50 protein-coding genes (2 of these 50 running past the window's edge) are annotated in these 57,671 nt (G+C 62.4%); 22 read left to right on the top strand and 28 right to left on the bottom strand.

The annotated features are described in order from the left end of the window. The 3 genes in view from ASD03_RS32475 to ASD03_RS32465 are tightly spaced (at most 13 nt apart) and all read left to right on the top strand, a layout consistent with a single transcriptional unit that may run on beyond the window. On the top strand, positions 1-6 hold the final stretch of the coding sequence (locus ASD03_RS32475) for an amino acid ABC transporter permease (RefSeq protein ID WP_025428472.1). Its footprint begins 657 nt before the window's first position; the window shows 6 of its 663 coding nt (coding positions 658-663); its start codon lies beyond the left edge, outside the window; its stop codon occupies positions 4-6. 5 nt (positions 7-11) lie between these two features. Then, a complete protein-coding gene (locus ASD03_RS32470; protein WP_057211365.1) occupies positions 12-674 on the top strand; it encodes an amino acid ABC transporter permease in 663 nt (220 codons plus the stop codon). A gap of 13 nt (positions 675-687) precedes the next feature. Beyond that, positions 688-1,458: an amino acid ABC transporter ATP-binding protein gene (locus ASD03_RS32465; protein ID WP_057211363.1), complete on the top strand. Its 771-nt coding sequence runs from the start codon at positions 688-690 to the stop codon at positions 1,456-1,458. Positions 1,459-1,618: 160 nt separating this feature from the next. Here the strand turns inward: ASD03_RS32465 and ugpC are convergent, their stop codons facing one another. The 6 genes from ugpC to ASD03_RS32435 all read right to left on the bottom strand — a co-directional run bounded on the left by ugpC (position 1,619) and on the right by ASD03_RS32435 (position 7,830). Further along, entirely contained in the window at positions 1,619-2,704 is a 1,086-nt protein-coding gene (ugpC, locus tag ASD03_RS32460; protein ID WP_057218281.1) for a sn-glycerol-3-phosphate ABC transporter ATP-binding protein UgpC, read from the bottom strand. Beyond that, positions 2,701-3,636: a carbohydrate kinase family protein gene (locus ASD03_RS32455; RefSeq protein WP_057218278.1), complete on the bottom strand. Its 936-nt coding sequence runs from the start codon at positions 3,634-3,636 to the stop codon at positions 2,701-2,703. Before ASD03_RS32455 ends, ugpC begins: the two co-directional genes overlap by 4 nt. Positions 3,637-3,639: 3 nt before the next feature. Continuing rightward, positions 3,640-4,665, bottom strand: a complete 1,026-nt coding sequence (locus ASD03_RS32450) for an aminotransferase (RefSeq protein WP_057218276.1) — start codon at positions 4,663-4,665, stop codon at positions 3,640-3,642. Beyond that, entirely contained in the window at positions 4,662-5,507 is an 846-nt protein-coding gene (locus tag ASD03_RS32445) for a carbohydrate ABC transporter permease (RefSeq protein ID WP_025428477.1), read from the bottom strand. The genes ASD03_RS32450 and ASD03_RS32445 overlap by 4 nt, the downstream gene beginning before the upstream one ends. Further along, positions 5,507-6,388, bottom strand: a complete 882-nt coding sequence (locus tag ASD03_RS32440) for a sugar ABC transporter permease (protein ID WP_057218272.1) — start codon at positions 6,386-6,388, stop codon at positions 5,507-5,509. Before ASD03_RS32440 ends, ASD03_RS32445 begins: the two co-directional genes overlap by 1 nt. Before the next feature lie 203 nt (positions 6,389-6,591). Next, a complete protein-coding gene (locus ASD03_RS32435; RefSeq protein ID WP_025428479.1) occupies positions 6,592-7,830 on the bottom strand; it encodes an extracellular solute-binding protein in 1,239 nt (412 codons plus the stop codon). 231 nt (positions 7,831-8,061) lie between these two features. Between ASD03_RS32435 and ASD03_RS32430 the strand changes: the two genes are divergently transcribed. After that, positions 8,062-9,291, top strand: a complete 1,230-nt coding sequence (locus tag ASD03_RS32430; protein WP_025428480.1) for an ROK family transcriptional regulator — start codon at positions 8,062-8,064, stop codon at positions 9,289-9,291. 32 nt (positions 9,292-9,323) lie between these two features. Here the strand turns inward: ASD03_RS32430 and ASD03_RS32425 are convergent, their stop codons facing one another. Beyond that, the gene (locus ASD03_RS32425; RefSeq protein WP_057218270.1) at positions 9,324-10,247 is read right to left on the bottom strand and encodes a LysR substrate-binding domain-containing protein; all 924 of its coding nucleotides are present in this window, start codon (positions 10,245-10,247) and stop codon (positions 9,324-9,326) included. 125 nt (positions 10,248-10,372) lie between these two features. Between ASD03_RS32425 and ASD03_RS32420 the strand changes: the two genes are divergently transcribed. From ASD03_RS32420 to ASD03_RS32410, 3 genes are all read left to right on the top strand, one after another. Beyond that, positions 10,373-11,248 (top strand): pirin family protein, encoded by an 876-nt coding sequence (locus ASD03_RS32420; protein ID WP_057218268.1) that lies wholly within the window; start codon positions 10,373-10,375, stop codon positions 11,246-11,248. Between the two features lie 93 nt (positions 11,249-11,341). Continuing rightward, a complete protein-coding gene (ycaC, locus tag ASD03_RS32415) occupies positions 11,342-11,968 on the top strand; it encodes an isochorismate family cysteine hydrolase YcaC (RefSeq protein WP_025428483.1) in 627 nt (208 codons plus the stop codon). 27 nt (positions 11,969-11,995) lie between these two features. Then, on the top strand, positions 11,996-12,685 hold the full coding sequence (locus tag ASD03_RS32410; RefSeq protein WP_057218266.1) for an isochorismatase family protein: 690 nt from the start codon (positions 11,996-11,998) through the stop codon (positions 12,683-12,685). 59 nt (positions 12,686-12,744) lie between these two features. Here ASD03_RS32410 and ASD03_RS32405 read toward each other — a convergent pair whose 3' ends face one another. The 10 genes from ASD03_RS32405 to ASD03_RS32360 all read right to left on the bottom strand — a co-directional run bounded on the left by ASD03_RS32405 (position 12,745) and on the right by ASD03_RS32360 (position 25,626). Continuing rightward, complete coding sequence (locus tag ASD03_RS32405) at positions 12,745-14,004, bottom strand: Zn-dependent hydrolase (RefSeq protein ID WP_057218264.1); 1,260 nt, start codon at positions 14,002-14,004, stop codon at positions 12,745-12,747. Continuing rightward, a complete protein-coding gene (locus ASD03_RS32400; RefSeq protein ID WP_057218261.1) occupies positions 14,001-14,534 on the bottom strand; it encodes an L-2-amino-thiazoline-4-carboxylic acid hydrolase in 534 nt (177 codons plus the stop codon). The genes ASD03_RS32405 and ASD03_RS32400 overlap by 4 nt, the downstream gene beginning before the upstream one ends. A gap of 235 nt (positions 14,535-14,769) precedes the next feature. Next, positions 14,770-17,331 carry a fused MFS/spermidine synthase gene (locus ASD03_RS32395; RefSeq protein WP_244494339.1) on the bottom strand — a complete coding sequence of 854 codons (2,562 nt, stop codon included), beginning with the start codon at positions 17,329-17,331 and terminating at the stop codon, positions 14,770-14,772. Positions 17,332-17,402: 71 nt separating this feature from the next. Then, positions 17,403-18,950 (bottom strand): arylsulfatase, encoded by a 1,548-nt coding sequence (locus ASD03_RS32390; protein ID WP_057218327.1) that lies wholly within the window; start codon positions 18,948-18,950, stop codon positions 17,403-17,405. Positions 18,951-19,192: 242 nt separating this feature from the next. Next, positions 19,193-20,557 carry a BatD family protein gene (locus ASD03_RS32385; protein ID WP_063978341.1) on the bottom strand — a complete coding sequence of 455 codons (1,365 nt, stop codon included), beginning with the start codon at positions 20,555-20,557 and terminating at the stop codon, positions 19,193-19,195. Continuing rightward, positions 20,554-22,125, bottom strand: coding sequence for a VWA domain-containing protein (locus tag ASD03_RS32380; RefSeq protein ID WP_057218256.1), 1,572 nt, complete (start codon positions 22,123-22,125; stop codon positions 20,554-20,556). The genes ASD03_RS32385 and ASD03_RS32380 overlap by 4 nt, the downstream gene beginning before the upstream one ends. Further along, positions 22,122-23,126: a VWA domain-containing protein gene (locus ASD03_RS32375; protein WP_057218254.1), complete on the bottom strand. Its 1,005-nt coding sequence runs from the start codon at positions 23,124-23,126 to the stop codon at positions 22,122-22,124. The genes ASD03_RS32380 and ASD03_RS32375 overlap by 4 nt, the downstream gene beginning before the upstream one ends. After that, positions 23,113-23,640 (bottom strand): DUF4381 domain-containing protein, encoded by a 528-nt coding sequence (locus tag ASD03_RS32370; RefSeq protein ID WP_057211353.1) that lies wholly within the window; start codon positions 23,638-23,640, stop codon positions 23,113-23,115. The genes ASD03_RS32375 and ASD03_RS32370 overlap by 14 nt, the downstream gene beginning before the upstream one ends. 2 nt (positions 23,641-23,642) lie before the next feature. Beyond that, complete coding sequence (locus ASD03_RS32365) at positions 23,643-24,638, bottom strand: DUF58 domain-containing protein (protein WP_057218252.1); 996 nt, start codon at positions 24,636-24,638, stop codon at positions 23,643-23,645. 16 nt (positions 24,639-24,654) lie between these two features. Next, positions 24,655-25,626: a MoxR family ATPase gene (locus tag ASD03_RS32360; RefSeq protein WP_057218250.1), complete on the bottom strand. Its 972-nt coding sequence runs from the start codon at positions 25,624-25,626 to the stop codon at positions 24,655-24,657. A gap of 324 nt (positions 25,627-25,950) precedes the next feature. Between ASD03_RS32360 and ASD03_RS32355 the strand changes: the two genes are divergently transcribed. Together ASD03_RS32355 and ASD03_RS32350 are read left to right on the top strand one after the other, a co-directional pair. Further along, entirely contained in the window at positions 25,951-26,880 is a 930-nt protein-coding gene (locus ASD03_RS32355; RefSeq protein ID WP_057218248.1) for a formylglycine-generating enzyme family protein, read from the top strand. A gap of 143 nt (positions 26,881-27,023) precedes the next feature. Continuing rightward, the gene (locus tag ASD03_RS32350; RefSeq protein ID WP_057218326.1) at positions 27,024-27,986 is read left to right on the top strand and encodes an HAD family hydrolase; all 963 of its coding nucleotides are present in this window, start codon (positions 27,024-27,026) and stop codon (positions 27,984-27,986) included. A gap of 61 nt (positions 27,987-28,047) precedes the next feature. On the opposite strand, the gene ASD03_RS32345 is transcribed toward ASD03_RS32350, so the two are convergent. Then, a complete protein-coding gene (locus ASD03_RS32345) occupies positions 28,048-28,731 on the bottom strand; it encodes a hypothetical protein (protein WP_057218245.1) in 684 nt (227 codons plus the stop codon). A 594-nt stretch (positions 28,732-29,325) separates the two neighbouring features. Between ASD03_RS32345 and ASD03_RS32340 the strand changes: the two genes are divergently transcribed. Both ASD03_RS32340 and ASD03_RS32335 read left to right on the top strand, forming a co-directional pair. Then, positions 29,326-29,598, top strand: coding sequence for a hypothetical protein (locus ASD03_RS32340; RefSeq protein WP_038577818.1), 273 nt, complete (start codon positions 29,326-29,328; stop codon positions 29,596-29,598). A 223-nt stretch (positions 29,599-29,821) separates the two neighbouring features. Then, positions 29,822-31,591 carry a hypothetical protein gene (locus tag ASD03_RS32335; RefSeq protein WP_156408116.1) on the top strand — a complete coding sequence of 590 codons (1,770 nt, stop codon included), beginning with the start codon at positions 29,822-29,824 and terminating at the stop codon, positions 31,589-31,591. A gap of 238 nt (positions 31,592-31,829) precedes the next feature. Here the strand turns inward: ASD03_RS32335 and ASD03_RS32330 are convergent, their stop codons facing one another. From ASD03_RS32330 to ASD03_RS32315, 4 genes are all read right to left on the bottom strand, one after another. Further along, positions 31,830-32,858: an NADP-dependent oxidoreductase gene (locus ASD03_RS32330; protein WP_057218239.1), complete on the bottom strand. Its 1,029-nt coding sequence runs from the start codon at positions 32,856-32,858 to the stop codon at positions 31,830-31,832. 221 nt (positions 32,859-33,079) lie between these two features. Next, a complete protein-coding gene (locus tag ASD03_RS32325) occupies positions 33,080-34,441 on the bottom strand; it encodes an O-acetylhomoserine aminocarboxypropyltransferase/cysteine synthase family protein (protein ID WP_081788924.1) in 1,362 nt (453 codons plus the stop codon). A 42-nt stretch (positions 34,442-34,483) separates the two neighbouring features. Then, positions 34,484-35,521, bottom strand: a complete 1,038-nt coding sequence (locus tag ASD03_RS32320; protein WP_057218237.1) for a 2-oxoglutarate and iron-dependent oxygenase domain-containing protein — start codon at positions 35,519-35,521, stop codon at positions 34,484-34,486. Positions 35,522-35,960: 439 nt separating this feature from the next. After that, the gene (locus tag ASD03_RS32315) at positions 35,961-36,671 is read right to left on the bottom strand and encodes an SDR family oxidoreductase (protein ID WP_025428501.1); all 711 of its coding nucleotides are present in this window, start codon (positions 36,669-36,671) and stop codon (positions 35,961-35,963) included. A gap of 110 nt (positions 36,672-36,781) precedes the next feature. Here ASD03_RS32315 and ASD03_RS32310 point away from each other — a divergent pair, with 110 nt between their 5' ends. The 9 genes from ASD03_RS32310 (at position 36,782) to ASD03_RS32270 (ending at position 49,365) form a co-directional block, all read left to right on the top strand. Further along, positions 36,782-37,681 carry a LysR family transcriptional regulator gene (locus ASD03_RS32310; protein ID WP_057218234.1) on the top strand — a complete coding sequence of 300 codons (900 nt, stop codon included), beginning with the start codon at positions 36,782-36,784 and terminating at the stop codon, positions 37,679-37,681. A 123-nt stretch (positions 37,682-37,804) separates the two neighbouring features. Continuing rightward, a complete protein-coding gene (locus ASD03_RS32305; protein ID WP_082555719.1) occupies positions 37,805-40,168 on the top strand; it encodes a LuxR family transcriptional regulator in 2,364 nt (787 codons plus the stop codon). Between the two features lie 186 nt (positions 40,169-40,354). Continuing rightward, positions 40,355-41,383 carry an ABC transporter permease gene (locus tag ASD03_RS32300; RefSeq protein ID WP_025428504.1) on the top strand — a complete coding sequence of 343 codons (1,029 nt, stop codon included), beginning with the start codon at positions 40,355-40,357 and terminating at the stop codon, positions 41,381-41,383. Next, on the top strand, positions 41,383-42,243 hold the full coding sequence (locus ASD03_RS32295; protein ID WP_057218232.1) for an ABC transporter permease: 861 nt from the start codon (positions 41,383-41,385) through the stop codon (positions 42,241-42,243). The genes ASD03_RS32300 and ASD03_RS32295 overlap by 1 nt, the downstream gene beginning before the upstream one ends. A 4-nt stretch (positions 42,244-42,247) precedes the next feature. Beyond that, the gene (locus ASD03_RS32290) at positions 42,248-43,915 is read left to right on the top strand and encodes an ABC transporter ATP-binding protein (protein WP_025428506.1); all 1,668 of its coding nucleotides are present in this window, start codon (positions 42,248-42,250) and stop codon (positions 43,913-43,915) included. Between the two features lie 49 nt (positions 43,916-43,964). After that, on the top strand, positions 43,965-45,524 hold the full coding sequence (locus ASD03_RS32285; RefSeq protein ID WP_057218229.1) for a hydantoinase/oxoprolinase family protein: 1,560 nt from the start codon (positions 43,965-43,967) through the stop codon (positions 45,522-45,524). After that, the gene (locus ASD03_RS32280) at positions 45,517-46,647 is read left to right on the top strand and encodes a DUF917 domain-containing protein (RefSeq protein ID WP_057218227.1); all 1,131 of its coding nucleotides are present in this window, start codon (positions 45,517-45,519) and stop codon (positions 46,645-46,647) included. The genes ASD03_RS32285 and ASD03_RS32280 overlap by 8 nt, the downstream gene beginning before the upstream one ends. Continuing rightward, positions 46,644-47,738, top strand: coding sequence for a DUF917 domain-containing protein (locus ASD03_RS32275; RefSeq protein ID WP_057218225.1), 1,095 nt, complete (start codon positions 46,644-46,646; stop codon positions 47,736-47,738). Before ASD03_RS32280 ends, ASD03_RS32275 begins: the two co-directional genes overlap by 4 nt. Before the next feature lie 49 nt (positions 47,739-47,787). Continuing rightward, on the top strand, positions 47,788-49,365 hold the full coding sequence (locus tag ASD03_RS32270; RefSeq protein ID WP_057218223.1) for an ABC transporter substrate-binding protein: 1,578 nt from the start codon (positions 47,788-47,790) through the stop codon (positions 49,363-49,365). An 81-nt stretch (positions 49,366-49,446) separates the two neighbouring features. On the opposite strand, the gene ASD03_RS32265 is transcribed toward ASD03_RS32270, so the two are convergent. From ASD03_RS32265 to ASD03_RS32240, 6 genes are all read right to left on the bottom strand, one after another. Continuing rightward, complete coding sequence (locus ASD03_RS32265) at positions 49,447-49,728, bottom strand: hypothetical protein (protein WP_128090383.1); 282 nt, start codon at positions 49,726-49,728, stop codon at positions 49,447-49,449. Between the two features lie 75 nt (positions 49,729-49,803). Beyond that, positions 49,804-50,529 (bottom strand): TfuA-like protein, encoded by a 726-nt coding sequence (locus ASD03_RS32260; protein WP_057218221.1) that lies wholly within the window; start codon positions 50,527-50,529, stop codon positions 49,804-49,806. Continuing rightward, entirely contained in the window at positions 50,526-51,776 is a 1,251-nt protein-coding gene (locus ASD03_RS32255) for a YcaO-like family protein (RefSeq protein ID WP_082555718.1), read from the bottom strand. Before ASD03_RS32255 ends, ASD03_RS32260 begins: the two co-directional genes overlap by 4 nt. Before the next feature lie 18 nt (positions 51,777-51,794). Next, positions 51,795-52,019 (bottom strand): hypothetical protein, encoded by a 225-nt coding sequence (locus ASD03_RS32250; RefSeq protein WP_057218219.1) that lies wholly within the window; start codon positions 52,017-52,019, stop codon positions 51,795-51,797. Between the two features lie 35 nt (positions 52,020-52,054). After that, positions 52,055-53,926, bottom strand: a complete 1,872-nt coding sequence (locus tag ASD03_RS32245) for a hypothetical protein (protein WP_025428515.1) — start codon at positions 53,924-53,926, stop codon at positions 52,055-52,057. A 29-nt stretch (positions 53,927-53,955) separates the two neighbouring features. Then, a complete protein-coding gene (locus tag ASD03_RS32240) occupies positions 53,956-54,414 on the bottom strand; it encodes a helix-turn-helix transcriptional regulator (RefSeq protein WP_025428516.1) in 459 nt (152 codons plus the stop codon). A 258-nt stretch (positions 54,415-54,672) separates the two neighbouring features. Between ASD03_RS32240 and ASD03_RS32235 the strand changes: the two genes are divergently transcribed. Together ASD03_RS32235 and ASD03_RS32230 are read left to right on the top strand one after the other, a co-directional pair. Then, positions 54,673-57,261 carry an SH3 domain-containing protein gene (locus ASD03_RS32235; RefSeq protein WP_057218216.1) on the top strand — a complete coding sequence of 863 codons (2,589 nt, stop codon included), beginning with the start codon at positions 54,673-54,675 and terminating at the stop codon, positions 57,259-57,261. Positions 57,262-57,442: 181 nt separating this feature from the next. Further along, positions 57,443-57,671, top strand: the start of a protein-coding gene (locus ASD03_RS32230) for a mechanosensitive ion channel family protein (protein ID WP_244494344.1). It continues 1,850 nt past the right edge of the window; the window shows 229 of its 2,079 coding nt (coding positions 1-229); its start codon is at positions 57,443-57,445; its stop codon lies off the right edge, out of view.

The following is a 57,671-nucleotide window of genomic DNA, read 5'->3' as shown; positions in this document are numbered from 1 at the left end:
AGGTGATCGCCATGGATCTTTCGGCATTCCTCGACCAGCTCTGGATCGCCCGCATCCCCCTTCTCAAGGGTCTCGGCGTATCGGTTTCCATTTCTTTCCTGTCCATCGTTGTCGGGACGGTGCTCGGCGTCTTCGTCGGTCTCGCCCTGACCTACGGCTACAAACCCGTGCGCTTCATCGTGCGCGGCTATACCGACTTCATCCGCGGCACGCCGGTACTGGTGCTGGTTCTCGCCAGCTACTACGTGCTCAGCACCATCGGCATTGATCTCGGGCCGTTCCAGGCCGGCATCCTTGCCCTTTCGGTTTTCTGCAGCTCGCATGTGGGTGAACTGGTCCGCGGCGCGCTTCAGGCGATCCCCAAGGGACAGACGGAGGCGGCCAAGGCGATCGGCCTGACATTCCCGCAGACTTTTGCCTATATCCTTGGTCCTCAGGCTTTGCGGCAGGCCTTGCCGGCCTGGGTGAATACCGCCGCCGAAATGGTCAAGGCTTCGACGCTGCTGTCGATCATCGGCGTCGCCGAGCTTTTGCTGCGCACGCAGGAGCTGATCTCGCGCACTTTCATGAGCCTCGAGTTCTATTTCTTCGCCGGCTTCCTCTATTTTGTCATCAACTACAGCATCGAGCGCTTCGGCCGTTACGTCGAGCGCAAGACAGCCGTCCCATCGTGAGGCACCGGATCCGATGACCCAGGCACTTCTTGAAATCCGCGACCTCCACAAGCGTTATGGCCCCGTCGAGGTGCTGAAGGGCGTCGATTGCACAATGGCGCAGGGCGAGGTCATTTCGATCATCGGCTCCAGCGGCTCGGGCAAGACGACGATGCTGCGCTGCATCAACATGCTGGAGGAGTTCCAGGGCGGGTCGATCCGCATTGACGGCCAAGAGATCGGCTATGACACCGTCGCCGGCGTCAGGCGGCGCAAGCGGGAAAAGGAAATCGCCCGCCAGCGGGCAATGACCGGCATGGCGTTCCAGCAGTTCAACCTCTTTCCGCACATGAGCGCGGCGAAGAACGTCATGCTCGGCCTTATCAAGGTGCGCGGCATGGGGCGGGACGAAGCACTGTCGGTGGCCGAGAAATGGCTCGACCGGGTGGGGTTGCTCTCGCACAGGGATCATTATCCCGGCCAGCTTTCGGGCGGTCAGCAGCAGCGCGTAGCGATCGCCCGGGCGATTGCCATGAACCCGAAGCTGATGCTGTTCGACGAGGTGACCTCTGCGCTCGATCCGGAGCTTGTCAACGAGGTGCTGCAGGTGATCAAGGGGCTGGCGGAGGACGGGATGAGCATGTTGCTCGTGACGCACGAGATGCGGTTTGCCTACGAGGTGTCTTCCCGGGTGATCTTCATGAACCAGGGGCGCATCGGCGAAGAGGGCAATCCGCGGGAGATGTTCCTGAAGCCGCAGACCGAGCGCCTGGCCGAATTCCTGAAAACCTCGTCGTTCAACTGATGCACAAATACCGTTGGTAGGGGCGGTCGTGGCATCCGGGCATGAGGGCCGCGGAACAGTGCTTGCGGCGCCTCCGCCGCAGGTCGACATATCGAACGTCACTTCGCCACTCGCTTTGGGTACGCGATAGGCGCCGGGACCGAGCGAGCCCCTTTCCGCATCAACCGGAAAGCAAGGACCGACCGGTTTCCGGGTCGAACAGATGCAAGGCGCCCTCGTCGAAAGCGAATGTTCGCTCCGCATCGATGGCCAGCTGCGTGCGCGGCGGCAGGCAGGCGGTGATGCGCTGGTCGCCGATGCGCGCCGTCACCACCAGTTCCGGGCCGGTCAGCTCGACAACCTCGACGCGCGCCGTCAGCCGCAGTGCATTGGACTCGTCCGTTGCCAGCCGCAGCGCCTCCGGGCGGATGCCGACCTTGACGCGTTGGCCATTCTGCACCTTGCCATGAAAACGCGCCGGCAGGGCGATCGGCTGGTCGCCGCCTTCCACGCGCAAACTGCTGTCTGATACTTCAGCCTCAAAAATGTTCATCGGCGGCGAGCCGACGAAGCCCGCGACATAAAGCGTGGCCGGGCGATCGTAGATCTCTTCCGGCGTGCCGAGCTGTTCGATGCGGCCGTCGCGCATGACGGCGATGCGGGTTGCAAGCGTCATCGCCTCGATCTGGTCATGGGTGACATAAACAACCGTCGTCTTCAGCAATTGGTGCAGGCGCTTCAGCTCGGTGCGCATCTCCATGCGCAGCTTGGCATCGAGGTTCGACAGCGGCTCGTCGAAGAGGAAAACCTGCGGGTTTCGCACGAGCGCCCGGCCGATGGCGACGCGCTGTCGCTGGCCGCCAGAGAGCTGGCTCGGCTTGCGCTCAAGCAGGTTTTCGATCTGCAGCAGCTTCGCTGTCTCAATGACCGCCTTTTCCCGTTCCGGCGCCGGAACTTTACGCATTTCGAGGCCGAAACCGATGTTGCGGGCAACGCTCATGTTTGGGTAGAGCGCATAGGATTGGAACACCATGGCGATGTCGCGATCCTTTGGGTGCATCCCGATGATCGACCGAGGCCCGATGCGGATATCGCCACCGCTCGGCTCGGCAAGGCCGGCGATGATATTGAGCAGGGTCGACTTGCCGCAGCCCGAAGAGCCGAGCAGCACGAGAAACTCGCCGCTTTCCAGCGCGATGTCGATGCCCTTCAGCGTTTCGACTTCGCCGTAGCGCTTGTGGATGTTGTGGATCTCAAGCGCGCTCATGCGATCGTCTCCTGAAGAAAGGCGGACAAGGGTTTTCCATAGCTGCGCGGCAGCGTCGAGATTGCCTCAGAGGCGATGGTGACGCCGGTGCGAAGGCAGTTTTCCAGCGGCATTCCGGCGGCAAGGGCTGCAAGGAACCCGGCGTTGAACACGTCGCCCGCGCCGATCGTGTCGATCACTTTGACCGTGGGCGCGACGACGGAGACGATGTCTCCGGTCGGGCCGAGGGCAAGGGCGCCGTTCGGCCCGCGCTTGACGACGACGATCGCGTCGGCCGGCATGTGGGACTTGAGCGCGCGCGCTGCCTCTGCCGCATCGACAAGGCCCGTCAGCGTCGTCGTCTCGACCTCGTTGAAGAGCGCGAGCCGACAGCGTTTCAGCCAGCCGATCGTCGCCGCGCAGTTGGCATCCGTCCAGCCGTCGAGCGGCCAGCCGGTGTCGAGTGCCACGGCGATGTCATGCGCCTCGGCCCAGTCGAAGACATCGTCATAGGCGGCGGTCAGCGCGTCGGTGAGGAAGGAGCCGGCAAGCAGCGCCAGACCGCCACGCAGGTGCTCGCCGTCGAGCATTGTCCGGATTTCGTCGAAATTTAAGAGCGGTAGGTGTCCACGGGTGGTGAAGAAGGTGCGCTCGCCGTCCGGATGGGTAATGCCGACCGACAGCGTCGTGCCGACGTTTTCGACCGGCCAGCCACTGGCCCGCTCGGCAAAGGCGTCTTTCAGCCAGGTGCCGAACTGATCGTTACCGATGTTGGCGGCGATCGCATAATCGACCCCAAGCGAATCCCAGGCAAGCGCGCTGTTGCCGGCGCAGCCGCCGACGCGCAGCTCATCGTGATCGACGATGATTTCGGTGCCGGCCTTTGGCCAGGGTGCGGCCGGCCCGAGGATCAGATCGACGTTGACGTTGCCGATGACGACAAGAGGACGCATGCTTCATTCGCTCCGGGTAATCTTGGTCGATCGGACCGGCGTTCCGGCATCGACGACACGCGCCTCGGCAAAGGCGATCATGAACAACTGCGCCACAGGCAGCATCGCAAAGATCGCGGCCATGCCGGCGGCCGGTTTGAAGGAAAGCGTGGTCACGCCAGGGATTGGTGCCTCGCCGGAGGCATCAAAGACGACAACCGGAGAACCGGCTTCGGCTGCGGAAACCGCCATGACGCTGACGAGGCCGGCAGTTGCATCGGCGGCGCGAAACAAGACGACGCCGACCGACGGGCCGAGCATTTCCATTGGCCCGTGCCGCAGCTGCCCGCCTTCGAGCGAGAAGCAGGGCAGCCGGGACAACTCGGTCAGACCGAGCCCGATCGCTTCGGCAAGTCCCTGAAGTTGGCGGCCGGACGTTACCACGGCGCGGACATCCGCAAGCGCTGCGAGCGCCGAAGTCGTGTCGGGCGCCTGAGGCGCTTCGATCGCCTGCAATGCCGCAGATGCGTCGTCTCCGAGGGCGGCAAGGATCGAGAGGTGCAGCGCGAAGCTGATCGTCAGGCTGCGTGTCGCGGCAAATGCCTTTTCGGTGCCACCGACGCCGACCAGCGATGGGGCGCTGCGGGCCAAGAAGGATCCCTCTTCGAGGGTCAGGCCGAAGGTGTCGCCGGTCGCCCCATTGGTCTCGGCGAACCAGCGCAGAACCTCCGCACTTTCACCGGACTGCGACGTGACGAGGATCGTCTTGCCTTCGATCGCCAGCGGCTGGCCCAGCTGTTCGGACAGCGGCAGCGCGATCGCGTCGATGCCGTGGGCCCGGTAGAGCGGTTCGAGCGCGCGACCAACCGCATGCGAGCCGCCCATTCCGAGCAGTAACAGCTTGCCGGTCGATCTGAGCGATGCAGCGATCCTGCCGTTGAGCGCCTGTGCGGCGTGGAACGAGGCGACGGCGTCAGCGGCCTGACGGGCCATTTCGCGGTCTATTGCAATGAGCCCGGCCGGGCGGTTTGTGGTATCGCTCATGGTCATCCCTTGACGCCGCCGCTGGTGAGCCCGGAGATCAGGGCTTTTTGCATGATGAGGCCGATCAGCACCGGAGGCAGGGCGGCTAGCACGCCGGCGGTCGCAATCAGTCCGTAGTCGGAAACGCGGCCGCCGGCGAGATCGGCGATGGCGACCGTCAGGGTTTTTGCGCGCAGGTCCGAGGTGAACAGCAGCGCATAGAAGAATTCGTCCCAGGCAAGCAGAAAGGCAAAGAGTGCCGAGGTCGCCATCACGGGGGCGGCGAGCGGCAGGGTGATCAGCCTGAGGATCTGATCCAGCCTGGCGCCGTCGATCATGGCAGCGCTCTCGATCTCCTTGGGAATGGAATCGAAGCCGGACTTCAGCAGCCAGGTGGTGAAGGGCGCAAGGATGGTGAGATAGACGAGTGCAAGGCCGAAGACCGAATTCAACAGGCCGAGAGTGGCAAGGCCCATATAGAGCGGCACCGCCAGCGCCACCGGCGGCAGCATGTAGGTGGCGATCACCGCGTAAAGCGACCAGGAGACGGTGGGCGTGCGCGACACGGCCCAGGCCGAGGGAATGGCAACGGCGATGGCGGCAAGCGTCGCCATGCCGGCGACCTTCAGGCTATTGAAGAGCGAAGCGACGAAGGCCGCGCCGGCGGTGTTTTCGAGCGTGGTCAGCAGCAGCCCATAGCGCGACAGATCGATCTCATCAGGCCACCAGTTGAGCGGCTTTGCCGAAAGGTCGGCCGCAGACGAGATGCTCATGACGAAGAGCCACACAACAGGCGCCAGGATGACGGCCGTCAGCAACAGGGCGCAGGCGTAGATGAAGGCAGTGAACAGTGGGCTCTGGCGTTCCATCAGGTGGCTCCCGCGGCTTTGCGCACAAGTGCGGCATAGGCGACCGCAAGTACGGTCACCAGCAGTGTGACGATCAGCGCCAGCGAGGCGCCGGACCCTGCCCGCTGAAACGAGAAAGCTTCCTGATAGACGAGGATCGACAGCGTGCGCGTGCTGTTGGCCGGGCCGCCGCGTGTCATCACCCAGATGAGGTCGAAGACCTTGAAGGCTTCGATTGTGCGCAGCACCAGCGCCACGAGCAGAGGGCCGGCGAGATAGGGCATGATGACATAGCGGAAGCGGTTGAACGGGCCTGCGCCATCGACGAGCGAGGCGGCCGTGATGTCGCGCGGCACCGCCTGGAGAGCTGCAAGCGCGATCAGGGCAACGAGCGGAAAGTTCTTCCAGCAGTCGGCGACGATCAGGGCTGTCAGCGCCGAGCTGGGCTCGCCGAGCCAGGAGCGATAGCTGTCGATCAGGCCGATCTGCATCAGGGCCGCGTTCAGTGCACCATATTCCGGATTGTAGATCAGCCGCCACAGCGTCGCGTTGACGACCGTCGGCAGCGCCCAGGGCAGGATCATCAAGGCGCGCAATGCCGTGCGGCCGCGGAATTGCTGATTGAGCAGCAGGGCCGCCAGCACGCCGATCACCATTTCGGCGGTCACCGAGACAACCGCAAACCATGTGGTCGTGACCAAGGCCCGCATGAAGTTCGAACCGCCGAGCACCTTGGCATAGTTGTCGAGGCCGACGAAGCTGCCTTCGGTGCCGACGAGCTTTGCGTCAGTGAACGAAAGCCTGACGGTGTCGACCAACGGCCAACCGATGACAGCGATCATGACTGCGAGCAGCGGCAGCATCAGCAGCCACGCGCGTGTTGTTATCCAGGTACCGGACATGGGATGGAAACCTTTTAGGCCATCTACAGCGCCGCGCATCAGATATGACGCGCAAAGCACGCTGTAGCGCTTTAAACCTGCGGCATAATTCCTTAAGTCGATTCCGATTCAAGGAATTATGCCGTGGGCTCATGCTATTGCCGGTGAAACCGTTCCGGCAAGTCCCGGGCGGCAGGGCCACCCGGGAGGTCGAAGCCGTGGGGTCAGAGACCGCTGTTTTCGGCGGCGGTCTTGAGTGCATCCTCGGCGGAGGCCTGTCCAAGCAACGCTTCCTGGATCGCCTGCTGCAGGGCTGTCGAAAGCTCCTGGTACTTCGGCGTCGTCGGGCGAGGATACATGGCGGCAAGGCCGAGCTTGGCGGCGGCGATCAGCTCTTCCTGGCCCTTGGTGACATTGGCGTCTTCATAGGACGAGGCCCAGATCGGCAGGCTCAGCTTGGCATAGGCATTCTGCGTCGGCTGCGATGTCATGTGGACGATGTACTTCCACGCTTCGTCCGGGTGCTTGCTGGTCGAGGTGATGCCGAGGCCCATCGACCCGTTGACGGCCGACACCTCGCTCTTGCCCGCAACACCCGGTGCCGGCACGACGCCGACCTTGCCGGCAACCTTGCTTTCCTTGGGGTCGTTGGCGAGGTTGTACATGTAGGTCCAGTTGAGCGCGAAGGCGGCTTCACCGTTCTGGAAGACCTTGCGAACGTCTTCCTCGAGGAATTCCTTCGAGTTCGGATTGGTCAGGCCCGACGAATAGCTCGTGACCATGTAGTTGAGCGCGTCGAGACCGCCGCCGGACGTGAAGGCAGGCTTGCCGCCGTCGATGAACTTGCCGCCATAGGCGCTGACAAGCGTGGTGTAGTCGCAGATCGCGGCTTCGGCCTGCGACCAGCTCCAGGCGATCGGCGTTGCGAGCAACCCCTTGTCCTTGATGATCTTGGCCTGTTCCGTCAGTTCGTCCCAGGTTTTCGGCGGCGCCTTGATGCCGGCCTTTTCAAGGATTTCCTTGTTGTAGAACAGGTATTTTGTGTCGAGGATCCAAGGCATGCCGTAGCGCTTGGCGTCATATTCGACCGTCGTCCAGGCGCCCGGCAGCACGCCGGATTTCATCTCGTCGGTGATCCGGTCGGAGACGTCGACCAGCACCTTGTTGGCGGCGTATTCGGCCGGCCAGATCACGTCGAAGAGCACGACGTCGTAGCCGCCGCCGGAGCCCTGCGCCAGCACGGTCTTGTCATGCAGGCCTTCGTAGGGAACGAATTCGAGGTTCACCTTCACGTCGGGATTGGCCTTGGTGAAGGCCTCGGTCATGGCGCGCACGTCGGCTTCGCTATAGGCCGCCTGCGCCATGAACAGCGCATTGAGTGTGGTTTCAGCATAGGCGTGGCCGGCAAAGGACAAGCCGAGCAAGGTTGCGCTGAGCAACGTGGTTTTAATGGATTTCAACATTCCTGCCTCCAATAACTGAGCGGTTCAGTTTTGCCGATACACCTCCCCGGTGCACCGAATATAAGAAATCCGCCCGCTTGCGGACGGCCGTCGACATATCTATCGGAGCGCTGGTGACGACCTTTGGCCATGACCTTCGTTCCCCTGGAGCTCTTTGCGGCTCTCAATTAAGTCAATTGTCTTGACTTATTTCTTGTTCAATATTCTAACAGTGTCAAGAGGGTTTTGAGGATGAATGATTTACGCCCGATCCGGGCAAAGAGCGGCACCAACCAGGAAGGGGCGAGCGCCCACAACCGTCGTGTCATGATCGACGCGTTGCGGTTGAACGGGCAGCTGTCCCGCGCCGATCTTGCCCGTGCGACGGCGCTGACGAAGCAGACGGTTTCAAACATCATCGAAGAGCTTGAACGTGACGGGCTGGTTCAGTCGCTGGCAGTCGTTCGCAGCGGCCGGGGACAGCCGTCGACGCCCTATCGTCTGGTTGCCGAGGGCGCCTTCGCGATCGGCCTGCAGATCGACAGGCATGTCACACGCACCATCGCCGTCGACCTGGTGGGTACGGTCCTGGCGCGCCGGGAGGCCAACCTTCCGGCGGGCGGGCCGGCGACCGGCGTGAAAACCATTCTCGACCTGATCGAAAAGACCCGAAGCGACCTGGCGTCGATCGCGCCGCAATCGGAGGATCGCCTCGTCGGGCTCGGTGCGGCGATGCCCGGTCCCTTCGGTATCGACGCCGACGCTGACGATCCCTGGATGATGGCGGCGTGGCAGAATTTCCCGCTGCTCGAAACGCTTGCTGCAGGCACAGGTCTCGATGTCGGCCTGCAGAACGACTCGGCCGCTGCAGCGACGGCCGAGCGCCTGGTCGGCGCCGCCCATGGCGTCGATCACGCGATCTGCATCTATCTCGGCTACGGCCTTGGCGCCGGGCTGATCCTCAACGGCGAGCTTTATCGCGGTGCCAATGGCAATGCCGGCGAGATCGGCATGATTCTCAGTCTGCCGCGCGGTGCTGCCGAGCATGAGCGCACCCCGCTTGAATACCGCGCGTCGATAGCCTCTCTGTGCAAGCTACTCGCGCTCGATCCTGCCGATCCGGACCTCTATGCCCACATTGATGCGGCCGTGGAGAGTGAAGATATCAGGTTGCCCGGTTGGCTCGATGCGGCCGTCTACGAACTGCGCGCGGCTGTCCAGGCACTCGAAACCATCTTCGACCCGCAGACGGTGATCCTGTGCGGCGGGCTTCCGCCCGGCCTGGCGCGGCTGGTCACGGATGCGATGCAACCGCTGCTTCCGTCACTCGCCGATCGCCGTGATCGCAGTCTGCCGCGCCTGCAGGTCGGCTTCACCGATCCCTGGGCGGTCGCGATCGGCGCTGCCGCCGAGCCGATCAGCCGCACATTTGACCCGCGCTTTTCGGCAATCCTGAAGACCCGCGCCGCCGACCATTCCTGAGGCTGCGGCTTGCGGCGCGTCATCGGCGCCGATCAGGTCCCCGGCTCGTCAAGGCGTGCAAGTTCGGCATATTCGGCCGCGAGAAAGTCGAGCAGAGCCCTGACCGAGGGAAGCAGGCCGCGCCGCGATGGAAAGGCTGCGTGAATGATGCCTGATCGGGGCGCCCAGTCGGGCAGCACGTCGACCAGCGTTCCGTCCTTCAGGTCCTGCCTGACGACCATGGTCGGCAGCTGGGTGACGCCGACGCCTTTCAGGGCGGCGAGGCGCAGGGCCACCATATCTTCGGTGACAAGCCGCGGGTGATGGCGGACAATGGCATTGGCACCATCAGGACCGTCCAGACACCACTCATGCTCCTGCCGGTTGGAATTCCATGCCAGGCTCGGAAGGGCCGTGAGATCGGCGGGCTTCAGCGGTCGTGCATCCTGACCGAGCAGTCCGGGGCTGGCGACCAGGCGCTGCCCGCTTTCAGCCAGCCTCTTGATCACGAGATCGCTCTCCTCGAGCGGTGGAAAACGAACGCGGATGGCCACGTCTATGCCTTCGCGCAGCACATCCACTTGCCTATTGGTGCTTTTTTCGAGCACCACCTCGACCTTCGGGCAGCCGGCCATGAAGCGGGCAATCATCTCGCCGACCTGGAAATAGAGGACCGAGGAGGGACAACTGACATGCACGACGCCCTGCGGTTCGGAGCGCATACGGTCGATCACCTCCTGCGCGGCTTCCGCCTCGACCAGCATCGCCACACAATGGCGATAGTACTCCCTGCCGATATCCGTCACGACGAAGTGGCGCGTCGAACGCTGAACAAGGCGGACGCCAAGCTGTTCTTCCAGCAAGCCGATGCGGCGGCTCAGCCGCGAACGCGGCATATTGAGCTTGCGCGCGGCCGCAGCAAAACCGTTCTGCTCGACGACATCGACGAAAAGCTTAAGATCGTTCAGGTCCTGCATGGCGGATGATTGTCCTATTGATAGGACACTATAGTCCGATTTGGCTGTCTACCGCCAGATTTGTCGCGAGAATATGTTCCTCCCAACGTCATCGCTTGCAAGGCGATGCACAAGGAGAAACACCAATGCGCAAGATACTCGGCATTTTTGGAAACGTCCGGCAGCACTGGGTTGGCGATGGTTTTCCGGTCCGTTCGCTGCTGTCCCATGACAGCGTCGGCGAACATGCAAGCCCGTTCCTGCTGCTCGACTATGCCGGTCCAGCAGAATTTGCACCGGCCAGCCGGCCGCGTGGCGTCGGCGTGCATCCGCATCGCGGCTTCGAGACGGTGACCATCGTCTATCGCGGCGAAGTGGATCATCGCGACTCGGCAGGCAATGGCGGCCATATCGGTCCCGGCGACGTGCAATGGATGACGGCCGCCGCCGGCATCCTTCACGAAGAATACCATTCCGACGCCTTCACCAAACAGGGCGGGACGCTGGAGATGGTCCAGCTCTGGGTCAACCTGCCGGCGCGCGCCAAATCCGCAAAGCCTGGTTACCAGACGCTGGTCAACGGCGACATTCCGACGGTGACGCTGCCGGAGGATGCCGGGACGCTGCGGGTGATCGCCGGCGCGTTCGACGGTCGCAATGGACCTGCGAAGACATTTACCCCGATCAATCTTTGGGACCTCCGCCTGAAACGGGGTGGCTCTCTTGCACTCGACCTGCCTGAGAGCCATTCGGTCGGCCTGGCGGTGCTACACGGCACCGTGCTGGTGAACGGCAGCGATCTGATCGGCGAAGCCCAGTTCGGCCTCCTCGGCCGCGAAGGCGGCGCCATTACGCTCGACGCCAGTTCCGATGCGACCGTTCTCGTCTTGAGCGGCGAGCCGATCGATGAACCCGTGGTCATGCACGGCCCCTTCGTGATGAACACGGCCGACGAAATCCGTCAGGCCTTCGCCGACTTCCAGAACGGCAGCTTTGGCGCCGTTGCCGCACCGGCACTTTGAGTTCTCGTGGGCTCGGAACTCCGCGCCGAGCCCATGACGGCCGATCAACGGCCCGAGCACGCGGACAAGACAAAAGATGAAGGAGTCTTCACTATGGCAAAAACCTACAAGCGTCTCGACAAGGATCAGGCTGCGGTTCTGCTCGTCGACCACCAAGCGGGTCTGCTCTCGCTGGTCAGGGATATCGACCCCGACAAGTTCAAGAACAACGTTCTGGCGCTCGCGGACCTCGCGAAATACTTCAAGCTGCCGACGGTTCTGACGACCAGCTTCGAGGATGGCCCGAACGGCCCGATCGTGCCGGAACTGAAGGAAATGTTCCCGGATGCGCCGTTCATCCCGCGCCCCGGCCAGATCAATGCCTGGGACAATGAAGACTTCGTCAAGGCGATCAAGGCCACCGGCAAGAAGCAGCTGATCATTGCCGGCGTCGTCACCGAGGTCTGCGTTGCCTTCCCAGCCCTGTCCGCCCTCGAGGAAGGTTTTGACGTCTTCGTCGTCACTGACGCGTCAGGCACGTTCAACGAAATCACCCGCCATTCGGCCTGGGATCGCATGTCGCAAGCCGGCGCCCAACTGATGACCTGGTTTGGTCTCGCCTGCGAACTGCATCGCGATTGGCGCAACGACGTCGAGGGGCTGGGAACGCTGTTCTCCAACCATATCCCCGACTACCGCAACCTGATCAGCAGCTACACCACCACCAAGGCTTCCCGCTAATTGCGGTCTGGCAACAGGAGAATACCCATGACGAACGTCAACAATGTCGCCAACTTCAACGGCGCTCGCCCGGTCATCGATCCCGATGATGCGGCCATGCTTCTGATCGATCACCAGAGCGGGCTGTTCCAGACCGTCAACGACATGCCGATGCCGAAGCTGCGCGCCCATGCGGCAGCCCTTGCAAGCATGGCGACGCTGACGAAGATGCCTGTCATCACCACGGCGTCGGTGCCGCAGGGGCCGAATGGTCCGCTGATCCCCGAAATCCATGCGAATGCGCCGCATGCCACGTACATTGCGCGTCGCGGCGAGATCAACGCCTGGGACAATCCGGACTTCGTGGCGGCTGTCAAGGCGACCGGTCGCAAGACGCTGATCATTGCCGGCACCATCACCAGCGTCTGCATGGCATTCCCGGCGATCAGCGCCGTCCATGAAGGCTACAAGGTCTTCGCCGTGGTCGATGCTTCGGGTACCTACTCGAAAATGGCGCAGGAGATCACGCTTGCCCGCGTCGTCCAGGCGGGCGTTGTCCCGATGGACACGGCGGCCGTCGCTTCCGAGCTTCAGCGCACCTGGCATCGTGACGATGCGCAGCAATGGGCCGAGATCTACACCAAGATCTTCCCGGAATATCAGTTGCTGATCGAAAGCTACCTGAAGGCACAGCAGGTCGAGAAAGAGCACGAGCAATTGGATTCAGCCCGCGGCTGAACCAGCACGCACTGAGAAAACGTCGCCGGCGGGAAAATCCCTGCCGGCGACATCTGTCGCTATTTCAGGTCGATCTGCAGTACCGTCTGCAGCAGGACGTCGGTACCGCGCGCGCATTCCTCAGGCGAGGAATATTCCGCCTCGTTGTGCGACAGCCCGTCCTTGGAAGGCACGAAGATCATGGCCGTCGGGCAGATGCCGGCGATATGGGCTGCATCGTGACCGGCACCGGAGACCACTTCGGTTGCGGAATAGCTGAGTGCCTCGGCGCTGGCACGCACTGCTTCGACAGTGGCGGGTTCGAAGACGACCGGCTGCTTCGACCAGATGTGTTTGAGCCCGATCTCGGCATCGATCGCTGCGACAGCCTGCTCCAGCGCGGCCTGCATTTGGTTCAGGCCTGCTTCCGAAGGGTGACGCATATCGATCTGCAATTGCACTGTGCCCGGCACGACATTGCGGGAATTGGGGCCGACCGTGGCAAAGCCTGTTGTCCCGACACCGGGCGAATGACGGCGGGCGATGTCGCGCACGGCAAGCACGATCTCTGAAGCCGCGACCAGCGCGTCGTCGCGCTGCGCCATCGGGGTGCTGCCCGCATGCGCCTCCGTCCCGGTAATGGAGACGTCGAACCAGCGCACGCCCTGCACGCCGGTGACGATGCCGATTTCCGTCGCCGCCGCTTCCAGGAGCGGGCCCTGCTCGATGTGGAGTTCGACATAGGCGGCAAAGCCCACATGTCCGACAGGGATTTCGCCGCGATAGCCGATCGTTTCGAGCGCCGTCTTCACGGTCGTCCCGTCCCGGTCAGTCAGGGCCTCGATCGCTTCCAGGCAGGATGCGCCGGAAAAGACGCCGGACCCCATCATCGCCGGCGAGAAGCGCGAGCCTTCCTCGTTCGTCCAGTTGACGACGGTCAGGCCATGCCGCAGCACTGTGCCGGTCTCCTTTAGCGTGCGGATCAGTTCGACCCCGGCAAGAACGCCGAGGATGCCATCGAACCTGCCGCCCTGCGGCTGGGTATCAAGGTGGCTGCCGACGGCGATAGGCGGCAGTGATGGATCTTCGCCGGGGTAGGTGGCGAAGATATTGCCGATCCCGTCGACGTCGATCGTGCAACCAAGCGAGCGGCATTCGGCGACGAACCAGTCGCGGACCTGCCGGTCCTCTTCCGTCAGCGTCAACCGGGTGACGCCGCCCTTGTCGGTGCCACCGAAGCGAGCGGTCGCGACGATATCAGCCCATAGCCGGTCGCCGTTGATCCGGGGCATGTTGCTGCCGGCGGCAGGGGTTTTGCGTGGCTGGCCCGCCGCGGTCATTTCTGCTCTCCGGCCTCAGTATTCAAGCGGTAGCGGAAATCGCAATGGGACGCGCCCTGCATCACCGTTTGCGTGCGCTCGAGCGTGATGCGCGGATCGTAGCCGGTGCAGAACACGCCGTCGCGGTTGCAGGAAAGCAGGTGGCCGATATGGCCGAGCCCCATCTCGCGATAGGTCTCGGCGTAGCGACAGCGCTTGACGTTGTAGTGGAATTCGTCGTCGGTCGCCTTCGTCACCTCGATCGTCAGGGCATCGTCCTGCGTCCAGAGATCCTGCAATTCCTGGAACGTCCGCAAGTTGGTGCCGCCAGGCGTTTTCGCCGCAAACGCCTTGCCGGCCTCGATGGCGGCGCTGCTGACGGCCTTGTCGAGAATAGCCTGGGCGCGCTCCTCGCCGATCTCTTCGCGCATTGCCTCATAGATCGGCGCGATAATGCCGGCCTCGATGCGCCGTCGTGCGAGAATGCCCAACTCGCCTTCCATCGCCGCGCGCGATGTCGTGGCGCTTGCCGCCTTGTCCTGGTCTGTCATGAAAAAACCCTGCCTCCCTGTCCAACAGATGGTTGGTTCGATTGAGGGACAGGATACACCGTGACCGCGGAGACAGGGTTGCAAATCCGTGCCATTCACAAGGGCCGTTGCGCAAATATTTCGCGCCCGGCTGTATTTTTCGCGGAATTATTCTTGGCCGGTTGCGGTTGGCCGCGCGGCCTGCAGATGTCGGTGTAAAGCCATTGCGGCCTCAGCGATGACGTCAGCCAATCCGTTATCGCTGACTGCTTGAAACGAACCATTTGTAATAGGGATTGGCCGGCTCGACCTGCATCAGCAGTTCCATGTCGCGAGCCCATTCGGCGCGGTAGCCGGCATAGGCATTGAGCGAGGCCTGGTAGAAGAGCAGCAACCGGTTGTGCGCCTCGGCAATCGACGCTTTCGTCGTGGGGTCGGCGGCAACAAGCGGAAGTTCCGTCCGCAGGGCGATCAGCGCCGGAAGGATGCGCTGCAACTCGTCGGGGCGCACCCAGCTTGCATATTCGATCCGAGGCTGGTCGTCGGTCACCGGAAGTGCAGAACCCGCGTAACGTTCCAGCCCCGTGCGGTCCATCATCCAGGTCGCCAGCAGATCGGCCGGGCTGGATATGCCGACCTCGCCGAGGGCTGCGGCAATCGAGCGCTCTTTCATCCGGTCGGCAATTCGTGTCGCGTCGAGCTGTTGCGGTTCGAGCGAGCCGATGAGCAGCATCTCGTGCAGTTCCGTCGACCAGAGCGTAGCTTCGGGGAAGGTGTCGAGGAAGCTCCTGACGAGGGAGCGGGTGTCTTCGTCGTTCTGGGTTGCGATCGGCAGCCATTGCGCGACCATGCCATTCTCAGCCAGGCGGTCGCGCGCGAGGCGGTAGAAGTCCGACGAGTAGAGATTGACGACGCCGGCCGCCGATGGCGGCGGCGGCTCCAGGGTGATGAGGTCGTAGCGTTCCTGGCTGCGCAGCAGTTCGCGGCGCCCGTCGCGCAGCCGGACCTCAAGTCGGGGATCCTTGGCTGCGTCATAATTGCCCTTGAACAGGCTTGTTGCACGCGCAACGGAGGGCAATAGCTCCGCTGCCACGCGGCGTTCCAGCCCGGGATAGGCGAGCAGCGAGCCGGCGGTAATGCCGGTTCCAAGCCCGATCACCAGCGCCGACTTCGGTTCGCCCTTGTGGATGAGGAGCGGCAACAAAGCCTGCAGCCGCATGTAGCGCAGCGACGGCATGGCATCGCCGGTGTTGGAAACACCCTGGATATAGAGCCGGCGGAAGCGGCGGTCGGCTTGCCCCTGCTCGATAACCGCGACCGTGGCGCCGAGGCCCTCTTCGTAGGAAATGATTCTACCGTCGCTGCGCGACTTCGTCAGCAGAGTGGCGAGCCGGTCCGATGGCACGAGGACCGCAAGCAAAAGCGTGAGGGCGCCGAGCACGGGCACGACCAGGCGAGAGCCGGCAAGCACGCTGCCTTTGCCCCTGAAGATTGCGACAAGGCCGATCACGGCGGCGACGACCGCCAATATGGCAAAGCTGCGGATGATGCCGAGTGCCGGGATCAGCAGAAAGCCCGTGACCAGGGTTCCTGCGATGCCGCCGAGCGTGTTGAACGCCAGCACACGGCCGGTATCGCGCCCGACATGGGCGGGGTTGACCGCAAGGCGCAACGCGACTGGAAAGGCAGCACCGAGGATCAGCGTCGGAACGAAAACGATGCTCAGCGCCGCCACGACAAACCGCGCGCTCATGCCGGCAAAGATGCTGCCCGTCATGGCTGCGACCGTAGCTTCGGCATTCGTCTGCCAGGCGGTGAGCCAGGTGCCGAGCACAGCCAGTTCGAAAAGGGCGACGAGGCCGGCGGCGGTAATCAGCAGGCCGAACGCGGTCCAGGGATCGGCAAGCCGATCGGTCCGCCGCGCAAAGAGTGCTGCGCCCAGCGCAAGGCCGGCAAGGTAGGTGGCAAGCACAACGGAGAAGGCAAAGGAGCGGGTGGAGATAAATTGCACGATCGCCTGCGACCAGGCGACCTCGTAGCCGAGCGCGACGCCGCCGGCGAGCGCGTAGAGAACAAGCGCCAGGCGAGACCCACCTTCGCCAGTGGACGATGCCGGCGATGCGTCCGGCGCGGAGACGGCGAAAGCCGAACTGCGCAAGAAGCCGATAGCAGCGGCGGTTAGCCCGAGAGCGGCGGCGGCAAGGCCGGTGGCCTGGACCCCAAGCGCTGGAATGATGACGAAGGAGACGGCGAGGCAGCCGACGATCGCGCCAAGCGTATTGGCAGCGTAGAGGCGTCCGCCTTTGGTCCCGATCCCGCCGGGAGCCGACTGCAGGCCGCGCAGAAGAACAGGCAGCGTGCCGCCCATCAGAAAGGCTGGTGTGGCGACGAGCAGGATCAGCATCCCCCACGCGACAACAGGCAAGCTCGACTCGATCGAGACGAAGAGAGGCGCGATCCGCGCCAGTGCAAATGTGGCGACAACGCCGAGCAGGGCGACGCCGGTCTCAAGCAGCGCATAGAGGCGCAAGGGACGGCGGGCACGATCACCGAAGCGACCAATGGCGAAGCTGCCGAGGGCAAGGCCGAGAAAGAAGGCGCTGACGCCGGCGCTGACCGCATGCACATCGACACCGGTGACGAGCGAGAGTTGCTTGATCCAGAGAACCTGAAAGATCAGCGCGGCCGCGCCGGAAAGGAAAAGCATGAACCCGGCCATTGCGGGGCTGATGGCAAAGGCCCGTTGCTGCATGCCCTGTCTCTCGTTAGCCCCGTCGACATCGACCGAGCGTACGGGCGCGGAACTCTTTGCGGTCAATCCGGCTCACCATAGATTCTAAATGCAAAGAAAGAAAAGGCGGCGCTCGGGTGAGCGCCGCCTTCGTCAGCTTATTGGGCGGCCGGGGCCTTTTTCATGATTTCGTCGATCTTCGCATGCACGCCTTCCTCGACCTGGTCGACCGAGAAGCTCGCCGGCTTCTGGCTCGGCGGATACTCGATGAAGGTTTCCAGGAAGCTTGCGGCCTTCATGGTGGCTATCCCTGCAAGATAGACGTTCTTGGTCCTCCAGTCGTCGTACTGGTCGGAGACGATGTCGGCCCGCTCATAGGGGTCCATGCGCAGGTTGAAGATCTTCGGCACACGCAGGCAGGTGAACGGATCCTGCCAGACGTCGAAGCCACCGGGCTTGCGCATTTCGCAGAAGACCGCTTTCCAGTTGTCCCAGCGAATGGCCACGAGCTTGGCGTCGTCGTTGAAGTAGAAGAACTCGTTGCGCGCGCCCTTCGGCTGCTCGCCTAGAAGGTAGGGAAGCTGGTTGTAGCCGTCGAGGTGAACCTTGAAGTCCTTGTCGCCGAGCTTGGTGCCCGTCAACAGCCGCTCCTTGACGTCCTTGTCACCGGCAGCGGCAAGCAAGGTCGGGAACCAGTCGAGACCGGAAACCATCTCGTTGGAAACACCGGGCTTGATCTTGCCCGGCCAGCGCACCATCGCCGGCACGCGGAAGGCGCCTTCCCAGTTGGTGTCCTTCTCGCTGCGGAACGGGGTTGTCGCCGCGTCCGGCCAGGAGAACTGATTGGGCCCGTTGTCGGTGGCGTAAACGACGATGGTGTTCTCGGCGATCTTCAGGTCGTCGAGTGCCTTCAACAGCTTGCCGACATCGTTGTCGTGCTCGATCATGCCGTCGGCATAGTCATTGCCCGGCATGCCGCTCTGTCCCTTATATTCCGGCCGGATATGGGTGAACAGATGCATGCGCGTCGTGTTCATCCAGGTGAAGAAGGGCTTGCCTTCCTTGACCTGCTTTTCCATGAAGCCGATGGCTGCTGCCGTGGTCTCGTCGTCGATCGTTTCCATGCGCTTGGTGTTGAGTGCGCCGGTATCCTCAATCTTGCCGTCGGCGAACGAATGCAGCACGCCGCGGGGCGTGGCCGCCTTGACGAAGGGATCATTGGGATCCTTCGGCCAGTAGGGGCGCTCCGGCTCTTCCTCGGCATTGAGGTGATAGAGGTTGCCGAAGAATTCGTCGAAACCGTGCGCTGTCGGGAGGAAACGATCCTGGTCGCCCAGGTGGTTCTTGCCGAACTGGCCCGTCGCATAGCCGAGCGGCTTCAGCGCCTGGGCGATCGTTACGTCTCGGTCCTGGATGCCGACGGGCGCTCCGGGAACGCCGACCTTCGACATGCCGGTACGAAGCACCGACTGGCCGGTGATGAAAGTGGAGCGGCCGGCGGTGCAGCTGTTCTCGGCGTAGTAGTCCGTAAACATCATGCCTTCAGAGGCAAGCCGGTCGATATTGGGCGTCTTGTAGCCCATGACACCCATGGAATAGGCGCTGATGTTGGTCTGGCCGATATCGTCGCCGAAGATGACGAGGATATTGGGCTTGGCCGCATCCTGGGCCATTGCTGGCATGACCGATGCCGATAGCGTCGACATCAGCACGGTGCCCGCAAGCGCAAGCGCTTTCGGCTTGATGGACCTTCGAACTGCTGAAGCAGCCAGCAGTCCGATGGCATTCTTCATATCAATGGGCATCTCATGTCTCCTCGAGGCACGATGGATTGCTTTTAGTCAGGTAGGCAAAGTCTCGGAACGTACCGTTGAACTTTGGGTTGAGGCGGGTGTTACGGGCAAGTACGTAACAGTTACGAAGGATCGTAACGCCCGGTCCGGCAGCGCTAGCGACTGGTTGGTAAATCGGCGTCGAACGCCGGATTGAGATCGGGGAGTTCATTGGCCGGCACCGGCTCGTCGTCGAAGATTTGCTCGAGCCAGCGGCTTCTGGCTTTGCCAAGGCCGGCTCTAAGCGGCAGGAGATTCGGCTTCTGCGCCGCGTCCTGCTGGTCTCGATAAAGCGACTGCTGGTGGTTGGCGAAGGCGGCCCTTGTCTCCGGGTCGGCGAAGCGATCGAGCCACTGGGTCATTGGAACATTCCCCGTCTTGCGCGACCATGCGTCGATCGCCGCCTCGAACCGCTCTGCGTCGCCGCTGCGGCATCCCTCGTCGACGCGATGGAAAGCCGTTGCCTCGGACTGCGCCTTGCGCGTCCGTATTTCGTCAAACCATGCCTGGATACGGCCGGCCATAACGGCGGCAAAGTGGATCAGGAGCGCCAGTGCCACCACCACCAGGCCTGCGCCGACCCACCACTGCCAGTCGAATGGCGCATTCTCAGGCGGCGGGTGCGGCGGGGCAAGGGCGGTCGCATCTGCAGGTGCTGCCGCAACCGAAACCTTGGCCAACGGCGCTTCGGCCGTTTGCGTCTTGCCGAGCGACGGATTGAACCACTGTAGGCTGATTGCGGGGATCGTGTAGGTACCGGCTTTCGCGAAGACATAGGTGGCCGTGTCCTTGCGGACGCCGCCCAGGAACACGCCGCGATCCGACCTATGCTCGGAGAGCAAGGGGTCGTGGACATAGACTTTGACACCCGCGGGTGCTTCGAAGGACGGCTCCGGGATCATCATCGCCGCCAGTCCATCCGCTTCGAAGGTAACGGTGCGAACCAGAGCGTCGCCGGCACGCAGGCTTGCCGGATCACGATCAAAGACTTGCGTGATCGTCACTTTCTCGGCGGTGACGCCGGCCTTGCCGTCAGCGCCGCCGGGCACCTCCGTCACTGTCAGCCGCAGCGTCGGCAATTTCACTCGCCCTTGCGTGGTTTTGCCGGGAACGGCCGCATAACCGAACGGGATATCGACAGGCGGTAAAGTGTAGTCTCCCGCCGCCTGCGGTGTGATGACGTAGGTCTTGCGGATACCGGAGAAATCGACGCCATCGATTGTCTCGTTGAGGTTCAGGCCGCGATCGTCTGGCATCGTCACGATGGTGCCGGGAAGGTCGAACAGCGGAAACTGTGGCGGCGACAGAAAGTAGTTCGGCGCGAAAACGTCGACGTCGACCTCAACCTGCTGTCCGGCGTAGATCGTTCCCTTGGTGGCGAGCGTGGCGCGGGCGAATGGATCGGCTGCCAGCGCGACGTTCGCCAGCGACAGCCAGAAGGCGGCGAGCGCAAGAAGAATGGGCTGGATACGTCGGTTCACGGCACTGCATCCTTCGCTTCGATCGCGAATTTCCGTGCCAGCAGATCGGCCGGGGAAACCTGGATATTGCGCATCCACATCTCAGCGGTCTGCGGCGCTCCCGCCACCGTGCCCTCCTTGCCCTTCTTGCCCTTGTCGTCGAACTGGATCTGATCCGGATCGAGCCCGGCCGCCTCCTGCTGGGCATCCTGATCCTGCTTGTCATTGTCTGCCTTGCGTTTCTCGGCCACTGCCAGGTTCTGCCTGGCTTCGGGCCAGTCCGGGCGGCGTTTGAGCGCCTGCTGGTAGGCGGCAATCGCCTCCTCGGCCTTGTCGAGATGCATCAGGGCGTTGCCTTGGTTATAGTAGCTTTCGGCCGTATCGCCCTGCGCAAAGGCATCGATGGCATCCTGATAGCGTCCGATACGAAAGAGGGCGACGCCCTGCCAGGCCGGGTCCTGGAAATCGCCGGCCGCTCCCTGGAAATCGCCGCGATCGATGGCCCGCTGGCCCTGCTGGTCCGGGGTGAACCAGAGATCGGCAAAGCTGCGATCGGCTGCCTCGGCCTTTACCCCTGGCAGCACCGTGCCGACGGCTACCAGATAGACCGCCCAACGGATTGTCCAGCCGCGGCGGAACCACAACGCGGCAAGGAGTGCGATCGGGATGGTCAGCCACCAGCCGGCATCGTACCAGCGCGTCAGGCCTTCGGCGGTCCTTTGCGCGAAGCTGCTCTGGATCCGCCTGATGATCCAGCGCACGTCGCTGTCGTCGGGCGTGACCGTCGCGACCTGCGCTTTCGACGCCGCTTGCAATGCCTTCAGCGCATCGACGTCGAGTTTGGCACGGACCCGCGCGCCCGTCGCGTCGGTGAGGAACTGGCCATCGGCCGTCTTCACCGGGCCGCCATCGGCGGTGCCGATGCCGAGCACCATCAGGTCGTTGCGGCCCTGATATCGCGCAAAGGCGTCGAATGCCGTGCGCTCGACGCCATCGGTCATGAACAGGATCGTGCCCGGTACGGTCTCGCTGGAAAGCGCATCCTCGGCGACCTGCAGCGCCCTGCCGGTGTCTCGGCCGGTTACCGGCATGATGCTCGGCGAGAGGGCGGCCAGATAGGTCTTTATGAGGTTTGCATCGTCGGTGAGCGGCAGCACCATGTGTGCTGTGCCGGCATAGGCAAACAGGGCAGTACGCGCGCCCTTTCGCAGAGAAAGGATATCCTGCACCTTCAACTTGGCTCGCTCGAGCCGCGTCGGCGAGACATCAGTGGCATTCATCGTTTCGGTCAGGTCGATCGCGATCGCCAGCGGCGCCGTATCCTCGACGAAGGGCGGCTTTTCACGCTGCCATGTCGGTCCGGCCGCCGCGATCGCGGCAATCACGATCAGCACGGCCGTCAGGTGAACCGGTTGCAGCCATCGCCTTCCGCCTTTCTCGATCAGCAGGTGGTCGAGAAGATGCGGCGCGATCATGTTCTGCCATTGCGAGCGCACGTCGGTGCGTCGGCCGATCAACATCACAAGCAGGGGGGCGGCTAGCAGCGCCAGCAGCCAGAGCGGCCGGAGGAAATGGAAGTCGGTGATCATGCTCCCGCCTCCCTTTCGCGACGCCGGTCTGCGCGGGCCGACAGCAGCCACATGATCGCGTGATAGACGAGGACGAGGATCAACGCCGCGCCCAGCGGATAGTGGAACAGTTCGATGCGCGGCCGCCAGGACAGGGTCTTTTGGTTTTCCGGCGTCAACTGATCGAGAAGCTCGTAGATATTCTGCAGCGAGGCCTGGTCCTGGCCGAAGAAATATCGTCCATGCGTCGCCGTCGCGATCTGTTGCAAGACTGACGTGTCGAGCTTCTGTTCCCCTTGCGCATTGGGATCGCCGATGCCGACCGTGTGGATGACGATGTGTTTTTCGGCGGCAATGCCGGCGGCCTTGTCGGGCGGCATCTTGCTCGCGGTGTCGTTGCCATCGGTCAGTAGGATCAGCACCTTGTCCGGTGCCGTGCTTTGGTCGAACATCTTGATCGCAAGGCCGATCGCATCGCCGATCGCGGTGCGTGGACCCGCCATTCCCGGCAGGCTGTCGGCCAGCATCGCCTTGACCGTCTTGTGGTCGAGCGTGAACGGCACGAGCGGGTAGGGGGCATCGCCAAAGGCGATGAGGCCGAGACGGTCTTCGGGGCGCTTGTCGATAAAATCGGCGACGACCGTGTGCACGGCATCGACCCGGGCCTGCAGATTGCCGGCCGGATCGTGAAAGTCGCGCGTATCCATCGATTGCGACAGGTCGATTGCCAGCATGAGATCGCGTTGCGGTTCGGTCTTTTCGATCGGCGGCTCGATATATTGCGGCCGCGCCAGTGCCAGTACGATCAGGCCCCAGCAGATCGGCGCAATCAGCTTCTGCCCAAAGTTCGACTTGGGCACGACCGATCCTTCGGTCGCGCCGATGCCCGCCGCTGCGGTGATGTCCTTGAAAAATGGGATCCGGATCGCCGCCGATTGCTCGCGATAGGCCGGAAGCAGCCACCAGATGACGGCCGGAAGTGGCAGCAGGACGAGCAGCCAGGAATGATCAAGGACGTACATGGTGCGCCTCGATCCAATATCGTGCCGCCGCAACATGGGCTTTCGCTTCGGCCTCGGGAACAGATGCCAAAACCACCGGCCCGCGGTACTCAGCCTCTTCGAAGAAATGCGCCGCGGTTGTGGGAAATACAGGGCCACCGGAATGGGCGTCGAGGAAGCCGGTCCAGCCCTTGCCGCTCAGATTGGCGATCGTCTCGCGTGGCCAGACCGCAAGCGCGGTGCGCTTGAGAAGGGCGGGCAGGGCAGCGAGCGCATCGCCACGTGTTTGAGCAGCACCAATGCGCTGTTCTATCTGGCGAAGCTCGCCAAGCGCCTCGCGGCGGTAACGATTGAGCTCGCGGTGGCGATACCAGCGCCGGAGCGCGAAGGCGATTGCCAGCAGAACAAGTCCGGCGAGCACCGCCCAGGCCCAGGTCTGCGGCAGCATCGAGACGGGCGGTGGCAAGGCGATATCGGCAAGGCCGCGGAGCGCGGCAGCGAGGCCGGGATCGACCGCTGGCGTGGTCCCTTCCATCGCTACCGTCTCCGCTGACGCCAGGCCAACTGGCCGAGCATGGTGCGCAATTGCGGTGCAATCTCTTCCGCCGAGGAAATCGGCAGCATCGGCAGCCCCAGGTCCTCCTGCCATGCCTGAAGCGCGCGGCCGCGCTTGCGCGCGAAGCTGTCGATCGCCTCGCGGACGTTTGCATGACCGAATTGAAGCTCTGCCTGTTGCGCGCCGCCGCTGACGACGATGTCGCCCTTGCGCGGCAATTCCAGCATGAAGGGGTCGTAGATCAGGATGGCGATCACGTCATTATGGGCAGAGAGCTTGAGCAGCATGTCGCGCGTTTCCAGGCCGTGGCCGTCGAAATCGCTGATGACGATGATCAGATGGTCATGTTTGGCGATGTTGGCAACGGCCGAAAGCACGATGTCCAGTTGCTCGTCGCCTCTTGCAACCTTGGAGGTTGCGGAGAGTGCGATGTTGTGGCGAACGATGACGTCGGCAAACCGAATGACGGCCTCGCGGCTGCGGTAGGGCCTGATTTCGTCGACGGTCTCATCTCCGAATACAAAGCCGCCGACCCGATCGCCAAGCGCCGTGATGCGCCAGGCGCAGAGGGCGGCCACTTCCGCCGCGGCAACCGACTTCATGGCGCGGCGGCTGCCGAAGAACATGTTGATGCGCTGGTCGACGATCACAAGCGCCGGCCGATCCTTCTCCTCGTCATAAACCCGCACGACCGGTTTGCCGGTCCGCGCCGTCACCCTCCAATCGATGGTGCGGATATCGTCGCCAGGCAGGTATTCGCGAAGCTCCTCGAAGGAAAGCCCACGACCACGCATGCGCGATTCATGGCGTCCTGCCAGCAATCGCCGGACCGGCGCCTTACGCAGGAAGGTCAGGTCACGGGCTGTCGCCTCAAGGCCGACCAGTTCGTCGACGGAGGTGTAGGCGCCCGATGCCTCCACCTTCGGAGGATGGGCAATGCCCTTCGACCGGGCGAATGCGGACAGGGATATTGCCATCGGGCCTCTCCATCTCTCAGGCGACAGCGACCTGCTGCACGATCCGGTCTATGACCTGGTTGGCCGTCGTGCCGCCGGCATGGGCTTCATAGGAGAGGACGAGCCGGTGGCGGAAGACGTCGTGTACTGTCGCTTGCACGTCATCCGGCGTCACGAAGTCTCTTCCCTTCAGCCAGGCATGGGCGCGCGAGACCTTGTCGAGACCGATGACGCCGCGCGGACTGATGCCCACCTGGATCCATTTGGCCACGTCCTTGTCGAGCTTGTCCGGGTAGCGTGTCGCCATAACCAGGGCGACGATATAGTCCTCGATCGCGCTCGAGACGGTCACTGCCGAGATTTCCTTTCGTGCCGTAAACACCGCATCCTGAGCCAGCTTTTCGTTGGACTTCACTTTCGAGGCGGCAGCCGTTTCTTCCGACCGCACCAGCCGCATGATCTCGGCCTCCGACTTGGCGTCGGGATAATCGACCTGGATGTGCATGAGGAAACGATCGAGCTGCGCCTCAGGCAAGGGGTAGGTGCCTTCCTGCTCGATCGGGTTTTGCGTTGCCATCACCATGAAGAGCTCGGGAAGCTCGTGACTGTCGCCACCGACAGTCACTTGCCGCTCCTCCATCGCTTCGAGCAGGGCGGACTGCACTTTCGCCGGTGCGCGGTTGACTTCGTCGGCAAGGATGAGATTGGCGAAGATCGGACCCTGCTGAAAGCGGAACTCGCCCTTGCCGCCTTCGGTGAAATAGACCTCCGAGCCGGTGATGTCGGAGGGTAAAAGGTCCGGTGTGAACTGGATGCGTGACAGCTCGGCGTCGAGGTTCTTCGCCATGCTCTTGATGGCCCGCGTCTTGGCAAGCCCGGGCAGGCCTTCGACCAGCAGGTGGCCGTTGCTCAGGAGGCCGAGCAGCAGGCGTTCGATCATGCCCTGTTGGCCGACAATGGCTTCGCCGATCCGCTTGCCGAGCTGTTCGATGTCGTCACGTGTACCCATTGAGATTTAGCCCCTCCCGCCGGCCCGGCGGCGCCAACCCTTGTGAACTCTCATTTGTGAACTCTGAGGGGAGATTAAGGTGACATGCGGCCCGTTGGAAAGAACGTAACAGTAACGAAGCGGGCGATTGTGGTTCTCGATCAATCCACGGGCGGGGCAAACGGCGCCCGAATTCGATTCGTGCGCCGTCGTAACAGTTACGTACTTTGGAGTCGGAAAGTTTGCGTCTAGACTTCGGGCTATCAGGATGGACGCGACATCCGCCCGGGAGATCGAAGCCGTATGCAAACACTATCCACCAGGCCGACCCTCGACGAAACGCCAATGGCGATCAGCGCGCGCGAGCCGATCTGGATCGAAGGCGGCACCTTCACGATGGGGTCCGACAATCATTACCCCGAAGAGGCACCGGCTCACCCGGTGAAGGTCGACGGATTCTGGATCGACGTCACGCCTGTCACCAATCGGCAATTCGGCGCGTTCGTCGAGGCGACCGGCTACGTCACCGTTGCCGAGAAGGCGCCCGACCCGAAGGATTATCCGGGCGCCCTGCCGGAAATGATGCGGCCGGGGTCGGTGATTTTCGATCCGCCGAAGCGCGTCACCAGCCGTGACCCCTCGCAATGGTGGAACTTCAAGTTCGGTGCCGACTGGAAAAGGCCATATGGCCGGCAGAGCAACATTCGCGGCAAGCTCGACCATCCCGTCGTGCAGATTTCCTATGTCGATGCCATGGCCTATGCGAAATGGGCCGGCAAGGATCTGCCGACGGAAGCCGAGTGGGAGTATGCCGCCAAGGGCGGCCCGAATGACGCGGAATATGCGTGGGGCGCCGAACTTGTCCCTGAGGGCCGTTTCATGGCCAACACCTGGCACGGCACCTTCCCGACCGAGAACCTGCGCCCTGACGGCTTCGAGCGGACGTCGCCGGTCGCCAGCTTCCCGCCCAACGGCTATGGCCTTTACGACATGATCGGCAATGTCTGGGAATGGACAAGCGACTACTGGTCGAGCAACCACCCGGGGCCTGCGCAAAAAAGCTGCTGCATCCCCTCCAATCCGCGCGGCGGCGGGGCTGAGGCAAGTTACGACCCGCGGCAGCCGGAGATCCTGATCGCGCGGCGGGTGGTGAAGGGCGGATCGCATCTCTGCGCGCCGAACTATTGCCGTCGCTATCGCCCCGCGGCCCGTCACGCGCATGAGGAAAATGCGGCAACGACCCATATCGGCTTTCGCTGCATTCGCCGGCCGTAGACGTCTAACACCGACAGTCTTGTTTCAGTTGAGGAGGACACCCGATGATTTTGAGGGCAGGAGAGTTCGCGTCGATTGATGTGGATACGCATCGGAAGGGCTGGTGGCGGACCTTCATGGGAGTTGCGGCATCATTCGCATTGATGCTGGCCGCGCCGGCGCTTGTGGTGGCCGCTGATGCACCTCCGGCTGGCCTTCCTTCCTGGAACGACGGTTTGGCGAAATCGGCAATCATCGACTTCGTGACGCGGGTGACGACCGAAGGCGGCCCTGATTATGTCACTGAAGTGGACCGTATCGCCGTGTTTGACAACGACGGTACGCTCTGGACCGAGCAGCCGATGTATTTCCAGGGCATGTTCATCAACGATCGCATCAAGGCTATGGCCCCGGATCACCCGGAATGGAAGGACAAGGAGCCGTTCGCATCGCTGCTGAAGGGCGATATGGCCGGCGTGGCTGCGGCCGGCGAGAAAGGTCTTGTCGAGCTCGCGATGGCGACACATGCAGGGATGACGACGGACGAATTCACGAAGATCGTCAAGGATTGGTTCGCAACCGCGAAACACCCGCGTTTCGACCGGCCCTATAACGAGATTACCTACCTGCCGATGAGGGAGGTATTGGATTATCTGCGGGAAAACGGCTTCAAGACCTATATCGTTTCGGGCGGCGGCATCGAATTCATGCGGCCGATGACCGAGCAGATGTACGGGATACCGCCGGAACAGGTTGTCGGCAGCACCATAACCACCAAGTATGAACTTCAGGGTGACACCCCGGTGCTCATGCGCGAACCGAAGGTGGATTTCATCGACGATGGCCCCGGCAAGCCGGTCGGCATCAACAAGTTCATTGGTCGCCGCCCGATCTTTGTCGCCGGCAATTCCGACGGCGACTACGAGATGCTGCGGTGGGTTACCTCTGGCGCAGGGCCGAGCTTCGGGATGATCGTGCACCACACCGACGGCGAGCGGGAATGGGCGTATGACCGCCAGTCGCATGTCGGCAAGCTCGACAAGGCGATGAACGAGGCGGAGCAGCGGAAATGGCTTCTCATCGACATGAAAGCCGACTGGAACAGGATCTACGCCTTCGAGAAATAGACAGTGTGCCGGGGACATCACTCGCCGCCAGCACGGCCGCGAGGGATGTCAATTATACCCGCTATTTCGATGTAATCTGCGTGAAGGCGATGCCATCGATGTGGCCGCCTTTTAGCCGATAGACAAGCATTTGCATGACCGTCGTGTTCTGTTCGCCCTGTTGCTGGTGGGTGTAACGCACCATGCCTTGCTTCGGAGCTGCGCCGAAGCGTTCCTCCAGGGCTTCCGTGCCGTCCTTCAAGGTCGGAACCGGAAGCAACAGCGGCGCGAGCGCAACGGTTGGGGTGTCACATTTATCGGCTTCGTCGGCAACTTCTTCGGTGGAGATGAATGTCACCGGTTTCTGGGCAGGCGTGGCTGCGTCAGATCTGTCGTTGGCGACGAACCAGATCCGCCGCGGCAGATCTCCGGTCGCAAGCTCGTAGCACAGCCAGCCGACCGTCATGCCCTCCACCGTCCGGCTGCGGATATTGCCTCCGAACGTGGCCTTGACCTCGTCGAGTGTCGTCTTCTCGAGCGTGATCGGGAGCGAGCCGGCATTGATGAGATTGTTGAAAGGCGTCTCGAACTGGAGTGTCTGCGCTGTCGCCGTCAGCCCACCAAGGACGAGTGAGGGCAGGCCGCTCAATTTGTCGTCGCTTGCCGCAAGCTCGGTGCTCAGCAGCGTCAGACCGGTCGCGGCGATCCCTGCAGAAAGGAACGCTACCAAACGTCCGCAATGAGATGTCTTGTCCAAGGATCGCATGGAAATCTCTCCGTTGTACTCAGCACGCGATACGGCCTGTCGCCGAATGTCATCGTAGGCATTCTAAACATCGCAGTATTCCGCATCGAAGTACGTAACAGTTACAATCGGCGATGAACCGCTGTAGAGAAGTGCAATATGTCAGCTGTGTCACCCCGTGGAAGCCAACTGTAGCGCAATGCCCATGCCAAGCAAGCCGTCGCGATTACGGTAAGCTGCACGTCGCTGGCCTGGGGAGTGGCGGTTGCGATTAACGTGCCCTGGCCTGGCTATCAATGCCGGATCCGACGAGGTGTCATCGGTGCGTTTTCGGGGACGGGATCGCTTCGCCGTCAAGCCAGCGGCGGCAATGTTACTGTTACGTACTTCCGGAAACGGACGGTTCCTGCGATTTTGCGGGGGCAGGAGAGGGATAGGTAGAAGTTGGTCGTTTAGCTGACCCGAGGCTGCACCCGTCAGGTAGGCATATCTCAACGAGACGCTGGCAATCAGAGTACCGGTGGCATTCCGGATCTGTACTGAGGCGCGCGAACGCTATTTTCGCGCGCAGGCGTGGCATGAAGCATCGATCGTCGTTCAAGCGGATAGAGCACAATGCCCAACGAAGCCAAACAACGGGGACTTTTGAAGCTGATGCTCAAGCTTCCGGCGTTGCGCGGCCAGTTGCAACTGCTGAGCGCCAAGAACATGCCGCTCGCAAGCCTTTGCGAGGCATATGACGAGGCGACCTCCATGCTGGATCGGCAGCGTCGGTGTGATCCGCAGGATGCATCGATGGTGGCAGAGTACGAACTGATCTGTCTAGAGATCGAAGAGGAGGTGATTTCCATCTGCCTCTCCAGTGCAAGCAGTGAATCTAATCCATAGTGATCAGTTGTTCGTTGGTCTGGAATTTTCGGTTTCTATCACGCAGCCCCTGTAATCTTATTGGATTTCCAGTTCACTGGCCGTTTCATTTTGGGGCTACGGCATTTGTTAGAAAAATGTTTTGTGACTGCCCTACATTTCTCTTTCCGCTCCCGGCTCTGTGATCTAGAGTTCACCTCGCATTTGCACTCTCTCTCGGGTTGTAGGTAAATGGGGGCGCGCTATGAACACAAGAGAAGACGCGGACCGAGCGGCTTACTGCCCAGTTGCCGAGCGCCCGGCGCGAGCCGAACTCGACCGTATGTTGGGCGACCCGCGCTTTCATGGGACAGAGCGACACCGCAAGCTCTTGCGATACCTGGTTGACGAGTTCTTCGCCGGTCGTTCAGCCTCGGTGAAGGCCTATACAATCGCGATCGATGTCTTCGCCCGGCCGAGCTCCTTCGACCCGGCGACCGATCCGATCGTGCGCGTCGAGGCGTCGCGGCTTCGAGCGGCCCTGGCACAATATTACGAGGCGCTTGGCGATGAAGCCGCCCTGCGCATCGAACTCCCCAAGGGCAACTACGTCCCGCTCTTCGTCAGGGCTGACGGAAAACCGTCACAAGCCGTCCTCGCTCCACCGACGATAGCGCCTGATGCCGCCGAGCCACCGCCGCCATCGCCTTCGGCCGTCGCCGTCGGGCGCCGCATCTCCATGGCGAATGTTGCCATTGCGAGCGCCGGGGTTTTGGCGATGGCTGCAGCGTTCTACGTTTCGATGGCCGACCATTTCCCGTGGAAACCGATCCTGTCCGAAAAGCCGACCGTCGTTGTCGACGTGCAGCCGCAACGGGTGAAAGACGGCGAAGAGCAGAGGAAGATTGGCGACTATCTGGTGCATGCCCTGTCGCAGTTCTCGTCGGTACGGACGCTGGCGCAGGAGCAGCCTGCCGGCATCGACGTCGCATCGGTGACAGGTTGGGTTGCACCCAGACCGGCTGTCCGCCTTGCCGGCAGCAAGGAATATAGACTGTCGATCAGCTACAGCATGGCGAACGATGCTCACGAGCTCGCCTGGCAGGTGGTGGACCCACAGAGTAGCGAGGCTTTGCGCTCCGGTGTCTCGAAGCTGCCACTAGAGAGCGGTAATGCCCACCAGATTCAACAAACGCTTCTGGTGAGACTTGCGCGCGCACTTGCGGGCGAAGACGGCGTCATCACCAGCCTGGAGGCTGCACGCCAGGTCAGTGCGCCATCCCTCGGTTATGGCTGCGTGTTGCAGGCCGATATGGCTTTGGCACGAACCGACCCCGAAAATCTCGCAAGCGCGCTTGCCTGCCTCGAGCGGTCGCTTGCCTACAATGCAAACGACGCGGATGTATCGGCAAGCCTGGCAATGATCCTGGTGGTGACGGGCGAAGCGGATACTTCGCCGATCGCTGGCAACAGGGCGTTGAAGCTGGCAGACAAGGCAGTCGCGCTCGCCCCCCAGGCAAGCCAGAGCTATGTGGCGCAGATGATGGCGCGCTTTGCGGCGGGGGATACGGAGGCGGCCTTTCTTTCAGGGCAGCGCGCCAGCGCGCTCAATCCGCTGGACGAGGCCATTCCGGCGAGGTTGGGGCTGTTGCAGTACATCTCCGGCCACTGGTCCGAAGGTGTAAGATTGGCGCGGCTGGCGGAGGCGAATGGGGAGTATGTGCATCACGATGCAGCGCTGACGCTGGCGCTCGACGCCTATCGCGGGCGCCGTTACGAGGAGGCCCTGCTTCGTGTGCGCCAGCTTGCAAACACATCGGACCTGGCCGTCAACCTGCTGCGCCTGGCCGTCGCCGGCCAGCTCGGATTGACGCAGGAGGCGGCCAGCGCTCTTGACGAGGTGCGCGCGCCGACGGGACCTGCGGATATTTCGCTTTTGGCGAAACCGGTGACAAGGAGCTATGCGCCGGAACTGGCAGCGATGATCGAAGACGGCCTCGGCAAGGCCGGTGTCCGCCCGGCCGAAAATCCCTAAAGCGCGTCGCGATCTTTCAGATTCGCTTGCTGCACTTTAAGTTCTTGTTTCTACGCATGTCGTTATCGCAAAACCGGGGCAAACCTTTGCGCGACACGCTCTACTGCATGTTTCCTTAAATCGTACCCGATTTATGGACAAAAACATGCAGAAATTCAAAGCGCTACAGCGACCTTTGCGCGTCTGAAAGACGCGCGGCGGTGTAGGCGGCGACCAAGCCTGGCCGCCGCGCCAGGCGTTAGTTCTCGTCGGCGACGCGAATGACGAGCTTGCCGAAGTTGTGGCCCTCCAGCAGCCCAATGAAGGCTGTCGGCGCATTATCGAGGCCGTCGACGATGTCTTCCCGGTAGCGGATCTGGCCCGATGTAATCCAACCGGCCATTTCCCGATAGAAGTCGGGGCGCTGGTCGACAAATTCCCTTTGGATGAAGCCGCGAATTTGCAGGCTCTTGCTCAAGACGTCACGCATGACGAGGGGCAGGCGGTCGCCGCCCGTCTGTTCGCCGGGGCGGCTGTTGTATTGTGCGATCAATCCGCAGACGGGAATGCGGGCGAAATCATTCAGCAGCGGAAATACCGCATCCCAAACATGCCCGCCGACATTCTCGAAATAGACGTCGATCCCGCCAGGGCAGGCGGCTGCCAGTTGTTCGGGAAAATCGGCTGCGTGGTGATCGATCACCGCGTCAAAGCCGAGTTCGTCGCGAACGAAAGCGCATTTTGCGGCACCCCCTGCGATCCCGACGGCTCGCGCGCCTTTGATGCGGGCGATCTGCCCGACCGCCGAACCGACAGCGCCGCTTGCCGCCGCAACCACGACTGTTTCGCCCGCCTTCGGCTTGCCGATCGTCAGCAGGCCGGAATAGGCGGTAAAGCCGGGCATGCCCAGGACCCCGAGAGCGGTTGACAGCGGGGCCGCCGATGGGTCGAGCCTGCGCAGGGCTGCGCCATCGGAAACGGCGTAAGCCTGCCAGCCGGAATGAGAAAGCACGAAATCGCCCTCGGCGAAATCCGGGTGACGCGAGCGCACGACGCGGGCTACCGTCCCACCCTCCATCACATCGCCGATCTCGACGGGCCTGGCATAGGATTTCCCGGCATTCATGCGACCGCGCATATAGGGATCGAGCGACAGGTAGACGATCTTCAGCAGGACCTGGCCATCGGCAGGTTCCGGGATCGCGGAATGACCGATCCTGAAATTGTCTTGTGTCGGCTTGCCGTCCGGGCGGGAGGCAAGAAGGATCTGGGTGTTTTCGGAGGTCATGGCATTTCCTTCCGCCGCTGGCGCATGCGCTCTGTGGCAGCGTAGCGGGTAAGATGTTTCTGGTTGGCTACCTTCGCGGGCGTCACTCAAGACGGCAAGCCGCGACTTCTGGCCCTGGGCTCGGTGCCGAACTTTCGAAGCTTTGGCCGATCATCGAATATGACAATGGCCCAACCGTTGCCGACGGTTGGGCCATTGAACCCATTGTTGATTTCGCCGGGTTACGCCGCGTCGATCGCCTGCTTCAGGTCGGCGATAATGTCGTCAGGATGCTCGATGCCAACAGACAGTCTGACATAGCCGGGGGTGACACCGGTTCTGAGCTGGTCCACCTCGGAGAGCTGCGAGTGGGTGGTCGTTGCCGGGTGGATCGCCAGCGACCGCGCGTCACCGATGTTGGCGACGTGGTAGAGCAATTGTAGTCCGTCGATGAAGCGGCGTCCGGCCTCGCGTCCCTCCTTCAACTCGAAGCCGACCAGTGCACCATAGTGGCCGTTGCGCAGGTATTTCTCGCCGCGTGCCTTGGCGTCGCCGTCCTGAAACTTCGGAAAGATCACACGCGCCACTTTTGGGTGCGCACGGAGGAAATCCGCGACCTTGATGGCGTTTTCGCTGTGCTGGCGGATGCGCAGCGGCAAGGTTTCCAGCCCCTGAATGAACTGGAACACATTCTGCGGGCTGATGGCAGCGCCGAGGTCGCGCAGGAGAACGGCGCGGGCACGCAAGATATAGGGGTGAAAGTCGATGGCGGCGGCTTTTTCCAGCCAGGTCTTGCCCTGATAGCTCGCATCCGGCTCGTGCAGATTGGGATGGCGCTCGGCGTGTTCGTGCCACGGAAAAGTGCCGCCATCGATGATGGCGCCGCCGATGGAGGTGCCGTGTCCGCCGATATATTTCGTGGTGGAATAGACGACGATAGCGGCCCCGTGATCGAAGGGGCGGATGGTCAGGGGCGCCGCCGTGTTGTCGATAATCAGCGGAATGCCGAACCGACGGCCGATCTCGGCGACTTCGCCGATCGGGAAGACTTCGAGGCTCGGATTGGGAAGCGACTCCGCGTAATAGGCCCGTGTCCTCTCGTCGGTCGCCTTCGCAAATGCCTCCGGATCGGACGCATCGACGAAACGCACCTCGATGCCGAAACTCTTCAGCGTTGAGGCAAAGAGCGCCCAGGTGCCGCCGTAGAGCCCGGCGGCACTGACGATATTGTCGCCGGATCGGGCAAGGTTGAGCACGGCGAAGGCCGACGCCGCCTGGCCGGAGCCAAGCGCGAGGGCGGCGGCACCACCCTCGATTTCGGCGAGGCGCTGTTCGAATGCGTCCTGCGTCGGATTGGACACGCGGGTGTAGAGATGGCCGGCCGCCTCAAGCGCAAACAGCTTGTCTGCGCCATCGGTGCCCGGCAGCTGATAGGACGTCGTCTGGTAGATCGGCACGGCGACGGCGCCGCTCACCGGATCGAAACGGTAGCTGCCGCCATGAAGCGCCAGCGTTTCGGGCTGAAGCGGTCGCGACGTATCGCGCAGGCCGCTCGGAGCCTTGATTTCGACTGCAGGCTCCTCAGGCTTTTGATGGATCGTCATGGATTGCTTCCTTCAGCGTTCGAGTGGTTGCAATGGGATGGATCAGGCCGGCACCGGCGCCTTCAGCTGCTCGACAAGATCGGCATGGTGGGCAGCGGCGACGTCGGGGTGCGACCTGAGGCGTGATTTCAGGACATTGCGCCCGACCTCGTGGAACAGCGGGTTGAGCGGGTCCTGCGTCACGCCGCGAACCTCGGCCGCAAGTTCGGTCGGCAGATCGAGCACCGGGATGGTCGAGGCGAGGTTGGCGCCAAGGAAGAAGGCGACCGAGCGGCGATCGCCGCCGGCGGGCGGCGTGATGACGCGGTGGATATTGGCGAGCAGGTAGCCGTTCGATGCCAGTTCCAGCAGTTCACCGACATTGATGACGAAGGTGCCGCGCTTCGGCGGCGCATCGATCCAGCCACCCTTGCCGTCATCGACCTGAAGGCCGCCGACTTCATCCTGAAGCAGGATGGTTACGAAACCGCCGTCCTTGTGTGCGCCGACGCCCTGGTCGCTTTCGGTCTTGTCGCGACCGGGATAGCGGATGATCTTCAACAGCTGGTTGGGGCCGTCGCGATAGATCGGCTCGAACACGTCGGCGCGCTGTCCGAGCGCCTCGGCGAAAACCTCGATCAGGCGGATGCCAAGTCGGGTCACCGCCTCGATCCAGGCGAGGATCGCCGGCTTCAGTTCGGGCAAGGCGTCCGGAAACTGGTTGGGGCCGACCAGGCGCTTCCACGGTGCATCGTTTGCGTGGATCGCGAGGGGGGCGCGCTGTGGTCCGAAATCCACCTGCTCGCGCCAATCCTGCGTCCCGCGGGTATATTCCAGGCCGGCGCGATTGTAGCCGCGAAAGTGCGGCGACTTGCGCATCTCGATCGCCAGCTTGTCCTGTTCCGGCAGGGTGAAGAAACGGCGCGAGAGATCGAGGACGCCATCGATCTGTTCCTGCGGGATGCCGTGTCCCTCGAGGTAGAAAAAGCCCACCGAGCGGGCGACGCTGCGCAATTCTTCAAGCGCCGTCGCCCGCTCGGGATGGCCCGCCGCAAAGCGTTGCAAATCGAGAATGGGCAAGGATGAGTTGGCGTCGGTCAATGGTGGCTCCCTTCATTTTCTAGGCTGCGGCGGGTGGCGATGCCGTCTTCTCCTGTGTGAAGCCGACACGGCGCTGAAATGGCAGGCCGCAGATGCTGAGGGAAGCTTACCTGTCGGCGCCGGTTATTCAATATTGTCTATTGAAAATCTAGACTAAATACGGAGCCGCAGGCGCAGAAGCATTTGGGCAACAGTCCCATTTGCGAGAATTTCTATTCTGCTCCGGATTTCTGGGGGAACGCCGGCCGTCGCATTGATGCCTCATGACCGGCATTGATCACTGCGATCGCCATGCGCCGGGCGCGGTGGACAAGCGAAAAATGCGACCTCGGCCGTGGTGGAGTGTGGAGAGGGCGGCAGTTCTCTTCAGTCGCATCATTGTGGGAATGGTGTTGGCGTGCTGGGAGCAGCCAATCAGCGGCTGCTCCCGGCGGCTTCGTCAACGCAACGCAAAGCCACCGTCGGGATAGAGCGTCGAGCCGTTCATGAAACCATTCTCCATGAGGTAGATGACGGTATGCGCCACCTCGTCGGTGGTGCCGACCCGTTTCAGCAGCGCGGCCTCGGCGTAGCTCGAGAACGAGGCCTCCCTGATGGCGTCGGGCTGGCGGCGCCATAGGTCGCTATCGATCGTCCCTGGTGAAATGACGTTCACCCGGATCGGCGCCAACTCGACGGCGAGCGCCCGCCCGAGACCTTCGATCGCGGCATTGCAGGCGCCATAGGCGGCACCTTCTGCCGCCGGCCTGACGCTATAGGCGCCCGCCATCAAGGTGACGGACCCGTTCTTGTCGAGATAGGGCAGGGCGTGCTTCACCGCGTAATACTGGCCCCAGAACTTCGATCGGAAGGAGCTTTCGGCGACGTCGTCGGACGCCTTGTCGATTCGGCCGCGCGAATAGGATGCGCCGGGTGTGAAGAGATGATTGATCGGGCCGGATTGTTCGAAGAAACGGCGCAAGGAGTCCTGATCGATATTGTCGACAACGACGGCGCGGCTCTTCGGACCGAGCTTGATCGTTGCGCGCTGCAACCTTTCCGGATCGCGCCCGCCAATGACCACCTCTGCGCCAAGGTCGATGGCGCGCTCGGCAACACGCAGGCCGATACCGGAACTGCCGCCGATGATTGCTACTCTCTGCTTTCTCATTCTGTCGGATCCCTGAGATGTGAATGACTGGGTGGCACTATATCCGCGATCAAAAATCGCTTATGAGAACACTTCTCGCAGTACCTGAGATTTAAATTCTGGAGCGTGCCATGCTTCCCGGCGATCATCTCAGTGCTGTCAGGGCCTTCATGCAGGCCTCGCGGTCCTCGAGCTTTTCAGAAGCCGCGGAGCGGCTCGGCCTTTCCACCTCTACGGTGGGCAAGGCGGTTTCGCGGCTCGAGGGGCGGTTGGGCGTGCGGCTCTTCCAGCGCAGCACACGTCACCTTGCGCTGACCGAAGAGGGCAGGGTGTTCCTGGAGGGTTGCGAACGCGCCGCGGCGGAACTGGCCGCCGTCGAGGCGGCGCTCGCCTCGCGCATGGAGGAGCCGGCCGGCCGGCTCAAAGTGAGCTTGCCGGAGCTGCTCGGTCGGCGCATTGCCGCGCCTAGTCTGATCGCGTTGGCAGTCGACTATCCGAAGCTGGAACTCGATATTGCCTTTACCAACCGGCTTGTGGATCTGGTCGAGGAGAATATCGATCTATGCGTGCGCGTCGGCGAGCTCGCTGGTGGGGGTGACCTGATGGTCAGGAAGCTCGGCCAGCAACGCCTGACGGTTTGCGGCGCGCCGGACTATCTGGCAAGGCACGGGACGCCGTCGCGCCCCTCGGAGCTCGCTGCGCATCTCTGCGTAACACAATCCCGAGGGCCTGTAGCCGAGAGCTGGCGGTTTACTGAGTCCGGGCAGACGAGGCACATCAACGTGCGCAGCACCCTCAGCGTCGCTGATCACGCATTGATGGCGGACGCCGCCTGCCGTGGACACGGGTTGGTGCAATTGCCGGGCTGGATCGTTGCCGACGCGATCTCAGATGGTCGTCTGGCTCCCGTCCTCGAAGCCTATGCGCCGACACCTCTTCCCGTCTACGCGCTCTGGCCGCACCGGCTCGGCACGACCCCGCGCTTGCGCATCGCGGTCGACGCATTGGTCGATTGTTTTCGCGATTTCTGAAACGGCGTGGCGGATAAAGCGGTCGCGACGCAAGTCGCCCGGTCCATTCGGTCTTTCTAACCCGAGCATCATTGACTAGGTTTCGGCGATAACCGGGGCCAGATCCCGACGGGCAGATAATGAATGGCTGATACGTCCCACGAAGCGATCGACATCCGGCGAGATGACCTCCTGCGGCGCATCGCAACGGCAGCGGAGCCGATCGTTGTTCTGGACGCCGTTGCGGGCATGGGGAAATCGACGCTGTTGTCTCAGCTGGCGTCGAAGCTTCAATGTCCCATATGGCGATCGGTGCTTCCGCCTGGCGAAGACACCTTCGGCGAGGTGCTGCTCTGGGACGTGCCGTCGGACGTCCATGAGGCCGAAGTTGCTGCCGGCTGGCAGGACGGGGGCCGACGTGTCGTGATTGCCAAACGACCGCGAACCCGGCTTCTCGGCCTCGATCGAGCGATTGCCTATGGCAAGGCGCTCTGCCTCGGTACTGACGACCTCTGCTTCTCGCTCGACGAACTCGAGACGTCTTATGGTAAGACCGAGGCGGCCCGGCTGCTGGCCGAAACGGGAGGATGGCCGTTTCTGGTTGGGCTGCTGGGCCGGCAATCGCGAGACGAGGCGGCGGTCATTCGCTTTCTGGCAGACGATGTCCTGCGCGAAATGGCAGATTCCGAGCTCGTCCAGCTCAGCCTTGCCCAGCAGGCGCCAAAGCCGTTGGCCAGCGCGGAAGAAGCGGTGCCTGCCTATCTGCAGGCAACCGGCATCGGCGGTGTGCTTGCCGCAGCCCTTGACATGGTGCTGGCCGAACGGCTCAAGGATAGCGCCCGCGTACCAGTGATCTCGGCGGCCTATTCCGCGCACGGCATGCAGACGGAAGCGATCCTTGTCTTGCAGCGCGCCGGGCTTCACGAACTGGCAGTTCGCGCCTTCGTTGCGGCCTTCGGGCGGTATTACATCTTTTTCCACGGTTCCGAGGCGTTCGACCGGGTTCTCGCCGGGTTTCCGGCCGAGCTGGCGGCGCAGAACGAAGGCATCGTGACGGCGCTTGCCATGCAGGCGCTGAAGCGCGGCGAGGTCCTGCGCGCGCAGCGGTTGCTTGCCGATTGTTACGGATCGCGCGCCAACAATGTGCTGAAGGTGCTGAGCGACCGCGCAGCGTTCTCGGCGGCCTTCCGCTCCTTCCGCCTGGTGATGCTCATTTACGAGGATGTCGTGCTTGGCGACGACCTGCTGGAGCAATCGACCACGCTTCTGTCGGAATTTCCGCTCGACGCCGATCTGGAGCGCGGCAGCATCTACAATTCGATCCTGGAGTTCTACATCCGGCGACGGCGGTTCGCTGTCGCGCAGGACATCGCCGACCGTGCGCTCTTCCACTATGAGCGTGCTGGCGTGCCCCTCCTGTGTTTCTACATCAACCTGCACCAGGCGATGATGCATCTGATGAGCGGTGACGCGGTGCGGGCGCGCAAGAATGCTGTCGATGCCGCTGAACAGATGTCGCGCGTACCGTTCGACAGCCCCATGGACAAACGACTGCTGGCACTGCTGGAGGCCTGTGTGGAATATGAGGACGGCAAGCCCGAGCCGCTGGCGCGCTTCCTGACCTCCGAGATGGATGATTTCTCGCATGGGGAGATCTGGCCGAGCCTGATCGAATTCGCGCTTCAATACGGCAGCCAGGCGCTGAGCGAGCATTTTTCGATGATTGCGGCACGAGGCTTCCTCGATCGCTGGCGTGCCTATCAGGTCTACAACAGGCAGTTCCGCCTGATGATCGAGGTCCGGGACGCCGTCATTCTTCAAAACGGCAACCGCTGGCAGGAGGCTGCGGAAAAGCTCGCTTCCGTGCAGGCTCGCATCAACAGAACCTGGGTGGAGGCGGCCGTCGACGAACTGACCCGCCTGCAGGACCGCGACGAGATCGCGCTGGCCGTCGTCTGGCTGCGCCACATCGTCTTCGAAATGCCGGGTCGCGTCCATCTCGACCGACAGCTCTCCGCTATGGCCAGCAATCTCAACCTGACCGGCCGTCAGCGATTGTGCATCGAAGTCTGGCAGGCCTATGTCGCCCGCCGCCGGCGCAATCTGACAAGTGCGCGCTCCATCCTGCAGAAGACCTTCGAGAATGCAGCCCGGCTCGGCACCATCGCGCCACTCTCGGAGGAGCGCCAATTCCTGCGCGAGCTGACGGGCGACCGGCGCATCAGCGATTTCCTGCAGACGACGCCCACCGCGCAGCAGATCATGCGGCGCCTGCGCGATACCGGCCTGCCCAACACGACGCTCGGCGAAAAGAATGGCCTGACTCGACGCGAGACGCGTCTGCTGCTGATGATTGCGGAGGGAGCGTCGAACAAGTTCATCGCCCATGCTTTGGGCTTGAGCGAAGCGACGGTGAAATTCCATCTCGGCAATCTCTATCGCAAGCTTGGCTGCGGTCGTCGGCGCGAAGCGATTACCGCGGCAAAGGCACTCGGCGTCATTTCCTGACCAGGTTGCAGCCGGCATGATATGCGCCATTCCTTCGCGTGGGCCAGAACAAAACCTATACCTTTCTTGTCAAAACCTATCCTTTCAAGCCGTTGTGCAAACGACCCTTTCGGCTTGAAACTGCCCTCGACCGCAAAAAGCGGCAGACAGGCCGGGCGATAACCGGCCGAGGGGAAAGGGTTGCCAATGGGCAATTATTACGTCGCATTGTTTGCGCGGCGCGCGGTCGGCTTCCTCATGGTGCTGTTCGTGTTGTCGCTGATGATTTTCGTCCTCGCCCGCATCGTGCCGGGCGATCCGGCGCGCATGGCGCTCGGTCCGAGCGCAACCCAGGAGCAGGTCGACCAGCTCCGGCAGCGCATGGGGCTCGATGAGCCACTGGTCACCCAGTATGTGAGCTATGTCAGCCATGCGGTGACCGGCGATCTCGGGCGCTCGATCGTATCCGATCGGGAAGTCAGCGCCGATATCGCCACCTTCCTGCCGGCGACGCTGGAGCTTGTGATCGCCACCATCGTCATCATCTTCGCAGTGGCCGTGCCACTTGGCGTATTGACGGCGCGCTACAGAAACAGCTGGATCGACAATAGCGGCCGCTTCTTCTCGCTCATCGGCGTCACCATTCCGAGCTTTCTCTTCGCGGTTACCCTGCAGATCATTGCCGCGGATCATTTCCCTTCCTGGCCCACTCTCGGCCGGGTCGATTTCCAGCTCGGCGCGCCCGCTGGCCCGACAGGCTTCCTGTTGGTCGACAGCCTGCTTGCCGGCCGCCCGGATGTGTTTCTGAGCGCGCTTCAGCATCTGGTCTTCCCGGCGCTGGCGCTGGCAATGGCCGGTATCGGCCAGATCACCCGCATCACCCGCTCGGCCATGATCGATCATCAGCGTCGCGATCATGTGCTGACGTTGAAGTCCTTCGGCGTGCCGGACCGCGTCATCGTGTTTCGCTATCTGCTGAAGCTTTCGTCGATCGCGCCATTGACGATCATGGGGCTCGAATTTGCCTCGCTGATCGGCAACGCCTTCGTCGTCGAAATGGTCTTCTCCTGGGGCGGCTTTGCCTCCTACGGTCTCGACGCCATCCTGCAGAAAGACCTCAACGCCGTCATGGCGGTGGTCCTCGTCTCGGGTATTTTCTTCATCGCCGCCAATCTCGTCATCGACCTGATCATCAGCATCCTTGATCCGCGGCTTCGCTTCAAGGAGGCCCGCTGATGCAGGATACGACCCGCCTGTCCGCCGGCTACATGACCTGGTACCGGTTCAGCCGAAATCCGGCCGCCGTGATCGGCGCGCTGATCGTGCTCTCGGTCATCGCCACGGCCATCTTCGCGCCGCTGATTGCGCGTTTTCCCGAACATGTCGGCGCCGTCGTCGACTTCCGCAACCGTCATATGCCGCCGGATGTCGACAACTGGTTCGGCACCGACAAGGCCGGTCGCGACATCTTTTCGCGCACGGTCTTCGGCTTCCGCGTGTCGCTGCTGCTCGTCATCGGCGTGCTTGGCGTGGCAGTGCCGATCGGCTCGGCGCTGGGCATGATCGCCGGTTATGCCGGCGGCCTGACGGAGCGGCTCTTAACCGGCTTTACCGATATCATGCTGGCGATCCCTCCGCTGGTGATGGCCCTGGCGATCGGCAACGTGCTTGAGCCCAATCTGGTCAATGCCATGCTGGCGATCACCCTGCTCTGGTGGACCTGGCATGCCCGCCTTGTCTATCGCGTCACGAAGTCGATCGCGGCGGAAGACTATATCGAGGCAGCGCGGCTCGCCGGCGCCAGCCACCTGCACATCCTCGCCAAGGAGATCCTGCCGAACTGCATCTCGGTCATCTCGGTGAAGACGACGCTTGATGCTGCCTTCGTCATCCTCTTCGGCGCGACGCTCTCCTTCCTCGGCCTCGGCGTGAAACCGCCGACACCGGACCTCGGCTCGATGGTTGCCGACGGCCGGCAGTTCCTGCCGGAGAAGTGGTGGGAGGTTCTGGCCCCGGGCTTTGCGATCTTCTACGCCACGCTCGGCTTCAACCTGCTCGGCGACGGGCTGCGCGACATGTTCGATGTGGAGGCCTGAGACGATGAGCACTCCTCTCCTCAAGGTCGAAGACCTCAATATCGCCTTCACCACCTATGGCCGCCGCCAGCATATCCTGAAGGATGTTTCCTTCGCGATCGGCCGGGGCGAGCGCGTGGCGCTGATCGGCGAGACCGGTTCGGGCAAGTCGGTCACCTCAAAGGCGATCCTCGGTACGCTTCCGGACAATGCCCGCATCGAAAGCGGCAACATCGAATATGACGGCAGACGGGTGCTCGATATGCCTGGCCGCGAGCGCGAAGCGCTGAAGGGCACGGCGTTCTCGATCATCATGCAGGACCCGTTGTCTTCGTTCAATCCGGTGTTCCGGATCGGCCGGCACCTCGACGACGTCATGTATTACGCCGATCGGCGCGATGGCGTCCGAAGCTCGGCGAAAGACCGCAAGCAGCGCATTTTCGAGGTCCTTCGCCGCGTGCAGCTCCAGGATCCGGAACGGGTCTTCGACGCCTATCCCTCGCAGCTTTCCGGCGGCATGCGCCAGCGCGTGCTGATCGGCCTTGCGCTCCTGCATCAACCGCAACTGCTGATCGCCGATGAACCCGGCACGGCGCTTGATGTGACCACTCAGGACGAAATCCTGAAGCTGATCAACCGGCTGGTCGACAGCGAGGGCCTTTCCCTGCTGATGATCACGCACAATCTTGGTGTGGTCCGGCAAACGGCGGATCGCGTCTTCGTCATGCGTCATGGCGAGATCGTCGAAAGCGGCAATCTGCGCCAGATCTTCCAAGCGCCGCGGCAGCGCTACACGATCGATCTGATCGATGCGATCCCGCCGCTTTACGGGTCAAAGGTGGTTGATCAGCCGGTTTCGTCGAATGCGCCGATCATCACGCTCGAAGGGGCCGGGAAGGTCTATGTCGAAAAGCCCTTCCTCGGCCGCATGAAGCGCCACGAGGCGGTCAAGCCGGTGACGCTGTCGGTGCCCGAGGGCGAGATCTTTGGCCTCGCCGGCGAATCCGGTTCCGGAAAGACCACCATTGCCCGCATGGTGATGGGGCTGATTGCGCCGAGTTCCGGCACGATCAGCGTTGGCTCGCCTGCGCAGGCAAGCGCGTCGCAACGGCTGACCCAGATCGTCTATCAGAATCCCGGCACGTCGCTGAACCCCAAACGCACCGTGACGCAGACCTTGGCCGTACCGCTCAGCCATGTCGGTCTTCGCGGCAAGGCAGCGACAGTGCGGATGGAGGAACTGATGGCGCTGGTCAATCTGCCGTCCGCCCACCTCTCGAAATATCCGCACGAGCTTTCGGGCGGGCAGAAGCAGCGCGTGGCGATCGCCCGGGCGCTTGCGGCCGAGCCGAAGATCATCGTTCTCGACGAACCGACGTCGGCGCTCGACGTCTCGGTGCAGAAGCAGGTCATCGCCCTGCTGCAACGCCTCAGGGACGAGCTTGGGTTGACGTATTTCTTCATCTCCCATGACCTTTCGCTGATGCGCAATTTCTGCAGCCGCATCGCCATCATGCTGAAGGGCGAGATCGTCGAGGAGGGGCGCACGGCGGATGTCTTTGCCGACCCCAAGCATCCCTATACCCGCGCGCTCATCTCGGCGATTCCGGTGATGAGCGACGAGGAGGAAGCATTGAAACCAACGGTAAGCGTCGAGGAGAGAGCGCGCTTCCTGGTGAGATCAACGGCCTGAGGCCGAACGAGTAAACAGGGCCGAAGGCCCGCCAACAAGGAGACTGTCCGTGTATCGATTGGGAATAGATGTCGGGGGTACGAACACCGACGCCGTCATCATGGAAGGACGGAGTGTGCTGTCGGGCGTCAAGGCGTCGACGACGGAAGACGTGACGTCAGGCGTCATCGAAGCGCTGGAAGGTGCGATCGCCAAGGCCGGCATCGATCGCTCCAAGATCAGCACCGTGATGATCGGCACGACGCATTTCACCAATGCGGTGATCGAGCGCAAGCACATCAACCATGTCGCCGCCATCCGGCTCGGCCTCCCGGCAACCGCCTGCCTGCCGCCGATGGTCGACTGGCCGAACGATCTCGCCGAGGCCGTTGGCCATCACACCCATCTCGTGCGCGGCGGCTATGAATTCGACGGCCGTGCCATCGCGCCGCTCGACGAAGAGGAACTGATCCGCATCGCCGCCGACATTCGCCTCAAGAATGTCAAGGCCGCCGCCATCACTTGCGTCTTCAGCCCCATCAATGCCGAGATGGAGCAGCGGGCCAAGGCTGTCATCGAAAAACATTGCCCTGGCCTTCCGATCGTCGTCTCCGGCGACATCGGCCGCATCGGGCTCCTCGAGCGTGAAAGCGCCGCCATCATGAACGCGAGCCTGTTGTCGCTTGCGGCCAAGACGGTGGACGCCTTCGCCAAGGCGCTGAAGGATGCCGGGCTTTCCTGCCCGTTCTTCATCACCCAGAACGACGGCACGCTGATGGCGGCTGCCACGGTCAGAAGCTTTCCTGTCCTGACCTTCGCCTCCGGCCCGACCAATTCGATGCGCGGCGCAGCCTTCCTGACCGGCCGCAAGGAGGCGATCGTCGTCGACATTGGCGGCACGACCTCCGACGTCGGCGCGTTGCACCACGGCTTCCCGCGCCAGGCGGCGACAATTGTCGACGTCGGCGGCGTGCGCACCAACTTCCGCATGCCCGATGTGTTCTCGATCGGGCTTGGCGGCGGCTCGCTGGTGCGCGAACTTGCCAATGGCGAGGTTACGGTCGGCCCGCAATCGGTCGGTTATCGCATCGCCAAGGAGGCGCTGGTCTTCGGCGGCCAGACCCTGACGACGACGGATATCGCCGTCGCACTCGGCAAGGCCGATATCGGTGATGCGTCCAAGGTCGCGCATCTCGACCGGGCTCTCGCCGAAAAGGCTCATGCCCGGATCGTGTCGATGCTGGAAAACTCGGTGGAGCGCAGCCGCGTCTCGTCCGATCCGATCCCGGTCATCGCGGTTGGCGGCGGTTCGATCCTGATGCCGGACAGGCTTGGGGATCTGGAGGTCATCCGACCTGAGAATTTCGCCGTCGCCAATGCGGTCGGTGCGGCCATCGCCCAGATCAGCGGCGAAGTCGATCGCGTCTTTGCGCTCGAAAAGGGTTTGACGCGCGAAATCTGCCTGAAGCAGGCTGAGCAGGAAGCGACGGAACGTGCGCTTTCGGCCGGCGCCATCGCCGAAACGATCCAGGTCATCGAGCGGGAGGACGTGCCGCTTGCCTATCTGCCGGGGAATGCCACCCGCATCCACGTCAAGGTTGTCGGCGAAATGGGAGGCTTCCATGGCTGAGCGTGCACTGAAGGCCCTGAACTACGATCCGTCCGATCTCTGGGTGCTCGACGAAGAGGACCTGGAGGCGCTGGAAATCGGTGCCGGCATTCTCGGCACCGGCGGCGGCGGCAACCCCTATATCGGCAAGCTGCGAGCGCGGCTTGCGATGCGCAGCGGCTACAACCTGTCGATCCTGCCGCTCGACCGGCTGGCGGACGATGCGCGCTGCATCTCGCTCGGCGGGATCGGTGCACCGGTCGTTGCCTATGAGCGCCTGAAGGAAGGGCGCGAAGGCCTGCGTTGTGTTCGCGCACTCGAAGAGCATCTCGGTATCGCCATCGACGCGATCGTCTGCGAAGAGATCGGCGGAGCCAATTCGATGGAGCCGCTGATCGCGGCCGCCTTTGCCGGCCTGCCGGTCGTTGATTGCGACGGCATGGGGCGCGCCTTCCCGGAAATGCAGATGACCACCTTCTCGATCTACGGTCATCGCTCGACCCCGAGCGTCATGTGCGACCTGCACGGCAATGTCGTCCTGTTCCAGCACGCGGCATCCGAACTCTGGCACGAACGCATGGCGCGCGCCTGCGTCGTTTCGCAAGGGGGCGCATCGACACTCGCCTCGGCGCCGATGACGGGTGCCTTCCTCAAGAAGTACTCGATCCCGCATTCCTACACCCAAGCGGTCTCGCTCGGGCGGGCAGTGCTGAAGGCGCGGCGCGAGCATGCCGATCCGGTTGCGGCCATCTGCGCCCAGGAAAACGGCCGTCAGGTTTTCTCCGGCAAGATCGTCGATCTCGAACGCCATCTGCGTGGCGGTTTCGTCATCGGTGAAGCCAAGCTTGCCGGCATCGATGCCTTCAACGGCGATACGGCCTCGGTGATGATCCAGAACGAAAACCTCGTTTTCAGCCGCAACGGCGAAGTCGAAGTGTCGGTGCCGGATCTGATCATCGTTCTGGATGTCGACAGCGGCAACGCGATCACCACCGAAATGCTGCGCTACGGCCAGCGCGTCGCGATCGTGGCATTGCCCTGCCATTCGCTGCTGCGCTCGGCTGCAGCGCTTGAGGTGGTCGGCCCGAAAGCCTTCGGCTTCGACGACATCACCTTCCGGCCGATCGAGGAGATGCAGGCATGAGCGAGCGGCTCATTACGGCTGCCGACTTGGAAGCGATCGCCATCGGCGGTGCCTATCTCGGCACCGGCGGCGGCGGCGATCCCTATATCGGCAAGCTGATGGCCCGAACTGCAATCGAGGCGAACGGTCCGGTTCGCGTGGTTCAGCCCGATGCCATCGCCGATGATGCGCTCTGCGTCCCCGTCTTCATGATGGGTGCGCCGACGGTAATGGTGGAAAAACTGCCACGCGGCGACGAGGCGCTGGAGGCGCTGCGCCAGCTCGAAAGGTTTCTCGGACGCAAGGCCGATGCCCTGATCTGCGTGGAAGCCGGCGGATTGAACTCGACCATCCCGTTTGCCGTGGCCGCCGCAACCGGCTTGCCGCTGATCGACGGGGACGGCATGGGCCGCGCCTTTCCCGAGCTGCAAATGGTGAGCTTTACCATGCATGACATCAGCGCCACGCCGCTGGTTCATGCCGATGACAAGGGCAACAGCTCGATCATCAATGCGGTCTCGAACCTGTGGACCGAACGGCTGGCCCGCGTCCAGGCGATCCAGATGGGCGGCGCCAGCCTTGTCGCCGCCTATCCGATGACAGGCGCGCAGATGAAGGCCGGGATCCTGCGCGGCACGCTCAGTCTCATCAAGGGTATCGGCGAGACGATCGCGGCCGAGCGCGCCGCCAAGCGCCATCCCGGCATTGCGCTTCGCGAGCAGTTCGACGGTCGGCATCTGTTTACCGGCCGCGTCGTCGATGTCGACCGGGCGACGACCGGCGGTTTTGCGCGGGGGAGGGCCCTGCTCAAGGGCATCGACGGTTTTGCCGGCCGCACCTTCGAAGTCGCGTTTCAGAACGAGTTCTTGGTTGCCCGCGGCGATGGGGGACAGGTCATCGCCTCGACGCCGGACCTCATCTGCGCGCTCGACGCCGATGGCGGGCTGCCCGTTACCACCGAGCAGTTGCGCTATGGCCTGACGGTCGAGTTCACCGGACTTCCCTGCGATCGCCAGTGGCGGACGGCCAAGGGGCTCGAACTCGCCGGCCCCGGCTACTTTGGCTACGACCATGCCTACGAGCCGGTCGAGGCGCTCAATCCGGCCGCCTAAGGGCGACTGATTCGAAAACAACGACAATCAACGAAAAGGGAACTGAGACATGAAGAGAACACTGATCACAGGGCTGCTTCTGGGGCTGGTGCAGACAACGGCACTCACCGCCCCGGCCGCGGCTCAGGAGAAGGTGTCGATCGTCGTTAATGCGACGCAGGAATTCGGCACCATCGATCCCGGCAAGATCAACGACTACACGGAATACATGGCCGCCGTGAACCTCTATTCGGGCCTGACGACAGTCAACCCTGATGGCTCCGTGGTGCCGGAGCTTGCCGAAAGCTGGAGCGTTTCAGACGACGACAAGACCTATACCTTCAAGCTGAAGGAAGGTGCGACATTCCAGGATGGCTCGCCGGTCAAGGCCTCCGATGTCGTCTACACCGTCAAGCGCCTGCTGGCGATCAACGAAGGCCCGTCCTACCTTTTCACCGATATCGTCGACCCGGCCAAGCTGAAGGTCGTCGACGACCGGACCGTCGAGATCGGGCTGAAGAAAGTCTACGCGCCGTTCATCAGCAACACGCCACTGATCCTTGTTCTCAACGAAAAGCTGATCAGGGAAAACAGCAAGGAAGAGTGGGGGACGGGCTATCTGGCCGATCACCCGGCCGGCGCCGGGCCTTACATGCTCTCATCCTGGCAGCGTTCTTCGCAGATGGTCGTCAATCGCTACGAGGGCTATCACGGCGGCTGGAGCAAGGGTAAGCCGATCGACGAGATGCGTTTCGTCATCACCCATGACGAAGCAACGGTGAAGGCGCTCGCGGCCAAGGGCGAACTCGGCATGTCGGCGCGCGCCCAGGCAAACGAGACCTTCGAGGCGATCGAGAAGATGCCGGGCTACAAGATCCTGCGCGGCACGACGGCAACCGGCTTCTACATCAAGATGAACACCAAGGTGCCGCCGACGGATGATATTCACGTCAGGCGTGCGATTGCGCTCGCAACCGACTATGAAACGGTGCGCAACGTCATTCATCCCGGCGAACCGATGAACGGACCGCTGGCATCCGTGTTCAAGGACGCCTATCTCAACGACCTTCCTGCCCCGGAGTACAACCTGGAGAAGGCGAAGGAAGAACTCGCCAAGTCGAAATATGCCGGCAAGGGGCCGATCAAGCTCAGCCATACCTATGTCACGGGCTTGGCCTTCGAAGAAGATATGGCGCTGCTAATGCAGGCCAATCTGGAGCAGATCGGCATCGAACTCGACATCAAGCCGGAACCGTGGAACCGCATCACCGAACTGGCGGCCAAGGTCGAGACGACGCCGGCGACCACGCAGGTCTTCTACGGCCCGACTTATCCGTCACCCGACAGCGTCTTCTATGTGCAGTATCACTCCAAGGCGAAAGGCACTTGGGCCTCGATGGAATGGCTGCAGGATCCTGAGATCGACGCCCTGATTGACAAGTCACGCGAGACGCTGGACCCCGCCACGCAAAACGATCTTTATAAGGAGATACAGCGCAAGGTCGCCGATGCACAGGCCGATGTATTCCTGACGGTGGAGTCTCAGCGTTATGCAGCAAGCAAATGCCTGCAGGGTTACGCCTATATCCCGATGCAGAGCTGGGACCTGAACTTTTCGCGCTTCTGGTGGGATTGCCAGGCCGATTAAAATGAAAAGCCCTGCTTTGCGGGAGCGCGAAGCAGGGCCCTTTTCTGTGCCACCAGCGAAATTGAAGTCGACCTCGTCTGCTCAGCAGTTTCCGAGGCTGGCGCGGCTCATGAGTTCGTTGGTCAGCAGTGCGGTCTTGTCGCCGCATTCCTCGACTTCCTTAAGCAGCGCGGCGAGCGCCAGCTCGAGGCAATATTGAACACCTTCGACATTCAGTGTGCGCGAAGAATCGCGCGCGTAGGTGACAAGGCGGGCCAGCGCGAGCAGCTCCTTCTCCTTGTCTTCAGGTTCAAAGGACATGGCGATCGAAGATTGCATGATTTTCCCCAGTTCCCTACGGATCGGCCCGATCCGCTTCAACATGACAAATCATAGCGTGACTTTTTATTGATGCGCGTGACATCAGCGTGACACACGTTGCATGGGAAATCTGCATTCTTAGGATGAAGCGACAAGTTGATTGAGCAACCGCTTCCAAAGGCTTGTAGAATTGAATGCCCAGCCTCCCGGGGCCTTCGTCTTTTGGGCGGGGGCGGAGCGCATAATGTCGAGCAGATCGAGGGCATCGAGGCGCTTTTGGTCTACCGAGCCGGTTGTGAGAAGCGCCTCTATCCGTTTCAAATCCGTGGTGGGTGGAAGGTTGGCACGCGCCACGATCGCCGACCAGTTGCGGTGCTTGTAAAAGATCTCGGCGGACGCCATCCGCAGTTGCGCGGCAGACGCCGCGTCGATCTGTTGGCGTGCGCGCAAATCTTCAAGGGTCGCCACGACATTGACCAGCGGCAGGGTCAAGGGCAGATAGCCCAGTTCCGCCGGGCCATGGAGAAGGGCGACATCGGCATCGTCCTCAAGCTCGCCCGTCGCATATTGCTGATAGATCCTGCCGACGCCGATCATGCCGAAGGTCGCGCATTCGGCGGCGCGAAGCGCGCCCATACTGGCGGCGCCGTAGATGCGCACACCTTCGGATAACGCGAACAGGATCTCCTTGTGCCACACGGGTGCGACCTGTTCGAAGTGACCGTCGACGAGCCCGATGACAGTGGCGCCGTCCTGCGTGGCGCGCAGGATGTCGCCCTGTACGGCTGGCGGGCGCAACACGATGTCGGTGCCGATGAGCGCTTGCGCGTCCGGCAAGGTCGGGCCGGCAAAGAGGATCTTCATGCGACCTCCAGCGCGCGCGACAGTGCCCTTGCGCCAAAACGGCGCTTGCGTGCTCCGTCCGGATTTTCGAGTTCCGGTACGAAGATTTTTATCACGGAGAACGGTAGCGGCGCGGCGAGTAGTGGAACCGCAACGACAGTCCCGATACCGGCGTGCTTCAGCGCTTCGAGCACGTGCTTGAGCAGCGAGTTGGCTCCGTTGCCAGCGACCGAGGCGAGGGGGTTGCGTGCGCCCGGCGCTGCCTCGAACAGTTGCTGCGTCTCGCGCGGCAGCCTGCGTGTGAAGGTTTCCGGAAAAACATCGTCGCGTGCGCCACTAATATACGTGAGACGCGATTGCGCCGCCTCTGTGATGGCGCGGATTGCGGCGCGTCGCGGATCGGGATGGGCGCCATGCCCGACGGTGACGTCATGGTAACGCGGCTCTTTCGCCGCCAGAACGCCCGCATCCGAGATAACGGCGGTCAGGCATGGGATGCCGATGTCACTGGTCATGTCGAACAGGCGGAACGTCAGGCCCGCTGCCGCAATGCGGCGCGTCATGTCGTTAATGATGGGATCGTCGAGCAGATCGGCGTCGATGCAGGTGCGCAGTCGCGCCGTCAGGGACAGCAGCCGCCACAGGGTCTCGGCATCGCGTTCGATCCGCTCCAGCAGGCCGTGCAGAACCGCCTCGCTTTCGGTGTTGCCGGAGGCAAGCCCATCCGACGACTGCCAGTAGCGACAGCGCTCGAGCGTGCGATCGAGCAGTACCGCCTGAAGTGGAACGAAGGTCGCCTGTTGATCGAGAAGGTCGAAGCCGCGCAGCCACGCCGTTGCTTCGTCATCGTCAAGATCGGCTTCGCCGGCCGCTACAAGGCCCGGAAGGGTGAGCGCTCTTTCGCCCTTTTCCAGCAATGCACGCCGCGTCGCGTGCGTTGTTGGTGCTGATGGGTTGCAGGCGACCGCGCGCTCCAGCGCTTCCATCGCCGCCGATACCTTCGCGTCGATATCGGTGATGCCTTTGCCCTGGTTGATGACGATCGACCTCGCATTCGGCGAAACGGCGTTCCAGACGGGTATGCCGATGCTATCGAGCCCGGTCAGACGGGCAAGCCTGCTGATGCCGAATGAGGGCAACAGAGGAGCGACGCGCGCGAAGGTCTCTTCGGGCGCGCAGACACGGTCGGAGTAATGATCTGCAATGTAAGGATTGTCCGAAATCGGGCGGCTTTCGCTCGCCCGATCTGAATGTGTGTCCGAAGCCATGCGCAAGCGCGCCGAGACTTAGCCGTCCATGAACCCGCCGGACACGGAGCCCGCGGAGTTGGCACGCACGGCCAAGTTGACACCCTTGACCACCGTGGCGCCGGCATTTCTGTGCTCATTGGCCGAAGCCAGGGCGCCCGTGAGCGGATCTACAATGCGTGAGACAGTTCCCGTCCCGAGATCGGCCAGCCACAGGCCATCGTCGCCCTCAACGCCAAATACAACTACCTGAGTCGTCGTCATCATCTTTCCCCTTGTCCCTCATGTGGTGATGATACTTAGAATCCGGCCTTGCGCAGGCCTTCGCAGTAATGGGTTCGCTGCCATTCCTCGCGGAACGGAACGATCGCAATCCATTTGTCCAGGTTGAAGTCCGGGTGGACCTCAAACGTCTTGCGCACGTATTGTCCTGCCTTCTTGCGATTGCCGAGCATACCCCAACTCGCCGCGGCGAGACGATCGGCCGGGGTGGGATCGCGCATGCGCTCGATATAGTCAAGTGCTTGATCATATTGCGAAAGTGAGTAGCAGGCGCCGGCGGCGGTCCAGAAATATTCGTCCGGAGCCATCGGGTTGAGATTGATCGCCGCTTCGATCTTGCGCAGGCCGCCATCCGGGCGCGAGGCCTGTACAAGCGTATCGGCGTAGCTGGCAATCACATTGGCATGCTGCGGGCTGAGCGCTTCGGCCCTCTCATGGAATTCGATGCTTTCGTCGAATTGCCGGCTGTAGAGTTTGACGACACCGAGCTCACGGTAGCCCGCCGCAAGCGTATCGTCGATGGCGATCGCATCACGGGCGTGCTGTTCGGCAAGCGCCAGAAGTTCGCTGTCGCCGCGGGCGGTCAAAAGCCACTCAACGAAATAGCTTCGCGCAAGTCCACTCATCGCCGGAGCCAGATCCGCATTCTGGCTGAGCGCCTCGCGGAAGCTCTTCCGGGCGCGACGGACCTCGGGCAGGTTGAGTTGCTTGAGATAACGCTGGCCGAGCAGGTAGCTGCGATAGGAACTGCCGTTGCTTTCATAGGTCTTGCGCATGGTCTCGTTGCGCTCGACCTGGCTGGCAATGGCAAACGCGATCTGTCGCGCAATCTCCTGGCGTGACCTCATCAAGCCATCGTCATCGAGTGTAAAACGATCGGCCCAGATCACTTCGTCGTTGGCAAAGAAGATCAGCTGCGTGAACAGTGTCTGTCGGCTGCCTTCGTTCGTCAGGCGCGTATCAAGGATATAGCTGATGGCGTGTTGTTCGTAGGTGCTGGCCTTGTCCGCCTGCAGGCTGATCTGCGCTGCCGTGTAGGGCGCTATCACCGAAACCGAGCGGAGCGCGCAAAGGCCGATGGTCACGTCCTCGATCAGGGAGTGAGCAAACAGCGTGGCAGCAGCGTCGGCATTGCCGGCACCCGGCGGCAGCAGTACCACACGCGGCGGACGGGTTTCGCCCATGGTCTCCAGCAGCTGAGTGTTGGTCAAGCTAGACGGTGGTGCCGCCTTGGCGGTTGCGGCCACCAGTCCGCCGCCCGAAAGAAGGCGTGTGTCATAGTGCCGGCCCTCCAGCGTCAGGACGGTCTTGAGGATTTTGCGAACCTCGTCGTCGTCGGGGTTCTTCTCTAGAAGCTTGACGGCAGCGGACCTGACGAGCTTTCGATCCGGGCCGGTCGCAATCTCGGCCGCATTGATCAGGCACTCGCGCAGCAGGGCTGCGTGATCGGCGCGCCGTTGCTCGATCCAGTCGTGAAGCGCTCGGCCCTGCGACTTCAAATCCTTGAGAAAATCGTCACGGAATTTCTCCCCGGCCCATTGGAAGCGCGATAGCGCGTCCTGCTCGGCGTTCCGGCCGATGTCGTCGAGGTCGCTCGCAATCGAATCCGGCTGCATCCGAACAGTCGATGGCGAAAAACTGAGGAACGTGTGGCCGAGTTCTTCCTGACGCGACGTGATGCGGGAGATTGTCTTGCGCAGATTGACCAAGGCCTGGCTCGGAACGACTTCGTTCCACAAGAGCTTGGCGACATCGTTTCGGGATTGCTCGCGATGGCCGCCGGCAATCGCCTGAGCGAGAATGAGCAGACCCTTCTCAGGGAAAGCGACATCGCAGTCGTCTTCGTCAACGAGACGTAATCGCCCGAGGGTCTGCAATCTAAATTTCATCTGGCTATCTCATCGGCAACCTGTGGCGGCTATCCATGCAGGTCTGGGGCGGGCGCAGTGCTGCCGTGGGCTGCGACTGTTTCCGCCTCGGGTGTCTGTGCGACGGCAGCCACCAGCGAGATGATTTTCTTGCGCAGGACCGGATCGGTAATCTTCAGGAAGGCCCGATTGAGCGCAATGCCCTCCTTTGACGAGACGAAGGACGAGATCTCGTTCGGCTCGCGGACATCGCCGAGGCCTGCCCTCGGGGATGCACCCTCTTCGCCTTCCTGGAAGAAGAAGCTCGGATTAACGCCGAGAACGTCGGCGATGGCTTGCAGCCGGCTGGCACCGATGCGATTCGTGCCCTTTTCGTACTTCTGGACCTGCTGGAACGTAATTCCGAGGCCGTCTGCGAGCTTTTCCTGGCTCAACCCGGCCATCAACCGACGCATCCTGACGCGGGAACCGACAAAGACATCAATCTGGCTGGGTGCTTTTGTGTTCACGTGTGTTTCCTCCGCATGTAGGCGTGACCAAATCATACATATGAGTTTGCTCGAATAAATGACTCGATGCAATCACTACGCGCCAAAACACGGATAATTGCGCTGTATGGCACGACTCATTCCCCATTGGATGGCAGGCGTTACGGCCGTTGTTACTGTTACGTACTTGCGCCCGGCCGGGGCAGCGGGTTGCTGTTGAGCAATGTGGGCCATGCCCGCCTGCAACGAAGTCCATTTCGGCAACGTCGGAGATGCGAGATGCGCGGAATAACCTTGACCTTGACGCTACTTTCCATAGCCGCTGCGCCGGCGTTGGCTGGTCCGGCCACGACGACGGCATCGGTCAATTTTCGGGCAGGCCCCGGCACCGGCTTCGACAGCATGGGGAAGATAGACGAGGGCGGACAGGTCGACGTCAAGGAATGTGACGATTCCGGCACCTGGTGCGCCGTCAGCTTTGAGGGGAAGGACGGTTTCATCAGCGGCAAGTATCTGAACGCTGCCGATCCGAAAGCCCTTGGCTGGCCACGCGCCTACAAGACCGACAAGGGAGCGACGATCACACTCTACCAGCCACAGGTGAACGCCTGGAAGAATTTCGTCGATCTCGACGCCCTGATCGCCGCCGAATACAAGCAGTCCGACGATGCCAAGCCGATTTTCGGCGTCATCGGCGTCACCGGCAAGACCGTGACGGACAGTGGCTCGGACGAGGTCGTCGTCTCCGATATCAAGGTCAACGAGATCAACTTCTCGGTTCTCGATCGTCCGGAACTCGCCGACCTGGCACTGGAAGTCGGCAAGATGATGCCTGTAGGCACGATAACGCTGTCGGAGGACAAGCTGACCGCGAGCCTTGCCGACTATGAGCGGCTCGGCAATGTCGAAGGGCTGAAAGCAGATCCACCGCCGATCTATGTCAGCAAGGAGCCGGCGGTGCTTGTCCAGACCGACGGCAAGGCTGTGTTTGCGCCGGTCAAGGGCGTCCAGAGTCTTTCCTTCGCCGTCAATACCAATTGGGACCTGTTCAAACTCGACGCCGACAGCACCTACTATCTTCGCAACGAAAAGGCGTGGCTGCAGTCGAAAGACCTGTCGAGCGGCTGGCAGGCCGCAACGTCGCTGCCGGATATCTTCGGCAAGTTGCCGGATGATGACAACTGGAAGGACGCCAGGGCGGCAATCCCGCTTGCCACCGGTGAGGGCGTGACGCCAAAGGTCATCTATTCCGACAAGCCGTCAGAATTGCTCGTCTTCAACGGTGAACCGAAGCTCGAGGCGGTGCCCGGGACCGGCCTGAAGATTGCGACGAACACCGAGAGCGATGTCTTCTATCTGCCCGCGGATTCGAACTGGTACGTTCTCGTTTCCGGCCGCTGGTTCTCCGCCGCGTCGCTTGATGGTCCCTGGACCTTCGCCACGCCCAACCTTCCACAGGATTTCCAGAATATTCCGGAGGATGCCTCCTATTATACGGTCCGCTCTTCGGTTCCCGGCACCTCGGAGAATGCGGAAGCGCGACTGAAGGCGAGCATCCCCGAAAAGGCTCGCGTTTCGTTGGACGGCTCGGTCAAGGTTGACGTCGCCTATAGCGGAGACCCGAAATTCGAGAAAATCGACGGAACGTCGCTCACCTACGCCGTCAACACCAATGAGACGGTCATCAAGGTTGCCGACAAGTATTTCGTGCTGAAGGATGGAGTGTGGTTTGTCGGCGATACGCCGACCGGGCCGTTCACCGTTGCGAAGGCCGTTCCGGACGAAGTCTACACGATCCCGCCGTCGTCGCCTGTCTACAATGCCACCTATGTCCGGATCTACGAGACCGAGCCGGACGCAGTTTGGTTCGGATATACCATGGGGTATCTCGGCGCGTATCTTGCCTGGGACACGTTCGTCTACGGCACCGGCTGGTACTATGACGACTACTGGGACTACGGTTGGGCCGGTGGCGGCTATTGGCCCTATTATCCGCGCCCGGTAACCTATGGCGTCGGCGCATTCTACAATCCGGCGGTAGGCACATTCGGTCGTTACGGCTACGCCTATGGCCCCTATCGCGGCATCGCTGCCGGCGCTGCCTACAATCCACGCACTGGCACATATATCCGTGGAGCGGCAGGCTATGGACCTGCGGGTGAACGCGGCTTTGTCGCAGCCTATAATCCCCGTACCGGCAACGCTGCAATCGCGCGCGGCGGGAACAATGTTTACGGCAGCTGGGGGACGGCCGCCGTCAAGCATGGCTCGGACTTCGCCCGTATCAGCGGCGGGTCGACCGCTGGCGGCGCCGGTGCGCATTGGCGCACGTCCGATGGCAACCACGGATTTGTCGCAGGCGGCAAGGGCGGCGACGTCTATGCCGGACGCGACGGCAATGTCTATCGCCGCGACGATGGCCAATGGCAGAAGCATACGCCCGACGGATGGCAACCGGTTCAAAAGCCATCGATTCAGGATGCGAAGAAAGCCGGCCAGCAGTTCGCGACCCAGCACCCGGATGCGACGCAGAACCTGAACAAGCGCATAGACAATCGCGGTCAGGTCGGCGACGGCAGCGCGATTGGTGACCGTGCACCCGACCATCTGGCAATCGACCGCGCGGGTCGCCAGATCGGCAATCAGCGTTCATTCGAACATCAGTCCTTCGACCAGCGGCCGCTGAATTTCCCGAGCGGCGGCGGCTTCGGAGGGGGCGGGTTCGATCGCCCCGGCGGATTTGGCGGTGGCGGCGGCGGATTTGGTGGCGGCGGCTTCCATGGCGGAGGCGGATTCTCCGGCGGCGGTGGTTTTCACGGAGGTGGTGGCTTCCACGGTGGCGGTGGTGGTGGTTTCCGGCGCCGTTGACCGCAGAAATGTGCACCGAAAACGGAAGTTGGTATAAACGTCGGGGACTGTGTTAGCGTTTGCGCAAATGAGAACAGGAATCGATCGGCTCTCGCCGGTCGTTGGGGGTATGGTCAGCATGGTCGGTGTCAGTTCGTTGCGTGGATTCTGGGGGCCGATGGCCCGCGTTCTCGCTTTCTTGATGGTGTTCCTAGGACTTGCGTCCGCAAGCCAGGCGCAGAACCAAACCGCCACGCCCGGCGCGGAGCCGGCCAAGGTTCAGCAACTGATCGAGCTGCTCGATGATCCGGAAGTGCGGCAATGGTTGGCCACCAAGCAGCCGGCGGCGCCCGGTGCGACCGCGCCGGCGGCAACGACATCGACCGATGCCAAGCCGGAGCCCGGATTTGCGGCCCGCTGGACGGCTGAGA

The organism is Ensifer sp. Root127 (genome assembly GCF_001425225.1).
In the GTDB taxonomy this organism is placed as follows: domain Bacteria; phylum Pseudomonadota; class Alphaproteobacteria; order Rhizobiales; family Rhizobiaceae; genus Ensifer; species Ensifer canadensis.
Note: the sequence above shows the minus strand (reverse complement) of the source record. Positions and strands in the feature narration are given on the sequence as shown.

Coding starts and splice junctions, on each gene's coding strand:
- ASD03_RS32305 (WP_082555719.1), top strand. CDS start 37,805: ATGGCTGATACGTCCCACGAAGCGATCGACATCCGGCGAGATGACCTC.
- ASD03_RS32365 (WP_057218252.1), bottom strand. CDS start 24,638: ATGGCAATATCCCTGTCCGCATTCGCCCGGTCGAAGGGCATTGCCCAT.
- ASD03_RS32315 (WP_025428501.1), bottom strand. CDS start 36,671: ATGAGAAAGCAGAGAGTAGCAATCATCGGCGGCAGTTCCGGTATCGGC.
- ASD03_RS32440 (WP_057218272.1), bottom strand. CDS start 6,388: ATGTCCGGTACCTGGATAACAACACGCGCGTGGCTGCTGATGCTGCCG.
- ASD03_RS32325 (WP_081788924.1), bottom strand. CDS start 34,441: ATGACGATCCATCAAAAGCCTGAGGAGCCTGCAGTCGAAATCAAGGCT.
- ASD03_RS32425 (WP_057218270.1), bottom strand. CDS start 10,247: ATGCAGGACCTGAACGATCTTAAGCTTTTCGTCGATGTCGTCGAGCAG.
- ASD03_RS32455 (WP_057218278.1), bottom strand. CDS start 3,636: ATGCGTCCTCTTGTCGTCATCGGCAACGTCAACGTCGATCTGATCCTC.
- ASD03_RS32250 (WP_057218219.1), bottom strand. CDS start 52,019: ATGACGACGACTCAGGTAGTTGTATTTGGCGTTGAGGGCGACGATGGC.
- ASD03_RS32370 (WP_057211353.1), bottom strand. CDS start 23,640: ATGGAAGGGACCACGCCAGCGGTCGATCCCGGCCTCGCTGCCGCGCTC.
- ASD03_RS32335 (WP_156408116.1), top strand. CDS start 29,822: ATGAACACAAGAGAAGACGCGGACCGAGCGGCTTACTGCCCAGTTGCC.
- ASD03_RS32340 (WP_038577818.1), top strand. CDS start 29,326: ATGCCCAACGAAGCCAAACAACGGGGACTTTTGAAGCTGATGCTCAAG.
- ycaC (WP_025428483.1), top strand. CDS start 11,342: ATGGCAAAAACCTACAAGCGTCTCGACAAGGATCAGGCTGCGGTTCTG.
- ASD03_RS32235 (WP_057218216.1), top strand. CDS start 54,673: ATGCGCGGAATAACCTTGACCTTGACGCTACTTTCCATAGCCGCTGCG.
- ASD03_RS32380 (WP_057218256.1), bottom strand. CDS start 22,125: ATGATCACCGACTTCCATTTCCTCCGGCCGCTCTGGCTGCTGGCGCTG.
- ASD03_RS32360 (WP_057218250.1), bottom strand. CDS start 25,626: ATGGGTACACGTGACGACATCGAACAGCTCGGCAAGCGGATCGGCGAA.
- ugpC (WP_057218281.1), bottom strand. CDS start 2,704: ATGAGCGCGCTTGAGATCCACAACATCCACAAGCGCTACGGCGAAGTC.
- ASD03_RS32405 (WP_057218264.1), bottom strand. CDS start 14,004: ATGACCGCGGCGGGCCAGCCACGCAAAACCCCTGCCGCCGGCAGCAAC.
- ASD03_RS32265 (WP_128090383.1), bottom strand. CDS start 49,728: ATGTTGAAGCGGATCGGGCCGATCCGTAGGGAACTGGGGAAAATCATG.
- ASD03_RS32465 (WP_057211363.1), top strand. CDS start 688: ATGACCCAGGCACTTCTTGAAATCCGCGACCTCCACAAGCGTTATGGC.
- ASD03_RS32270 (WP_057218223.1), top strand. CDS start 47,788: ATGAAGAGAACACTGATCACAGGGCTGCTTCTGGGGCTGGTGCAGACA.
- ASD03_RS32400 (WP_057218261.1), bottom strand. CDS start 14,534: ATGACAGACCAGGACAAGGCGGCAAGCGCCACGACATCGCGCGCGGCG.
- ASD03_RS32280 (WP_057218227.1), top strand. CDS start 45,517: ATGGCTGAGCGTGCACTGAAGGCCCTGAACTACGATCCGTCCGATCTC.
- ASD03_RS32330 (WP_057218239.1), bottom strand. CDS start 32,858: ATGACCTCCGAAAACACCCAGATCCTTCTTGCCTCCCGCCCGGACGGC.
- ASD03_RS32355 (WP_057218248.1), top strand. CDS start 25,951: ATGGCGATCAGCGCGCGCGAGCCGATCTGGATCGAAGGCGGCACCTTC.
- ASD03_RS32410 (WP_057218266.1), top strand. CDS start 11,996: ATGACGAACGTCAACAATGTCGCCAACTTCAACGGCGCTCGCCCGGTC.
- ASD03_RS32290 (WP_025428506.1), top strand. CDS start 42,248: ATGAGCACTCCTCTCCTCAAGGTCGAAGACCTCAATATCGCCTTCACC.
- ASD03_RS32260 (WP_057218221.1), bottom strand. CDS start 50,529: ATGAAGATCCTCTTTGCCGGCCCGACCTTGCCGGACGCGCAAGCGCTC.
- ASD03_RS32375 (WP_057218254.1), bottom strand. CDS start 23,126: ATGTACGTCCTTGATCATTCCTGGCTGCTCGTCCTGCTGCCACTTCCG.
- ASD03_RS32300 (WP_025428504.1), top strand. CDS start 40,355: ATGGGCAATTATTACGTCGCATTGTTTGCGCGGCGCGCGGTCGGCTTC.
- ASD03_RS32420 (WP_057218268.1), top strand. CDS start 10,373: ATGCGCAAGATACTCGGCATTTTTGGAAACGTCCGGCAGCACTGGGTT.
- ASD03_RS32310 (WP_057218234.1), top strand. CDS start 36,782: ATGCTTCCCGGCGATCATCTCAGTGCTGTCAGGGCCTTCATGCAGGCC.
- ASD03_RS32295 (WP_057218232.1), top strand. CDS start 41,383: ATGCAGGATACGACCCGCCTGTCCGCCGGCTACATGACCTGGTACCGG.
- ASD03_RS32350 (WP_057218326.1), top strand. CDS start 27,024: ATGCTGGCCGCGCCGGCGCTTGTGGTGGCCGCTGATGCACCTCCGGCT.
- ASD03_RS32430 (WP_025428480.1), top strand. CDS start 8,062: ATGAATGATTTACGCCCGATCCGGGCAAAGAGCGGCACCAACCAGGAA.
- ASD03_RS32345 (WP_057218245.1), bottom strand. CDS start 28,731: ATGCGATCCTTGGACAAGACATCTCATTGCGGACGTTTGGTAGCGTTC.
- ASD03_RS32435 (WP_025428479.1), bottom strand. CDS start 7,830: ATGTTGAAATCCATTAAAACCACGTTGCTCAGCGCAACCTTGCTCGGC.
- ASD03_RS32390 (WP_057218327.1), bottom strand. CDS start 18,950: ATGTCGACGCTATCGGCATCGGTCATGCCAGCAATGGCCCAGGATGCG.
- ASD03_RS32445 (WP_025428477.1), bottom strand. CDS start 5,507: ATGGAACGCCAGAGCCCACTGTTCACTGCCTTCATCTACGCCTGCGCC.
- ASD03_RS32470 (WP_057211365.1), top strand. CDS start 12: ATGGATCTTTCGGCATTCCTCGACCAGCTCTGGATCGCCCGCATCCCC.
- ASD03_RS32255 (WP_082555718.1), bottom strand. CDS start 51,776: ATGGCTTCGGACACACATTCAGATCGGGCGAGCGAAAGCCGCCCGATT.
- ASD03_RS32450 (WP_057218276.1), bottom strand. CDS start 4,665: ATGACCATGAGCGATACCACAAACCGCCCGGCCGGGCTCATTGCAATA.
- ASD03_RS32245 (WP_025428515.1), bottom strand. CDS start 53,926: ATGAAATTTAGATTGCAGACCCTCGGGCGATTACGTCTCGTTGACGAA.
- ASD03_RS32275 (WP_057218225.1), top strand. CDS start 46,644: ATGAGCGAGCGGCTCATTACGGCTGCCGACTTGGAAGCGATCGCCATC.